The organism is Aeromicrobium sp. 636, from assembly GCF_024433585.1.
Lineage (GTDB): Bacteria > Actinomycetota > Actinomycetes > Propionibacteriales > Nocardioidaceae > Aeromicrobium > Aeromicrobium senzhongii.
Window position 1 is genome coordinate 280,910 of record NZ_WNJU01000004.1, and the last position, 56,248, is coordinate 337,157.

The window sequence follows — 56,248 nt, forward strand, 5'->3', positions numbered from 1 at the left end:
CAGCATCGGCATGACGGGCCGGCCGACCTCGAGGCCGATCGCGGCCAGTGCCTCCTCGCCCTCGAAGGCGGCTGCGGCCGCGGCGACCGTGCTGCCGGCGAGCATCGCCGCTCGGCGGACGGTGGACGCCGGCACGTCGGCGACCTGCGCGATGGCCTCCTGCGTGACGGCGTCGAGCGCGCCCTGGCGGAGGTTGCCGGTGACGATCGCGCGCAGCCACGCCTGCTCGGTGCCGGTGGCGCGCCCGAACAACTCGGTGACGGCCTGCTGGCGCGCGCCCTGCGACCCGGGTCCGGACAACCGGGACATCGCCTCGAACGCCACGTCGACCTCGAGGACGCTGAGCGATGGCTCGCCGGCCGGCGGGACCGTCGCGCTCACGCCCCGCCAGCCCAAGCCGGTGCGTCGCTGGCGCAGCGCACCGCCGAGGTAGGACACGACGACCGCGAGCTCGTCAGGCTCGGTCCGGCGCAGCAGCTCCGCGAGCAGCGCGACCTTCGCCTTCCGCGAGCGGGTGGCTGCGACCTCGGACGAGGTGGCGACGAGCTCGGCGAGCAGCATGCACCCATCCTGCCGCTCGGCACGGACAGTCGCTGGCGCCGACGGGCAGGATGGATCCGTGGACGCCGGTCGGATCAGGGAGCGCTTCGTGGGCCGGATCGCCGGCGTCGGCAGCACGAGCGGCATCCGGGTGGTCGTCGGGCGTTGGGACTCCTCGCCGTGGGGTGCGTTCGCCGACGTGATGCTCGAGGACGCGACCGGCCATCGCGTCCTGCTGGCGCCGTCCGATCGCGTGCGGGACTTCGTCGCGGCGACCTACGCGTTCGACGAGCACGTCATCGAGCCCGTGTCCGTCACGGACACCGCCGACGGGTGGCAGGTCTCGACGCCGTCGCTGTCGCTCCGGCTCGTGACCGGAGGCCGCACTCCGCTCGGCGCGCTGCTCGGACTCGTCCCGAAGCGAGTCGCGACCGCACCCGCGTGGTGCGGCGCGATCGACCCTGTCGCGCGCGTCGTCATGCGCGGCGTGCGGACCCGCGGGACGGCCGGCAACGACCGCCGCGAGTGGTACGGCGCGACGTCGGTCGTCGCGGTGGACGCCATCGCCGGGACCTGGCGAGGGACCGACCTCGGGACGCTCGCCCCGGTCGACCCGCCGTGCCACTTCGGCTTCTCGAGCACGCCGGCGAGGCCCTCGGTGACGAGCGTCGTGACCACGATCGAGCGGCTCGCGTAGCCGCTCAGGCGGTCACCAGGTGTCGATGTAGCGGTGCGACCCCTCGCCCTGCCAGTCGCCGAGGGTCGCCACGATCCAGCGGCGGGTGTCGGCGGGGTCGATGACCTCGTCGAGCTCGAGCTTCATCGCACCGTTGATCGCCTTGCCGGCCTCGTAGTGCTGGGCGACGAGCTCCTCGTAGCGCTCGGCGCGGGCGTGCTCGTCCTCGATCGCGGCCAGCTCCTTGGAGAAGCCGAGCCGGACCGCGCCCTCGAGCCCCATACCGCCGATCTCGCCGGTCGGCCAGGAGAGGGTCGCCGTCGTCTGGGCGAAGCCGCCGGCGGCCATCGCCTGGGCGCCCAGGCCGTACGCCTTGCGCAGGACGATCGTCGTGAGCGGCACCGTGAGGTGCGACGAGATGACGAAGAGCCGGCTGAAGTGGCGGACCGTGGCGGTCTGCTCGGCGTCCGGCCCGACCATGAAGCCCGGGGTGTCACACAGTGACACGACCGGGAGTCCGTGAGCGTCGCACAGCTGCAGGAAGCGGGCCATCTTGTCGGCGGCGTCCGCGTCGATCGCTCCGCCGAGGTGCGCGGGGTTGTTCGCGACGAGCCCGTACGGACGCCCCTCGATCCGCACGAGGGCGGTGATGGCGCCCACGCCGAACTCGCGGCGCAGCTCGAGCACGCTGTCGGTGTCGACGAGGTCCTCGATCACCCGGCGGATGTCGTAGACCTGCTTGCGGTTCTCGCCGATGGCGTGGCGCAGCCGGCGCTGGTCGGCGGCGGTCCACGTCCGGCGGCCGCCCTGGAAGTAGGACAGGTAGCGCTGCGCGACCCCGATCGCCTCGGCGTCGTCGGCGACGACGATGTCGACCACGCCGTTCGGGGCCTGGACCGACATCGGGCCGATCTGCTCGGGGGTGAAGACGCCCAGTCCGCCGCCCTCGATCATCGCGGGACCGGCCATGCCGAGGTTGGCGTCCTCGGTCGCGATGATGACGTCACAACAGCCCAGGAGAGCCGCGTTGCCGGCGAAGCAGCGTCCGGTCAGGATGCCGATGGTCGGGACCACGCCGCTGAGCGAACCCATCGTCGAGAACGTCCGCACGTTGAGTCCGGCAGCCATCAGGTCGGCCGTGTCGGTGTCGCCGGGGCGACCTCCGCCGCCCTCGGCGAAGAGGACGACCGGCAGTTTCCGGTCGCGCGCCAGTTCCAGCAGGCGGTCGGTCTTCTTGTGGTTGAAGTAGCCCTGCGTGCCGGCGAGGACGGTGTAGTCGTAGGCGAGCACGGCGCAGCGGTTCGCGGCGTCGTCGGTGCCGTTGATCGTGCCGAGGCCGGTGATGATGCCGTCGGCGGGAGTGTTGTCCATGAGGTCGTCGAGGCTGCGGCGCTGCCGCTGGGCGGCGACCGTCAGCGAGCCGTACTCGGTGAAGGTGCCCTCGTCCACGAGCAGGTCGATCCACTCGCGCGCCGTGAGGTGACCGCGGGCGTGCCGTTTCGCGACGGCGGTGGTCCGGGCGGCGTCGCGGGTGCGGGCGATCCGCTCACGCAGTTCGGCCAGGTCGGGACGGACGTGGTCGAGGTCGACCTCCGCGTCCTCGGCGTGCTGGTGGTCGACGGTGTCGTCGGGTGTGACCACGGCGATCGGCTGGCCGGCCGCCACTTGCTCACCGACCGCGACCAGCACCTCGGTGACGGTGCCGGCGAACCCGGCGGTGATCGGGTGCTCCATCTTCATCGACTCGAGGGTCGCGAGCGGCGTCTTCGGTCCGACGGTGTCACCGGGCTCGACCGACACGGCCAGCACGGTGCCGCTCATGACCGAGGACACGGTGTCGGACTCCTCGGTGGTGCGCTCGGCGTCCGCCCGCTCGGCCAGGAGGCGGTCGAGCCACGCCGTGGTGACCTCGCCACTGCGGACGGCGTCGTGCGCGAACAGCTCGCGCAGCAGCGGGACGTTGGTCCGCACGCCCTCGATCCGCAGGGCGGCGACCGCCGCGTCGGCGTCGGCGCAGGCCGCCGTGTGGTCGCCCTCGGTGACGGTCACGACCTTCGCGAGAAGCGAGTCGAAGGTGCCGTCGACGACGGTCCCGACCGAGATGCCGGTGTCGACCCGGACACCGTCGGGGGCCGAGAAGCCGGTGACGGTGCCGGTGGTGGAGACGACCGTGCCGCCGACGACCTCCTCGGCGTTGACGCGCGACTGGATCGCGACGACGCCCGGACGGGGTTGCACGTCGGTCGGCACACCCGCCTCGTCGAGCCCGTGGCCGGCCGCGACCAGCAGCTGGGCACGCACGAGGTCGGTCCCGGTGACCTCCTCGGTGACGGTGTGCTCGACCTGGAGCCGGGGGTTGACCTCGATGAACACGGCGTCGAGTGGGCCGCCGCGGCGCAGCAGGTCGGCGTTGACGAGGAACTCGACCGTGGCCAGGCCGCGGTAGCCCAGGGGAGCGACGAGGTCCTTGGCCCACGTGGTCAGCTGGTGCCGGTGGGCATCGGTCAGCGACGGACTGGGGGCCACCTCGATCACCTTCTGGTTTCGCCGCTGGACCGAGCACTCGCGCTCGCCGAGCGTGACGACGCCCGAGCCGTCGCCGAGCACCTGGACCTCGATGTGCTTGGCGCTGGCGAGGAGCCGCTCGGCGTAGACCGCAGGGTTGCCGAAGGCCCGCTCGGCCTCGGAGCGGCACCGCTCGTACGCGTCGGCGAGATCCGCGGGGTCGGTCACCGGACGCATGCCGCGCCCGCCGCCACCGGAGACGGCCTTGATCATGATGCCGGAGGGGTGGCGCTCGAGCAGGGCGGCGACCTCGGCGAGCGAGGCGTCGCGGCCGGTCGCGTCGAGCACAGGAACGCCGTGGGTGACGGCATGCTCGCGCGCCAGGCCCTTGTCGCCGAACAGCTCCAGGATGCGCGGCTCGGGCCCGACGAAGCCGACGCCGGACTTCTCGCACGCAGCGGCCAGCTCGGCGCTCTCGCTGAGGAAGCCGTAACCCGGGTGCACGAGGTCCGATCCGCTCAGGACGGCGGCCGCCACGATGCCCTCGACGTCGAGGTAGCCCGCGACGCCGGACTGGGGGAGCAGCCAGCTGTCGCTGCCGGCGGCCTCGTCGGACGTGTGGACCCGCTGCGGCGTCCAGCCCAGCGCCTCCACCGCACGCTCGATCCGGACGGCGATCTCGCCGCGGTTGGCGATCAGGACCTGCATCACGAGCACCTCTGAATCTGAATTCAGGTTGGACAGCGGTGGCTCACGCTACCGCTCACCGCCGCCCGGGACAACGGCCGTCGCGGTCAGGGACGACGGGCCGACAGCACTCGGAAGCCCTTGCTGCTGGCGACCCGCTCGGTGGGGTAGCCCTGGTCGACGAGCCAGCGTTGCAGGGTGTCGGCGCCGAGGTTCTTGCCCACGACCAGACGCGCCTCGCCCCCGGTCTTGAGCCGAGGCAACCAGGTCAGCAGCAGCTCGTGCAGGGCGTCCTTGCCGATGCGGATCGGAGGATTGGACCAGATCGCGTCGAACCGCAGGTCGGACGGAACCTGGTCGGGCAGCGCCGGGTGCACGTCGAGCCCGGCCGCGTTCTGCGCCGTGAGCTCGAGCGCGCGCTCGTTGACGTCGACGGCCCACACGGTGCTGCCGGCCTCGGCCAGCGAGCAGGCGATCGGACCCCAGCCGCAGCCGAGGTCGAGCACGACCGAGCCGACCGGGGGCGGGGTGCTCTCGGAGAGCAGGATCGCGGTGGCCTTGTCCAGCGAGCCACCGGAGAACACCCCGGTGGAGGTCACGTACTCGCGGCGGTTGCCCCAGACCTCGACCGTGACGGTGCGGCGCTCGTCGTCGGTGAGGGGCGTGGCGTCGAAGTAGTGGCTCACGCGTCGGGCTCGTTCTCGGCGGTCCAGGCAGCCAGCACGGACGGCGTGGCCGTGACGCGCCAGGCGTCGGTCAGCAGCTCGCGCAGCTCGACCGGATCGATCTCGCCCGGGCGGAACAGGACGACGTTGGGCGAGCGGTCGCGCAGGTGGTCGTTGGTGTGGAACGGCGTGGCGGCGTCCTGGATCAGGGCCTCGGCCTCGTCGCGGTCGACCTTGACCGCGACGCAGCCGGGGGAGTCGTCACGGTCGCGCCACCAGGCCACGAGTCGCCCGCCGGTCTTGACCCCGGGCATGCCCCACGACGTACTGGCCTCGGTGTCGGGGAACCCCAGCAGGAAGGCCTCGATGTCGGTCCACGTCGTCGCCGCATCCATGAGGTCAGTCTGGCACGGCCGGCAGACGTTCGAGGAACGTCGTTTGCGCCGCGACGATGACCTCGGCGGCCTCGTCGAGGCCGAACCACTCGACCCGGTCGAGCTCGGGGAAGGCCTGGGTCGTGCCCGAGCCGGGCGGCCACTCGAGGTCGAACGTGCCGGGCGCGACGGACGCGGGGTCGAGATCGGCCTCGACGGCCCACACCCGGACGTCCTTCTTCGACTGGCGCACGGTGCCCAGATCGACCCACGGACCGTCGGGAACGGGCACGCCGAGCTCCTCGAGGAACTCACGAGCGGCGGCGTCGCGGGCGTCCTCGCCGGCCTCGAGCACACCCTTGGGGATGGACCAGGCCCGCTCGTGGCGCCGGGCCCAGAAGGGTCCACCCAGATGCCCCAGCAGCACCTGGCGGCGGCCGTCGCGCACCCGGTGCAGGAGGATCCCCGCGCTGAGCAGGCGGGCCATCACTCGTCCCGGCGTCGCCGCGCCTGCTCGACCCGCGCGGCCAGCTGGTCGTCGGCGGGATAGACGACCTCCTCAAGCACCAGGCCGTGCGCGGGCATGACCTTGACCCGGGGGTCGCGGACCTCGCCAGCCAGGATCTCGGCGGCGAACTCCGGCGGGAAGCGGCGCTCGCCGACGGCCACGAGGCAGCCCATCAGCGAGCGGACCATCGAGTGGCAGAACGCGTCGGCGCGCACCGTGGTGGCGATCGTCTCGCCGCCGCGCATCGTGCGCAGGGTCAGCAGGTTGCGGATCGTCGTGGCGCCCTCGCGCTGCTTGCAGAACGAGGCGAAGTCGTGCTCGCCGAGCAGGTGCTGGGCCGCCTCGTTCATGAGCTCGACGTCCAGCGGCTTCGGCATCGCGGCGACCATGCGGCGCTGCAGCGGGTCGGGGCCGGCCGGGTGGTCGGTCATCCGGTAGACGTAGCGTCGCTCGATCGCCGCGAAGCGGGCGTCGAAGTGCTCCGGCGCCTCGGTCACGCGCACGATCCGGATGTCGCCGGGAACGATGCGGCGCAGACGCCGCTCCAGCACGCCCGGGTGGCTGTCGACGTCGACGTGGGCGACCTGGCCGCGGGCGTGGACGCCCGCGTCGGTCCGGCCCGCGCAGGTCAGGCGCGGAGGCTCGGGCAGGCGCAGCACGGTGGCGAGGGCGGACTCGATCTCGCCCTGGACCGTTCGCAGTCCCGGCTGGGTCGCCCAGCCCCTGAACTCGGTTCCGTCATAGGCCAGATCGATCCGCATGCGCACGACTCCACGGTACTGGGCCGCTTTCCCCGGTGACGCCGCGCCGTATTCGGCTTAGCGTGGAGGCATGCGCACCATGATCGGGCTGGTCGCGGCGGTACTGGCGATCTCCGTGCTGTCGCCGCCGGCTCCAGCCGGCGCCGCGAGCTCCGGCGTGAGCCGCATCCTGCTGACGCCGACCTCCGACCCGGCGAGGTCGCAGTACGTGTCGTGGAGCCGTCGGTCGGTGACCTCGGGCCAGCGGGTCGTGGCCGTCGCCCCCGACGGCACGACGCTGTCCGTGCCCGCGCGACGCAAGCTCGGCACGACCACCCGCACGGCCGGCAGCCGTCAGTACCGGTACTACGTGCGGCTGAGCGGGCTCGCGCCGTCGACGCGGTACCGCTACCGGATCGTGGGTAGGGGCTTCACGTCGGCGTGGCGCACCTTCGCGACGGCCGGAGGCGCGAACCAGTCGTTCCGGCTCCTGCAATTCGGTGACACCCAGATCGACAACGACGGCGTCCCGGAGCGGATCATCGACCGAGCCACCCAGCGCTACCCCGAGGCCGGGCTGCTGTTGCAGGCCGGCGACGTGGTGAACAAGCCGTGGGTGGGCCGAGAGTGGAGTGAGCTGGCCCGTGCGCTGACGCCGTCGGGGCAGCGGAGCAACTGGATCTCGTCGATCGGCAACCACGAGCAGTGCAAGCTCAAGTCCTCCTGCCGCTCGGGCGAGGGGCGTGGTTTCCGCTCCTACTTCCAGTTCCCCTCGAACGGTTACCCCGAGCAGCGGCGGACGTGGTTCTTCGTCGACCGGGGGCCCGCCCGGATCATCGTCCTGGACAGCTTCGGCAAGGACCTCAAGCGCCAGTCGGCCTTCCTGGCGGACGCGTTGCGGACGAACCCGCGGGCGTGGTCGATCGTCCTCATGCACTCCGGTCCCTTCGCCTCGGTCGGCGACCGCAAGAACTCCGAGATGCGCCGCTGGTTCCTGCCGGCGATGGAGCGGTACGACGCGGACCTCGTCCTGTCGGGTCACGACCACTCCTACGCCCGTGGCCGCAAGGCGGGCGTCACCTACCTGACCTCCGTCAGCGGCCCGAAGTACTACGGCTCCTCCGCGAAGGACTGGAAGCGCGGCGGTGCGACCCGGGTGAAGGCGGCGTACCGGACGTCGACCTACCAGGTGGTGACGGTGACGCCGTCGAAGCTCTCGGTGCGCGCGGTCGTCGGCCACCGGGGCAAGGGCGCCAAGCCCTCGGCGAAGGTCGGCTCGACCCTGGATGGGTTCACCCTGACCCGCTGAGTGTCCTCAGCTGGTCGAATCGAGCGCGCTCAGGTCGATGCTCGTGCCGCGCAAGGGCTCGCCGCACTGGTCGCAGGTCAACTCGCCGGCGAAACGGGCTCCGCACGCGCGGTGCGTCTGGATCAGCGCAGGTCCCTCGTCGCTGCCGAACCACCGCTCGGACCAGCCGATCGTCATGGCGATGACGGGGAAGAACGCCAGGCCCTTGGCCGTCAGCCGGTACTCGGACCGCTCGGCGGCCGACTCGCCGGTGACCTGCTCGATGATGCCGTGCTCGCGCAGCGTGCTGAGTCGGCCCGAGAGCAGCGACGGCGGCAGGCCGAGCGCGGCCTCGAACTCGCTGAAGCGCCGCACGCCCAGCAGGGCTGCGCCCATCAGGGCCCAGGACCAGCGGTTGCCGAAGATGGCCATGGTGTCGGGATAGAACGTGTGCCCGACGGCGGCTCCGCGGGTGGAGGAGCGGCGTCGCGTGGCGACCTCGGGCACCGAGCTGCGCCACCCGCCGGTGGGTCCCCATGCCGTGTCGAGGTCCTGGACGGCGACGGGCCGGTGGCACTCGCGGCAGGTCAGGACGGGGGTCGTCTCCTGTCCGCAGGTGATGTGGCGCATCGGCGGGGTCTCGTAGGAGTGCTCGTGCACCCAGGTGCGCTCCCAGCCCCAGATCGCGGTCAGGATCGGCCACGTGGCGCGGCCGGAGTCGGTCAGGACGTACTCGGCGCGCGGCGGGCGCTGCTGGTACTCGTGCCGGGCCATCAGGCCCGAGCGGACGAGGGTGTCCAGGCGGCCGCTGAGGACGGCGTGCGAGATGGGCATCCGGGTCGAGAACTCGGTGTAGCGGCGGCAGCCCAACAGGGCGAACCGCAGCAGGAACAGGGTCCACTCGTCCCCGAGGACGCCGAAGCCACGGGAGAGTGCGTTGGGTGTGCTCGGTCCGGCGGGCTCGTCGGAGGAGTAGCCGCGAATGCTCACTCGGGCATCCTAGGCGCCTCGACGTCCCGGGGCGCGAGATGATTCTTGTAGTCACTCTGTTTAATGCAGTAACCTGCCGTCGTGCCCGCACGGTGCGGCGCGTTCAGGACAGGTGGGATCGATGACCGAGGCCTTCGTCTACGAGGCGGTGAGGACGCCGCGCGGTCGCGTGCGGCGCGACGGCGGAACGCTCGCCGGCGTGCCCGCCCACGAGCTGCTCGCCCAGCTGCTGCGCGAGCTCGAGCGACGCGACCTGCCGCTCGACGCCGTCGAGGACGTCGTCATCGGCGTCAGCACGGCCCACGGCGAACAGGCCGCCGACCTGGGTCGCGTCGCAGTCATGGCCGCCGGGTGGCCGGACGCGATCCCCGCCGGCGTCGTGTCGCGGATGTGCTGCTCGGGCCTGGACGCGATCGCCACGGCCTCGGCCCAGGTGCGGTCCGGGATGCTCGACGTGGTGGTGGCCGGTGGCGCCGAGTCGATGTCGCGTGTGCCGATGATGAGCGACAAGCCGGCGTTCGCCTTCGATCCCGGCATCGGTGGGACGACCGGCTTCGTGACGATCGGAGTGTCCGCGGACCTGACCGCCGCCAAGCACGGCTTCTCCCGCGAGGAGCTGGACGCCTGGGCCGTCCGCTCGCACCGGCGCTCCGCCGCCGCCACGTGGGACTCCGTCGTGCCCGTGACCCAGGGCGGCGAGACCGTCCTGGCGCAGGACGAGGGCGCCCGCGCCGACACGACCCCCGAGTCCCTCGCGGGCCTCGCCCCGCTGTTCGGCGACGACCCGCTCTGGTCGCGCGTCGAGGAGCGGTTCCCCGGCTTCGAGCGACCGGCGCAGGGACTGCACACCGTCGGCACCGCCCCGCAGCTGTGCGACGGTGCCTCGGCGTCCGTCATCGGCTCCGCCGCCGCCGAGCACGTCCTCGGTCGCGCCCCGCGCGGCCGCATCGCGGGCTGGGCGCACACCGCCGTCCGCTCGCCCGGTCTGGACGGCACCGTCGCCGCGGCCCGGCTGGCGCTGGAGCGGGCCGGCATCGACATCTCCGACGTCGCCGTCGCGGAGTTCAACGAGTCCTTCTCGGTCACGCCGCTGCTGCTGACCCGTGAGCTGCGCCTCGACCCCGAGCGCGTCAACATCCAAGGTGGCGCCGTCTCCGTGGGCCACCCGCTGGCCGCCAGCGGCGGCATCCTGCTGGCGAACGCCCTGGACCTGCTGGAGCGTCGCGGCGGGGGATACGCCCTGCTCGTCATCCCCGCGGCCCTCGGCGTCTCGATGGCCGTCGTCGTCGAAGGACTGGCGTCATGACCTACCGCGTCGTCCAGTGGGCGACCGGTGCCATGGGGACGGCGATCCTGCGGACGATGCTGGACCACCCGGGTGTCGAGGTGGTCGGGACGTACGTCTACGGCGCCGCCAAGGCCGGCCGTGACGTCGGCGACCTCGCCCGCCGGGACGCGACCGGCGTGCTGGCGACCTCGGACATCGACGAGATCCTCGCCCTCGACGCCGACGTGGTCGTCCATGCCGGCCGCATCGGCCCGTACGGCGCCCACGACGACGAGATCGTCGCCCTGCTCGAGTCGGGCAAGAACGTGCTCAGCATCAACGGCTACACCGATCCGTTCGTCCACCCGGGCCCGCGGCTGGACCGGCTCCGGGCCGCGGCCGAGCGTGGCGGCGTCACCCTCATGGGGGTCGGGCTCAATCCTGGGTTCATCGGTGAGCAGGTCGCCGTCCTCGCCACGGGCGTGTGCGCCTCGGTCGACCACATCGAGGTCGTCGAGATGGCCGACGCCCGCCTGGTGCAGGACCCCGAGTACCTGTTCGGCGCCCTCGGCTTCGGTGCGGCGCTGGACGAGCACGACCCGAACGATCCCTCCTGGGACCCGGTCGGCGCGCTGAACGGCATGTACGAGGAGGTCCTCGGAGCGATGGCGCACCACCTCGGCCTGACGATCGACGAGGTCATCAGCGACCACGTGTGCCATCCGGCCGGGTCCGACCTCACGGTCGCCGCCGGCGTGATCCCGCAGGGGACCGTCGGGCACACGAACTGGCGCTGGCACGCGATGGTCGACGGCACCCCCCGGCTGACGATGTCGATCCACTGGTTCGTCGAGACCGCGCACCTGCCCGAGCCCGAGCCGCCGCTGTGGCGGGTCAACATCACGGGGCACCCCGGCGTGAAGATCGCGATGGAGCTCGAGAAGCACCCCGCCGACCGCAGCCGCATGGGCGCCGAGCAGTACGCCGTGGCGGGGCAGGTCATCAACGCCGTGCCGCACGTGGTCGCCGCTGAGCCGGGTCTGATGATCCGGCCCGTCGCGACGCCGGCGCGGGCCGACTACGCGACGTTCCGGCCGCGCTGAAGCCCGCTGAAAGAGCTGTTTTCTCAACCCTTCCGTAGCAACTCTGATAAGTGTAGTGTGATGAACGACGCGTGAGTGCGCGTCAGAGAGGTGGATCATGACCAAGTCGCCGAACGTCTGGGTGCTCGGTGGGTACCAGACCGATTTCGCTCGCAACTTCCATCGCGAGGGCAAGGACTTCGCCGATCTCGCGACCGAGGTCGTCGACGGCACGCTGGCCGCCTCCGGGCTCGACGCCGAGGAGATCGGCGTCGTCCACGTCGGCAATGCCTTCGGCCAGCTCTTCGCCGGCCAGGGCCAGCTCGGCGCGTTGCCCGCGACCGTCAACCCCGGCCTGTGGGGCACCCCCTCCTCCCGCCACGAGGCCGCCTGCGCCTCGGGCAGCATCGCGGTCCTGGCGGCGATGGCCGACCTGCGCGCCGGCAACTACGACACCGCGCTCGTCGTCGGCATCGAGCTGGAGAAGACCGTCAGCGGCGACCAGGCGGCCCACCACCTCGGTGCCGCGGCCTGGGCCGGGCACGAGGGTGAGGACGCCACGTTCATGTGGCCCTACATGTTCAGCCAGGTCGCCGAGGAGTACGACCGCCGCTACGGCATCGACCAGGCGCACCTGAGCCGGATCGCCGAGATCAACTTCGCCAACGCGAAGCTCAACCCCAACGCGCAGACCCGCGGCTGGGACGTGCCCGACCTCGGTCCGGCCGGCGACCCCGCCCTCAACCCGCCGGTCGACGGCCGCGTCCGCCGCTTCGACTGCAGTCAGATCACCGACGGCGGCTCCGGCATCGTGCTGGTGTCCGACGAGTTCCTGGTCCGCCACCCCGACCTGCGCCCCATGGCGCGCATCGCGGGCTGGGGCCACCAGACCGTCGGCCTGGGCCTGCAGCAGAAGCTGGACCACTCGGCGGACCAGCCCTACGTCATGCCGCACCTGCGCCGCGCCGTCCTCGACGCGTTCGACCGTGCGCAGATCGGGCTCGACGACCTCGACGCGCTCGAGACGCACGACTGCTTCACGCCCAGCGAGTACATCGCGATCGACCACATCGGCCTCACCGAGCCCGGCGAGTCGTGGAAGGCGATCGAGAACGGCGACATCGAGATCGGCGGTCGCCTGCCCATCAACCCCAGCGGCGGCCTGATCGGCGGCGGACACCCCGTCGGCGCCTCCGGCATCCGGATGGTGCTGGACGCGACCAAGCAGGTCACCGGCACCGCCGGCGGCTACCAGGTCGACGGCGCCGACACCGTGGGCACGCTCAACTTCGGCGGCAGCACCGCCACCACCGTCAGCTTCGTCGTGACGGCCAACTGACCTTCTGACTTCATACGTACGAGAGGAACCTTCATGGATCTGGAACTGGTGGGCAAGCTGCTGTCGACGCTGCCCGAGGACGACGACCACCCCTACCGCACCGGCCCCTGGCGCCCGCAGACCAACGAGTGGGTCGCCGACGACCTGGAAGTCGTCGAGGGTCAGATCCCCGCCGACCTCGACGGCGTCTACCTGCGCAACACCGAGAACCCGATGCACCCGTCGCTGAAGAACTACCACCCGTTCGACGGTGACGGCATGATCCACGTCGTCGGCTTCCGCGACGGCAAGGCGTTCTACCGCAACCGGATGATCCGCACCGACGGCTACCTCGCCGAGCAGGAGGCCGGGCAGTCGCTGTGGGCCGGCCTGGCCGAGCGACCCCAGATCGCGTTGCGTGAGGACGGCTGGGGCGCCCGTCGGCAGATGAAGGATGCGTCCAGCACCGACGTGGTCGTGCACCGGGGCGTGGCGCTGAGCACGTTCTACCAGTGCGGCGACATGTACCGGATCGACCCGTTCTCGGCCCAGACGCTGGGCAAGGAGAGCTGGAACGGACACTTCCCGTTCGACTGGGGCGTCTCGGCGCACCCGAAGGTCGACGACCGGACCGGCGAGATGATGTTCTTCAACTACAGCAAGGAGGCGCCGTACATGAAGTACGGCGTCGTCGACGACAAGAACGACCTCGTCCACTACGTCGACATCCCGCTGCCGGGCCCGCGTCTGCCGCACGACATGGCGTTCACGGAGAACTACGCGATCCTCAACGACATGCCGCTGTTCTGGGACCCGGAGGCGCTCAAGCAGAACGCCCACGTGGCCCGCTGGCACCGCGACATGCCGGCCCGGTTCGCGGTCATCCCGCGCCGTGGTCAGACCAAGGACATCATGTGGTTCGAGGCCGAGTCGACCTACGTCCTGCACTTCACCAACGCCTACGAGGAGGGTGACGAGGTCGTGCTGGAGGGCTACTTCCAGACCGACCCCGAGCCGTCCGACAACGGCACCGGCACGAAGTGGGAGCGGGCGTTCCGCTTCCTGGCGCAGGACCGGATGGAGACCCGCCTGCACCGGTGGCGCTTCAACCTCAAGACCGGCCTGACGAAGGAGGAGCGCCTCACCGACACGGTGTCCGAGTTCGGCATGATCAACGGCTCGTACGGTGGCGTGAAGCACCGCTACTCCTACTCGGCCACGAACAAGCCGGGCTGGTTCCTGTTCAACGGTCTGGTCAAGCACGACTCGTGGACCGGCGCGGAGGAGACGTTCTCCTTCGGTGACGGCGTCTACGGCAGTGAGACCGCGATGGCGCCGCGCGTGGGCTCGACGTCCGAGGACGACGGCTACCTGGTCACGTTGATCTCGGACATGAACGCCGATGCGTCCTACGCCGTGGTGTTCGACGCCGCGCGGCTCTCGGACGGGCCCGTCTGCAAGCTCAAGCTGCCCGAGCGCATCTCCAGCGGGACGCACTCGACGTGGTGTGCCGGCGAGGAGCTGCGCCGCTGGCAGACGGAGGACTCCGCGGCGACCGCCGTCGGCCTCTGAGACGATTGAAGAGCGAAGCCCGCCATTCCTGCGAGAGGATGGCGGGCTTCGTCTTTCCCCGGGGCCGGCCCCGGACCTCCCCGCAGCCCGAGATCTGCTCCCCTTCCGACCTTTCGTCCGGGTTGAAAGGTGGATTCAGGAGCAAATCTCGGGACGGGGGGAGGGAGTCAGCGCGGCTGCAGCGTTCGCGCGGCGAAGCGCTCGCCGGCCGCGCGGTACTCGGTCTCCAGGCGGTCGACGACGGTGGCGACGGGCTCGACGGCGCGGATGGTCTGCAGGCCCTGGCCGGCGGCCCACAGGTCCTTCCAGCGTGCTCCCGCGCCGGCGGTCGAGTCGTAGTCGCGCTCGGCCGGACCGACCATGGCGTCCGGGTCGTAACCGTTCGCGATGAGGCTCGGTCGCAGCCACGACGCGGGGGTGCCGGTGACGCCCGAGCTGACGATCAGGTCGTCCGGGCCGTGGTCGACGACCATCTGCTTGTACTCGTCCTGGGCCATGCTCTCCTCGGTGACGAGGAACCGCGTGCCCATGTAGACCAGGTCGGCGCCCGCGGCGATCGCACCGGCGATGCCGGCTCCGTCGGTCACGCCGCCGCCGACGGTGACGATGCCGTCGAACATCTCGCGCACGGCGGAGATGAACGCGAAGGGCGACAGGTGGCCGGTGTGGCCGCCGGCGCCGGCCGAGACGCAGGCCAGCCCGTCGACGCCCGCGTCGATCGCCTTGCGCGCGAGCTTGAGGTTCACGACGTCGGCGATGACGGTGCCGCCGTAGGACTTCACGACCTCCATGACCGGCAGCGGGGAGCCCAGCGCCGTGATCACGATGTCGGGCTGGTGCTCGGCCACGAGGGCGAGGTCCTCGGGCAGGCGTGCATTGCTGCGGTGGGTCACGAGGTTCAGCGCCCAGGGAGCGGCGTCGGGCGAGCCGGCGAGGCGGTCGCGGATCGTGCCCATCCAGGTGTCGAGCTCCTCGGCGGTCCGGCAGTTCGGGCTGGGGAAGGAGCCCACGACGCCGGCCTCGCAGGCCGCGACGACGAGGTCGGGGCCGGAGATCAGGAACATGGGCGCCGCCACGACGGGCAGCCGGAGGCGGTCGAGCAGGGTGTCGGTCATCGAGGTCACTTCTCTTGCGGGTGGGGGATCTGGTCCCGGGACAGTGGGGGGAATCGTGGGGGACGGCGTTCGAGGAGGCTGGCGAGGCCCTCGCGGAAGTCGGCCGAGCCCAGGACGTCGTCGAGGGTCGCGTCCACCGACTCGGTGGCGTCGCGGACCCGATCGAGCCACGGCGCCACGAGATGTGCCTTGATGGTGGCCAACGATGACGGCGCGCACGTGGCCGCGAGCTCCGCAGCGAGGTCCAGGGCGCGCTCGAGGGGGGCGTCGCTGATCTCATTGACGACACCGAGCCGGTGCGCCTCGACGCCGTCGAAGGTCCGCGCGGTCAGCAGCAGGTCGGCCGCGACGGACTCGCCGGCCGCGCGGGCCAGCAGGGGCCCCATGCCGTGCATGGGCGGCAGTGCGCGGCGCGCGAAGGCGGTGGTGAAGCGGGTGTCCGGTGCCGTGATTCGCAGGTCGCACATCAGTGCCTGCGCGAGACCCACGCCGGCGCACATGCCCGAGATCGCGGCGATGACCGGTTTGGGCACCGTGAGCGTGAACCACTCCGGCTGTTCGATGGTGGCCATCTCGGGGTTGGTGGTCGCGGTGTCGCTGTAGACCTGCAGGGCCTGGGTGTCGGCGCCGGGGCAGAAGGTGCCGCCGGCTCCCGTGACCACGATGGCTCGCACGTCCGGATCGGCCGTGAGCTCCTCGAGTGCGCCGAAGTAGGCCCGCTGGAGGGGCACGGTCCAGGCATTGCGCCGGTGCGGCCGGTTCAAGGTGATGGTGCCGGTCCCGGGTCGGTCGCGCGTCAGCACGATCACGTCCTGCTCTTCACTCATCGCCCCTCCTCGATTCGTGTGGCTGTTCTTATCTGACCTTACATGGAATATGGGGCGGTAAGTCCAGTCATAGGTCGAAAAAGGTCACTTCCTATCTAGTAGTTTTACCGAATCTCAACTAGAATTCCGGCCATGGAACTGTTCGATGAGCACCAGCGCCGGGAGTTCGAGGCGCAGGGGTGGTGGACCGGTCGGACCTGGTCCGCCCTGGTGGCGCGGGCCGTGACGGCCACTCCCGACGCCGTGGCCGTGGCTGACCCGATCAACCGAGCAGCCGTCATGTCGGGGGAGCCCCGGACCCTCACCTGGACGCAGCTCGATGCCGAGGTCCGCCGGATCGCCGCCGCGCTGTACGGACTGGGTGTGCGCCGTGGGGACGTGGTCGGGGTCCAGCTGCCCAACGTCGTCGAGCTGCCGCTGACGCTCCTCGCGGTGGCGCGGCTCGGAGCGATCACGTGCCCCTTCCCGATCCAGTACCGCAGCCACGAGCTGGTCCGCATGTGCGAGCTGGCCGGGGTCGAGGTCTTCGTCTCGACGACCTCGGCGCTCGGCCGCGACCTGGCGGCCGACGCGGCGGAATTCCGCGCCGACGTCCCCGGGCTGCGTGCCGTCGCCGCCTACGGGCAGCCGGAGCAGGACGCGCGTCTCGCGTCGCTGACCCGGGCCGACGACGACGTGCGCGCCGAGGCCGACGCCTACGCGGCCGGCCTGGAGTTGGGCTCGGGCGACGCCGTGACCATCGTCTGGACGTCCGGCACCGAGGGCTTCCCCAAGGGCGTGCCCCGTGCGTACGGCGACTGGGAGGTCCTGGGGACCGCGTGCGTGCAGTCGCCGCGGCTGGTCGCCGACGACGTGCTGCTGAACCCGTTCCCCATGGTCAACGGCGGCGGGCTCGCCGGGATGTTCGTGCCGTGGCTGCTCACCGGGTGCACCCTCGTGCAGCACCACCCCTTCGACCTCGACCTGTTCTGCGAGCAGATCGAGCTCCACCGCGTCACGTACACGTGCGCTCCGCCGCCCGTGCTCAACGCCGTCGTCTCGGGCGCCGGCCCCGATCGTGACCTGTCGTCCCTGCGGGTGGTCTCGTCCGGATCGGCCCCGTTGGCCGGCTGGATGATCGACGCCTGGGAGAACGGACGCGGGGTCGAGGTGCTCAACCTGTTCGGCTCGAACGAGGGCGGGATGCTCTTCGCCGAGCCCGAGACGGTGCCCGACCCGGCCCAGCGCGGACGCCTGTTCCCGCGCTACGGCCGCGAGGGACTGGCCTACCGCACCGACGTGGCCGCGGCGATGTCCGCACGCCTGGTCGACCTGGCAGACGGCTCCGAGATCGACACTCCGGGGCGCCCGGGCGAGCTGCGGCTCAAGGGCCCGGCGATCTTCTCGGGCTACCTCGGCCGGGGCCGTGAGGGCTTCGACGAGGACGGCTGGTTCTGCACCGGCGACGTCTTCGAGATCAGCGCCGAGAACGAGGACCTGCTGGTCCACGTCGATCGCGCCAAGGACCTGATCATCCGCGGTGGCTACAAGATCTCCGCCGCCGAGATCGAGGCCATCGTCACGTCCGACCCGCGGATCTCCGAGGCCGCGGCCGTCGCCGTGCCGGATCCGGACCTGGGCGAGCGACTGTGTCTGTTCGTCGTCCCGTCCGGGGACGAGCCGATCGGCCTCGACGAGGTCGTCTCGATCGTCCGCGCCGCGGACGTCGCGAAGTTCAAATGGCCGGAGCGACTCGAGGTCGTCAGCGCGCTGCCGCGCAATCCGGTGGGCAAGGTGCTCAAGCGTCAGCTGCGTGACCGGCTGAGCGCAACCACGACAGGAGCCAACTGATGGAACCACTGCGTCTGCGACAGGTCGTCCTCATCACGGACGACCTTCCCGCCGCCCGGGACGAGGCGATCGCCGCCTTCGGATTCCCCGGCAGCGTCCGTGACGAGGAGGGGATGGCCGCGCTGGGCTTCGTCCACGAGGTGTTCAGCTTCGCCGACACGTTCGTGGAGATCGTCGCCCCGATCTCGGCGGACTCGCCGCACGGGCGGCTGGTGGCCAAGAACGGCCCGAGCGGCTTCATGATCGCCACGCAGGTCCTCGACCTGGCCCTGGTCGTCGAGCGCGCCGCTGAGCACGGGCTCGAGCCGCTGATGCACCAGGAGTACGACGGCCACATGATCTCGCAGTGGCACCCCAAGCAGCTGGGCACGCTGGCCGAGATCGACCAGGTCGATCCCTTCGAGAGCTGGCACTTCGCCCCGCAGATCTTCGCGCAGTCCGCCACCGACGTGGCGGTCGACATCGTGGGCGCCACCCTGGCCGTCCCGGACCCGGCCGCGGTGGCCTCGACGTGGGGTGCGCTGACCGGCGCGTCCGTCGACGAGGGCCACACCGTCCAGATGGGCCCGGAGTCACTGTCGTTGGTGGCCTCCGGCGACGGCCCGCGCGGGCTGGTCGCGGTCGACGTGCTCGCGGCCGACCCGCACGAGGCCGGCCGGGTCGTCGAGCTGTGCGGCGTCCCCTTCCGTTTCGTCTCCGCCGACACCCAGGAGCAGTCATGACCAGCCCTCACGTCCACTACGAGGTCGCCGACGGCATCGCGACCATCACGATCGACCGCCCGGAGAAGCGCAACGCGCTGAACTACGCGATGTACGACGCGATTCGCGACCACACGGCCGAGGCCGACGCGGACCCCGGCGTGCGGGCGATCATCCTGACGGGCGTGCCGGGACAGTTCTGTGCCGGCACCGACCTGACCGAGCTGCGCGACGTCGAGCCGGGCACGAAGCCCGAGGACCGCGAGGGCCACACCGACGGTCGCCACTGGTACTTCTGGGAGTCGTCGACGCCGGTCATCGTGGCCGTCGATGGTCCGGCGGCCGGCCTCGGCGTCGAGCTGTCGACCCAGGCGGACTTCCGCATCGCGTCCACCCGCGCGAGGTTCTCGTGGATCTTCGTGCAGCGCGGCCTCATCCCCGACACCGGCGCCGGCACGTGGCTGCTGCCGGACCTCGTCGGGCCCCAGCAGGCCAAGCGGCTGGTGTTCTCGGGCGAGTTCATCGACGCCCATGAGGCGCAGCGGATCGGCTTCGTCATGGACGTCGTCGAGCCGGAGGACCTGCTGGCGGCCGCCCGCGAGCTGGCGGCGAAGATCTCGACGGGCTCACCGTTCGCGATCTCGCGCGCCAAGTCGCTGCTCAACTGGTCGTCGTCGCGCACCCGGGACGAGCACCTGCACCATCACATCGAGGCACTGACCCAGTGCCAGCTGTCGGACGACCACAAGGAGGGCGTGGCCGCGTTCCTGGAGCGTCGTCCCGCCGTCTTCACGGGTCGCTGAGCACGGGTCGCTGAGTCACCGACGACGGGTGCTGCTCGTCAGCGGAGCCGTTGCACGATCTCGCGCGTGTCCTCGTCGACCGTCACTGTCGCCAGTGCGCCGTTGACGAGCGGCAGGTGCGGCGGCACGTGTCCGATCTCCAGGTCGAACACGATGGGCAGGTCGAGGCGGCCGAGGGCGTCGATGACCGCGTCACGTTGGGTGAACCCGTCCGAGTCGGGTGCGTTCGTCCGGCCGATGAGGATCGCCTTCGCGTGCTCGAACCATCCGGCGAGGCGCAGGCCGTGGAGGTTCCGGCAGATGGTCGCCGCGTCGTCGCCGGCCGCCTCGAGGTAGACGATGAGGCCGTCGGCGGCATGCTCGCGACCGAACGCCGCCACATCGCCGTACGGGGTGCCGGCCAGGTTGGCCGTGGTCTCGACGCACCCGCCGATGAGCCGGCCGGTGACGTCCACGACGTCGGCACCGTGAACCGTCCACCGGCCGTCGCCGACCAGCTTCCAGCGCGTCGCCCTCGCGTCCTCCTCGAACCGCCACCAGTCGGCGACGAGGCCGGAGTCGTGCTGACGATGCGGGCCGGGCCCAGCGGCGAGGTCCCGCCAGCTCATCAGGGCGTCCGGCACGTCGTAGGGCGTGTCGGCGAGGTTGTCGCCATGGATCGTCGCCCAGCCCAGGCGCGTGGTGAGCGGCAGCAGGAGAGTCGACAGGTCGGAGTACCCCACCAGCCACGTCGGCTCGGCGTCGGCGAGGGCGTTCCAGTCGAGCAGGTCCACGAGATCGATCGCCGTCTCGCCGCCCCAGGGCGGGATCACGCACCGGATGTCCGGGTCGCAGAGCATGGCGGTCAGCTCACGGGCCCGCAGCGCGGCCGGGCCCGACGTGATCGCGGTCCCGTCCATCATGTCGCCCACCACGACGTCATAGCCGGCCTCGCGCAGCCAGTCGACGCTGAAGTCGATGCGGTCGGCGCCCGGCCCCGCCGCCCCGGCCGACGGGGAGGTGACACCGATGCGGTCACCGCGCTGCAGCGGAGCGGGGAATCGAACCATGTCCCGCATCGTGCCAGCCCGACCGCGGCCGGCACCAGCTCACAGCTCGGGGATCGGCCCCTCGAACCGGATGTTGGTGCGGTTCAGCACGCCGTTGCACGCGTTGCACGTGAACTGCGGCACGAACTCGTTCTCGCACGGGATGTGCACGAGGTTCAGCCCGGAGCGGCCGTCCTGGGTGAGCCAGCGCTGGGCCCACCCGTTGATCGTCGTGGTGACGTCGAAGAAGTCCAGGGCCTTCGAGGTGAGCCGGTACTCCTGACGCTTGCCGCCGGCGATGTCCTCGCGCGACATCATCCCGGCCTCGACGAACAGGTGCAGGCGCTGCGTGAGCGTCACCGGGGAGATGCCCAGGTTCTCCTGGAAGTCGTTGAACCGGCGCGTGCCGGTGAAGGCGTCCGAGAGCAGGAAGGTCGACCACCGGTCGCCCAGGACGCCGGTGGCGTCGATCGGGGTCGTCATGGTGGGGGAGCGCCGCGAGCGGCGCTGGACGCTGTCGAGCAGGAGCCGGTCGTCCACCGTGCCGCGCACGTCGCGGGCGCCGACGCCGATGGCCCCGCAGGCGCCACAGCCGAACACCGGCCGGACGTGGTGACCGCAGTCGAGGTGGCGCAACCGGGTCTGGGCGTCGCGGTGGTGGTGTCCCGCCCAGCGTCGGTCCCACACCCACATGGCGACGAGGACCTGCCACAGGTCCAGTCCCGCCTCGGTGAGCACGTACTCACGCCGGGGCGGGTTCGTCTGGTACTCGCGGGCCTCGAGGATGCCCTCGTCGACGAGCGAGTTGAGGCGGCGCGACAGCACCGGATCGGAGATGGACAGGGCGTTGCGCAGGTCCTGGAAACGGCGCTTGCCGTTGAAGACCCACATGACGATCCGCAGCGTCCACATGTCGCCGAGCAGGATCAGGGCGCGCCCCAGCGGCGATGCGCCGTTCTCGTCCGTGATCGCGGCAGTCATGCAGACCCCTTTCGACATCGTAGTTTTGGCTCGTTAGCAACAGTGAGCGTTGAACCGAAGATAGTCAAGGACGCGCCGGGAAGCCCTCGCTTGGGTTTGACAGGTAACTACGGTAAATGTAGTAACTGAGTCAATTCGAGTGGGAGGACGTTCATGAGACTGCACACGCCCGAGCGGGTGGCCGAGTACGAGGCGCTGGGGGTCTGGGGAGTCCCGGTCTGGCCGGAGCGCGTCCGCCGCCACGTCGATCAGGCGCCGCAGCGTACCGCGCTGGTCGACGCCCCGAACCTCGAGCAGCTGATGGGGCTGGCCCCGCAGCGACTCGACTGGGCGGGCGTCCAGGGGCGCGCGACCGACCTCGCGGCGGTGCTGGTCGCCTCCGGCGTCCGCCCCGGGGATGTCGTGGGCCTGCAGCTGCCGAACTGCGCCGACCTCGCCGTCTCCTACGTCGCGCTCTCGACGATCGGCGCGATCGCCACGCCGTTCCCGATGCAGTACCGCGAGTACGAGCTGACCCAGATGTGCGAGCTCGCGGATGCCCGAGCCTTCATCGGAACCGCCGAGTTCCAGGGGGCAGGTCTGGACAAGCGCCTCGACGCCCTGGCGGCGATCGACGCGATCGCCACCGTCTTCACGTTCGGCCCGCGCGCTGTCGGGGACCACGTCGACCTGACGGCCGCGCTGGCCGGCCCCGTCGACCGTGCACCGCTGGCCACGGTGGCCGTCGACCTCGATCCCAACGACGCGGTGACGATCTGCTGGACCTCGGGCACGGAGGCGACGCCCAAGGGCGTGCCGCGCTGCGCCAACGACTGGGAGCCGATGGGCTTGACGAGCGTCGACGCGATGGGTCTCACCGGCCAGGACGTGATCCTCAATCCCTTCCCGATGGTCAACATGGCCGGCATCGGCGGCATGCTCGTGCCGTGGCTGCTGACCGGCGCCACGTTGGTCCTGCACCACCCGTTCGACGCACCGGTCTTCTTCGAGCAGATCCGGGCCGAGCAGGTCACGTACACGGTCGTGCCGCCGGCCCTGCTGGTCCGCGCTCTCGACCTGCCCTTCATGACGCCCGAGGGGATGGCCAGCCTGCGCCACATCGGCTCGGGATCGGCCCCGTTGCCGCCCTCGATGATCCGGGCGTACCGCGAGCGTTTCGGGATCGACATCGTCAACTGCTTCGGGTCGAACGAGGGACTGAACCTCGTGGGCGACCCGGAGACCGTGCCCGATCCGGAGCTGCGGTCCCGCCTGTTCGCGCGGTTCGGTTCGCCGGACCACACGTGGGCCAACCGCGGGCCCCGCGGCTACCGGACGATGCTGGTCGACCCGCACAGCGGCACCGAGATCACCGCCGAGGGCGAGCCGGGCGAGCTGCTGGTCCGCGGCCCCGGGGTGATCGCCGGCTACCTGGCCGGGACGACGACGTCCGACCCGTTCACCGAGGACGGCTTCTACCGCAGTGGCGACCTGTTCATGTACGTCGCGGACGCGGACGGCGACCTGCGCTACCTGCAGTACGTCGACCGGGCCAAGGACATGATCGTGCGCGGCGGGATGAACATCTCGCCGGCTGAGCTCGAGAGCCTCATCGCCGAGCATGCGGACGTCGCGGAGGTCGCGGTCGTCGGCGTCCCGGATCCGGAGCTGGGGGAGCGGACCCGAGCCGTGGTCGTCCCGCACCCCGGGGCGACGGTGACCCTCGAAGGGCTCCTGGCTCATCTGCGGGACCGGCACATCGCCAGCTACAAGCTGCCCGAGAGCCTGGTGGTGGTCGACGAGCTGCCGCGCAACCCCGTCGGCAAGGTGCTCAAGCGCACGTTGCGGCGCACTGACGCCACCTGATCCACGGGATGTACGCAAGCGGCGCACCGGCCTCCGGTGCGCCGCTTGCTTGCGTCTCGGGCGGTGTCTGACACATCAATGAGAAAAGACACTTCAAAACACAGAGTTTCTCTTGACCCGCGCCTTTTCGTACCGTTATAAAGACACATGTACCCGGGGCAAGTGACTCCCGTCACAACACAGCCGGTACTCTCGTCATCACGTACTTCGCTAGTGAAAGGCTCCTGATGCTTCAGGTTTCGGACGTTTTACTCCGCTTCGGCGGGGTGACTGCGCTCGACCGGGTGGGATTCGAGGTCGCCGACGGTGAGATCTGCGGACTCATCGGGCCGAACGGGGCGGGCAAGACCTCCCTGTTCAACTGCGTCACCCGCGTCTACCAGCCCGACGAGGGCACGATCCGCTACGGCGAGGTCGACCTGCTCGGGCTGCGTCGTCACCAGGTCATCCGCGCGGGCGTCGCGCGCACGTTCCAGAACCTGGCCCTGTGGCCGGAGCTGACCGTGCTCCAGAACACCGTCCTGGGCGCCCACGGCACGGTCACGCCGCACCTGCTGCCGTCCCTCGTGGGCTGGCCGGGCTCGCGCCGCACGACCAAGAAGGTCGAGGCGGACGCCTGGCGCCTGCTGGAGCGTCTGGATCTCACCGATCTGGCGCACGAGCGTGCGTCGGGCCTGCCGTTCGGCACGCTCAAGCGCGTCGAGCTGGCCCGCGCCCTCATCAGCCGCCCGTCGCTGCTGCTCCTCGACGAGCCGGCCGGCGGACTGACCCACTCCGAGGTCGCCGAGCTCGGCGACCTGATCCGCTCCCTGCGCGACGAGCTGGGCTTCAGTGTGCTGCTCGTCGAGCACCACATGGGCCTGGTCATGGGGGTCTGCGACCACGTCGTCGCGATGGACTTCGGCCGGACGATCGCCGACGGTCTCCCCGCCGACGTCCAGCGTCACCCCGAAGTCATCGCCGCCTACCTGGGGAGGTCCGCATGACCGCGCTGCTGGAGGCCACCGACCTCACCGCCGGATACGGCGGAGCCACCGTGCTGCGTGGCGTCTCGGTGCACGTCGAGCCCGGTGAGGTCGTCGTCGTGCTCGGCGCCAACGGCGCGGGCAAGTCGACCCTGCTCAGCGTGCTTTCGGGCCAGCTGCCCTTCCAGGGCCGGCTCGCCATCGACGGGAACGACGTCAGCTCGGCACGTCCCGACACCCTGCTCGGCAAGGGCGTGAGCCTCGTGCCGCAGGGCCGGGGCACCTTGTCGGCCATGTCCGTGCTGGACAACCTGCGCGTCGGCGCGGTGTCGCGTCGCGACCGGGCCGGGATCGAGGAGGACATCGACCGATGGTTCACCGTCTTCCCGCGCTTGGCCGAACGGCGTGACCAGATCTCGGGGACGCTGTCCGGCGGCGAGCAGCAGATGCTCGCCATCGCCCGCGCTCTCATGAGCCGCCCCCGGCTGCTGATGTGCGACGAGGTCAGCCTCGGGTTGGCGCCCGTCATCGTCCAGGGACTGTTCGAGACCCTGCGCGACATCAACCGCGAGTCGGGCACCGCCCTGCTGCTCGTGGAGCAGAACGCCGAGCTCGCGCTGGAGATCGCTTCGCGCGTCTACCTGCTGGAGGTGGGCGAGGTCACGACCAGCGGGTCGGCCGAGGCGTTCAGCGCCGACGACAGCATCCGCGCCGCCTACTTGGGCTACTGAGGAGCATTCATGGAGATTCTGCTTTCCCGCGTGTTCGCGGGTGCGACCTCGGGGTCGATCTACGTCCTGATCGCCCTGTGCCTGGTCATCGTCTTTCGCAGTTCGTCGACGATCAACTTCGCCCAGGGCGAGTTCGCCCTGTTCACCACGTACGTCACCTGGTGGCTCACCGAGCGCGGCCTGAACGTGTGGGTCGCGATCATCCCCGCCATCTTCGTCGGCTTCCTGATGGGCGCCGCCGCCGAGCGGTGGTTGATCCGTCCGGTGCGCAAACGAGACGAGACAGCCGTGCTGATCGTCGCTCTGGCCCTGTTCACCGGACTCAACGGCCTCGACGGCTGGATCTGGGGTTCGGACGACAAGGTGTTCCCGCGCATGCTGCCCAGCGGTGAGTCCGACTTCATCTCGATCGCCGGCGCGCGGCTGTACTACGACTCGATCGGGATCTGGGCGATCACCGCCGCGATCGTGGGCGGGCTCGTGCTGTTCTTCAAGTTCACGAGCGTGGGCCTGCAGATGCGGGCCGTCGCCACCAACCCGAAGTCGGCGGCGCTCAGCGGCGTCAAGGTCGGCCGGGTCCTGACCCTCTCGTGGGGTCTGTCCAGTGCCATCGGCGCCCTGGCCGGCGCCCTGCTCATCCCGATGGTCCCGCCGGGCCAGCTGGGCCTGAACGGCATGTTCAACGTCCTGATCTTCGCCACGGCCGCGGCCCTGCTCGGCGGTCTGGACAGCATCAAGGGCGCCGTCGTCGGCGGCCTGGGTCTGGGCATCGGCCTGGCGCTGGTCAACGGCTACGTGACCTTCCTCGGCGGAGGCATGTCCCTGACGGTCGCCCTGGTCGTGATCGTCGTCATCTTGCTGGTTCGCCCCACCGGTCTGTTCGGGGCCCGACGTCTGGAGCGCGTGTGAGTTCCCCAACTGTCCTCGAGCGCGGATCGCGCCTGCACCGAGGCCTCGTGGCCGGCGGTGTCGTGGCGACCGTCCTCGGCGTGCTGTGGCTCAGCGGCCTGGCACCCTTCGAAATGGGTCAGGTCACCCGTGTCCTGATCTACGCGACCGCGATCGCCGGCCTCAACCTGGCCACCGGCTACGTGGGCCTGCTGTCGGTCGGCCACTCGGCCTTCTTCGGCATCGGCGCCTACACGACCGGCATCCTCGTCGTGAAGAACGACTGGGAGGGGTGGGCGACCATCCCGGTGGCCTTCGCCATCTGCCTGGTCGTCGGACTGCTGGTCGGCCTGCCCGCCCTGCGCATCCGCGGTCTCTACCTGGCGATGGTGACGCTGGCCTTCGCCGTGGCCTTCCCGGAGATGGTCGCCCACTTCGAGGACCTGACCGGCGGCGCGAGCGGCATGACCATCCCGCGCCAGGGCCTGCGGCCCCCGGAGTGGACCGGACTGGGTCTGGGCGAGAAGCACGTCTGGCTCTTCTGGCTCTCGATCATCGTCCTGGTGGTCACGCTGTACCTGACCTGGTGCCTCACGCGCAGCCGCTACGGCCTCGCGATGTCCGCGGTGCGCCAGAACGAGGTCGCCGCGTCGGCCTCCGGGGTGAACATCGCGCTGGTCAAGACCGCCAGCTTCGGTCTGTCGGGCGCCGTCACCGGTGCAGCGGGTTCGCTGTTCGCGATCTACATGGGCAGCCTCTACGCCGAGGGGTCCTTCACCCTGCTGGCCGGCATCACCTTGCTGATCGGGCTGGTGATCGGTGGCGAGCGGACCGTGCTCGGCGCGGTCGCCGGTGCGTTGGCCGTCGTGTACGTCCCCTACTACACCTCCGACATCGGCGGCGGACAGGCCTCGGCCGTGCTGTTCGCCGTGGTCCTCCTGTTCGTCATCTTCGTGGCACCGGCCGGCATCGTCGGCACGATCGCCACCGTGCTTCGGCGCCGCGTCGTCGTCCGGGACAAGCGCCCGGACATCACCGACGGCCTCGCGCCGGCCGCGGCGGAGGCTTCGCCGCATCCCGAGCACCTGCTCGACAGCATCACCACCCCCACAGAAAGGTCCTCATCATGACCGCATCCACCTCCATGCGCTGGCTCCGCCGCGCCTCGGTGATCCCGGCGGCCGCCCTGGCGAGCCTCGCGCTCGTCGCGTGCGGTTCGAGCAGTGACGACGGCGACAGCGATGCCTCGAAGGGCTTCGCCCTGAACCTCGACGACTGCGAAGACCCCGACGCGGTCACGAAGAAGATCACGGACGACATCGTGGTGGGCTACAGCGCCGCGCTCTCGGGCCCGGTCGCCGGCCCCGTCGAGCTCGCGCTCGCCGGGTACAACGCGCGCCTCAAGCGGACCAACGACGAGGGCGGCATCAACGGCGTCCAGATCAAGGTCGAGTACAAGGACGACGCGTTCGCCCCGGACAAGGCGAAGGCCAACGCGACCGAGTTCCTGCAGAAGGACAAGGTCGACCTGATCACGACCTTCGGCGCCGGTCAGATCGCGGCGTTCGTCGACGACCAGAACGCCGCCTGCGTCCCGATGCTGTACCCCAGCTCCAGCGACAACCGCTTCACGGACATGGAGGCGTACCCCTGGACCCTGCAGTTCCTGCCGTCGTCCCAGCTGGAGACGAAGTTCCTGGTCGACTACATCACGTCGAACGTCGATGACGCGAAGGTCGGCATCGCCGAGAACGCGACCGCCAGTGGCAAGGCGATGTCCGATGCGTTCAAGGACTCGGCGAAGGACGCCGGCATCAAGCCCGTCGCCGCCATCGAGGACACCGATCCCAACGCCGCGGCGACCACCCTCAAGGAGTCCGGCGCGAACGTCGTCTACCACGCGGGTGTCGTCGGCAGCTGCGGCGTGTTCGACACGGCCCGCGCCCGGGCCAACTTCACGCCCGAGCTGGTCGTGAAGGCCAGCAACTGCGTCAACGCTCCGGAGTACATCGCCGCCGGCAAGGCCGCCGACGGTGTCGTCATCGCGAAGTACCTCAAGGATCCAGCCGATCCCGACCTGGCGTCGGATGCGGGCGTCAAGACGTACCTCGCCGACCTCAAGGGCGCCGCTGACCCGAACAACGCCGTCACGGTCAGTGGCTGGATGCAGGCCGATCTGCTGGTGAACACCCTCCAGCAGGCCGCCGACTCCGACCTCGGCCTGACGCGTGAGTCCATCATGCTGGCCGCGCGCGACCAGGACTACGCGTCCGCGATGCTGCTCGACGGCATCAGCTGGAAGAGCTCGGCCGAGCGCTCCGGCGGCGTGAGCGGCTTCGCCCCCGTGGCGTGGTCCACCGCTGAGCAGCGCTTCGTCTCCGCCGGCGACGTGCTGTCGGTCGACTGACCACTTCCACACCCCGAGCCGGTGTCCCGGGAAACCCCGGGACACCGGCTCGTCCCATTTTCCCGACCAGATTTCTCCGAGCAGAGGATTCGACGATGACCGATATCAAGGCCGAGGTGGGCGGCGTGCTCACCCACGTGGCATGCGAGGCGGGCGCGCACGTGACCCAGGGCGCGAACCTGTTCTTCATCGAGTCGATGAAGATGGAGATCCCCGCCGCGGCACCCCGCGACGGAGAGATCGAGCGGGTGCTCGTGCGTGCGGGCGACGCCATCTCCGAGGGCCAGGTCCTGGCCGTGTTGGTGGACGCCTGATGACGGCGGGCGATGCCGGCTGGCGTCCCGAGGTCGAGGAGCTGCGCCGTCGCGAGGAGCTCGCCCGGCGGATGGGCGGGACCGAGAAGGTCGCCCGCCAGCACTCCATCGGCAAGCTGACGGTCCGCGAGCGGATCGACTCCCTGCTCGATGACGGGTCGTTCCGCGAGGTCGGGACCACGACGGGGCGGGGGACCTATGAGAACGGCGAGCTGGTCGACCTGCTGCCGACGAACGTGGTCATCGGCCGCGGCCGGATCGACGACCGCCCGGTCGTCGTCGGCGGTGACGACTTCACGGTGCGCGGCGGCGCGTCGGACGCGTTCATCATCAAGAAGCAGGTCCACGCCGAGCAGATGGCCCACGAGCTGCGGTTGCCGCTCGTGCGGATGGTCGACGGGACCGGCGGCGGCGGCAGCATCCGCAGCCTCATCGAGATGGGCCGCACCTACGTGCCGGCCCTGCCGGGCTGGGACGTGATCGTCGGCAACCTCTCGACCGTCCCGGTCGTGGCCCTGGCGCTGGGACCGTGCGCCGGCTTCGGCGCCGCCCGCGTCACCGCGAGCCACTACGCCGTGATGGTGCGCGGCATGAGCCAGGTGTTCACCGCCGGGCCGCCGGTCGTCGCCGCGATCGGCCAGAACGTCACGAAGGAGGAGCTCGGCGGCGCGGACGTGCACGGCACCAACGGCACGATCGACGACGTGGTCGACTCCGAGGAGGAGGCCTTCGCCCGCGCCCGACGCTTCCTTTCCTACCTGCCCTCCTCGGTCCACGAGGTCAGTGCGCGGGTCGAGCCGACCGACGACCCCGAGCGCGCCGAGGACTGGCTGGTCGACGCCGTCCCGCGCAACCCGCGCCAGGTGTACAAGGTCCGCGAGATCCTCGAGGCGGTCGTCGACACCGGCTCCTTCATGGAGATCGGCCGGGGCCACGGCAAGGCCGCCGTCACGGGCTTCGCCCGCCTCGACGGCTGGCCCGTCGCGATCTTGGCCAACGACCCCTACGTCTACGGCGGCAGCTGGGGGGCCGCCGCGGCGCGGAAGGTCGAGCGCTTCGTCGACCTCGCCCACACGTTCCACCTGCCGGTCGTGAACTTCGTCGACAACCCCGGCGTCCTGATCGGCACCGGTCCGGAGCAGGAGGGCGCGATCCGCGCCGGCGTGCGGACGATCTCCGCGATCTACCAGGCCGACGTGCCCTGGTGCTCGGTCGTGCTGCGCAAGGTCTTCGGTGTCGGCGGTGCGGGCCACTCGAACCACACCAAGATGCAGTACCGCTTCGCGTGGCCGTCGGCGGACTGGGGCTCCCTGCCGTCGGCCGGCGGCATCGAGGCCGCGTACCGTGCCGAGCTCGAGCTGCTGGAGGATCCGCAGGCCCGCGTGGCCGAGCTGCAGGAGCAGCTGACGCAGATCAGCACGCCGTTCCGCACCGCGGAGCAGTTCGACATCGAGCAGATCATCGACCCGCGCGAGACGCGCTCCCTGCTGTGCGACTTCGCCCGGCTCGCGGCACCCCTGCGGACCGCGGGTCCGACGTTGCGGGGGATGCGGCCGTGACGGGCGTGGAGCGGTTCGACGAGGACGAGGTCGTCCTGCCCCGGTGGATCCGGCGGCTGGCCCGGACCGATCCGGATCGTCCGTTCCTGCGCGACGTGAGCGGCGCCCGGGCGACCTTGGCCGAGTTCGACCGTGACGTGCAGACGTGGAGCGACGCGCTGCGCTCCTGCGCCGTGGGTCGGGGTAGTCACGTGGTCACGATGCTCGAGTCCTCCGTTCCGAGCTTCGCGGCGTGGATGGGCATCGCGTGGACCGGTGCCGTCGAGGTGCCGATCAACGTCGACCTGTTCGGTCGAGTGCTGGAGCACCAGCTCGCAGTCGCGCAGCCGCGGGTCATGGTCATCGCGGCGCGCTCGCTGGAGCACGTCGTCGCGGCCGCCGCGGATCTGACCGGCCTCGAGCGCATCGTCGTGGTCGGAGAGCTCCCCGAGGTGCCTGCCTCGTGGCGCAGCCGCGTGGTCGAGGTCGAGGAGTTCCTGCGGACTGCCGCGCCGGCCGACGCCGCGCCGTGGGAGGGTCCGGCCCGTCACGACATCGCGTCGATCATGTACACGTCGGGGACCACGGGACCGTCCAAGGGCGTCCTGATGCCGTGGGCGCAGCTGCACGCGGCAGCGCACGTGACGGCGCGCATGGTCGCGCGCGGACCGGTGCCGCACAAGGTCCTCTACGTCAACGGACCGCCGAACCACGTGCAGGCCAAGGGTGCCGTCGCCGCGATGGCGCTGGTCGGCGGCGAGGTGCTGCTGCGCCACACGTTCAGCACGCACAACTTCTGGGCGGAGATCGCCGAGCACGGCGTGACCGACACGTCCCTGGTGGGTGCGATGGCGGCGTTCCTGATGGCCCAGCCCGGGTCGCCCCGGGACGAGGAAACGACGCTGAGCAACGTGCTGATGGCGCCGCTCGGGCCGACGGCGGCGGAGTTCTCCGAGCGCTTCGGCGTGCAGGCGTGGAGTGCGTACAACATGACCGAGATCAGCGTGCCGACCGTGCTGGACGACTGGGAGCCCGGCGTGGAGCCCAGTTGCGGACGGCTGCGCGAGGGCTATCCGCACTACGAGGCCCGCGTGGTGGACGAGCACGACCAGGAGGTGGCCGCCGGGGAGGTCGGCGAGCTGATCGTGCGCACCGGGGTCCCGTGGACGCTCAACGCCGGGTACCTCGACATGCCGGAGGCCACGGCCGACGCCTGGCGCAACGGCTGGTTCCACACCGGCGACGCGTTCAGGCAGGACGAGAACGGCTACTTCCACTTCGTCGATCGGCTCAAGGACACGATCCGCCGGCGCGGCGAGAACATCTCGTCCTTCGAGGTCGAGGCGGAGGTGACGGCACACGAAGGTGTCGCCGAGTGCGCCGCGATCGCCGTGCCGTCGGAGTTCGCCGAGGACGAGATCAAGGTCGTCGTGGTCGCCCGGGACGGTCAGAGCCCCACCGCCACCGAGCTGGTCGAGTTCCTGGCCACGCGCGTCCCGCGCCACATGGTGCCGCGCTACGTCGAGTTCGTCGACGCCCTGCCCAAGACGCCGACCCTGCGCGTGCAGAAGGCGCTGCTGTCGCGGTCGGTCGCGGCGCAGGACGGCGTCTGGGACGCGACGGCCTCGCGCTGAGCGTCAGAGCCCGAGCACGCCGGAGGCGATGATCCCGCGCTGGATCTCGTTGGAGCCGCCGTAGATCGACACCTTCCGCGCATTCAGGTGCGCAGCGAGGGCACGGCGGGCCCAGCGGGCCACGGCGGGATCGTCGCCGCCGGCCAGCACCGCCGCGGGGCCGGCCAGATCACACACGAGCTCGGCCACCTGCTGCTGCAGCTGCGTGCCGCGCAGTTTCAGGACCGACGACGCGGGATCGGGGCGGCCGTCGGCCGACTCCGCGGCCACGCGCAACGCGGTCAGCTCGACGGCGACCAGGGCGTTCTCGAGATCGGCGAATCGTGCGCGCACGCGCGGATCGTCCCACGCCGATCGTCCGTCGGGTCCGGCCGAGTGGGCGTACTGCTTGGCCTGGCCCAGCCGCATCTTCGTGTTGCCGACCTGCGCGACGCCGACGCGTTCGTTGCCGAGCAGGAACTTGGCGTACTCCCAGCCGCGGTTCACCTCGCCGACCAGCTGGTCGGCGGGGACGCGGACGTCCTCGAGGAAGACCTCGTTCACTTCCGCCTCGCCGTCGATCATCTCGATGGGCCGGATCGTGATGCCCGGCGATGCCAGGTCGATCAGCAGCATCGAGATGCCGCCCTGGCGCTTCGGCGCGTCGGGGTCGGTGCGGACGAGGCAGAACATCCAGTCCGCCCAGTGCGCGAGGCTGGTCCACGTCTTCTGGCCGTTGACGACCCAGGAGTCCCCGTCGCGCACGGCCGTGGTGCGCACGGACGCCAGGTCCGAGCCCGCCTCGGGCTCGGAGAAGCCCTGGCACCAGAAGATGTCGAGCGCCGCCGTGGCCGGCAGGAACCGGAGCTGCATCTCGGGGCTGCCGAACGCGGCGATCACGGGGCCGACGAGGCCGACGTTGGGGCTCAACGGCGGGAACACGCCGGCGAGGTGCATCTCCTCGCTCCACAGGTGACGCTGCAGGGTCGACCAGTCGCGGCCGCCCCACCGGACCGGCCACCCCGGCACCGCGAGGCCGGCGGCGTGCAGGATCCGGTGCGTGTCGACGATGACGTCGCGGTCCAGGGGGGCCGCCTCGATCACCGGCTCGCGCAGGGACCAGGGGACCTGGGTCGTGAAGAACTCCCGCATCTCGTGCCGGAAGGCGTCGAGCTCGGGACTCAGGGTCAGTCGCATGTCAGGAGAGCCGCTCCACGAGCATGGCCATGCCCATGCCGCCGCCGATGCACATCGTCTCGATCCCGAGGTGCTGGTCCCGTGCCTTCAGGCCGTTGAGCAGGGTCGTCATGATCCGGGCGCCCGTCATCCCGAACGGATGGCCGAGCGCGATGGCGCCGCCGTGCGGGTTGAGCTGGTCGGCCACGTCGATGCCCAGCGCGTCGGTGACGGCCAGCACCTGCGCCGCGAACGCCTCGTTGAGCTCGACGATGTCGATGTCGGTGATCGCCATCCCGGTCCAGTCCAGCACCTTGCGGACGGCCTCGATGGGCCCGACGCCCATGTACTCGGGTTCCAGGCCGGACACCGCCGAGGCGACGATGCGCGCCAGGGGAGTGAGCCCCAGCTCGCGGGCACGGATGTCCGACATGACGACGACGGCGGCCGCGCCGTCGTTGAGCGGGCAGGCGTTGCCCGCGGTCACCCGGCCCTCGGGGCCCATCACGGGTGAGAGCCGGGCCAGGGACTCCACGGTGGTGTCGGCCCGGGGGCCGTCGTCGCGCGTGACGACGGTGCCGTCGGGCAGCGTGACCGGAGCGATCTCCGGATCGAAGAACCCGGACTCCTGAGCCGCGACCGCCCGGGACTGGGACAGGGCGGCGAACTCGTCCATCCGGCCGCGCGAGATGTCGTGGCGCCGGGCGACGTTCTCGGCGGTCTGCAGCATGCTCTGGAAGAGGTCGGCCACGTAGTCGTCGCGGGACGGATCGGTGAACCGCGCATTGAGGTCGTCGTAGCCACTGGGCACGGGCACCTGCGAGACGCTCTCGACCCCGCCCGCGACGAACGTGTCGCCCTCGCCCGCCACGACCGCGTGAGCGGCCGACCGGATCGCCTGCAGGGACGAGGCGCAGGCGCGACTGACGGTGAGGCCCGGCACGGTGTTCGGCAGGCCGGCGAGCAACCCCACCGTGCGGGCGATCCCGAAGCCCTGCTGGCCCTCGGGCACGGCGCAGCCCAAGATCACGTCCTCGATGCTCTCGGGGGCCAGGCCGGGCACCCGCCGGACGGCCTCGGCGACGGCGATCGCGCCGAGGTCGTCGGCGCGCATCGTGGCTAGGGACCCCTTGCGGGCGCGCCCGATCGGGGTGCGGGCGGCGGCGACGATGACGGCTTCGGGCATGGCGATCTCTCCTGTGGTTGGGGGCGCTCAGCCCAGTGGTCCGCCGGCGACGTAGACGACCTGGCCGGAGATGAAGCCCGCACCCTCGCTGCACAAGAAGGCGGTGGTGTGGGCGATGTCCTCGGGCTGGCCGACGCGCCGGACCGGGATGAGCTCACTGAACTGCGCGATGAACTCGTCGAAGTCGTGACCCATCCGAGCGGCGGTGGCCGCGGTCATCTCGGTCTGGATGAAACCGGGGGCGATCGCGTTGACGGTGACGCCGAACGGGCCCAGCTCGATCGCGAGCGTCTTGGTGAAGCCCTGGATGCCGGCCTTGGCGGCGGAGTAGTTGCTCTGACCGCGGTTGCCCAGGGCGGACCCGCTCGACAGGTTGACGACGCGGCCGTAGCCGGCCTCGGTCATGTGACGCTGGCAGGCCCGGGTCATGAGGAACGAGCCCATGAGGTGCACGTCCATGACGGCGTCCCAGTCGTCCATGGACATCTTGAACAGCAGGTTGTCGCGGATGATCCCGGCGTTGTTGACCAGCACGGTCGGTGCGCCGAGCTCGGCGGCGACCGTCGACACGGCCCGCTCGACGGCCTCGGGGTCGGACACGTCCGCGGAGACGGCTGAGGCGATGCCACCGACTGCCGTGATCTCGTCGACGACCGACTGGCACGCGTCGAGATCCAGGTCGACGACGGCGACGCGATACCCGTCGGCGGCGAAGCGACGGGCGATGGCGGCGCCGATGCCCCGGGCGGCTCCGGTGACGACGGCGGTGCGGGAGTCGGACACGGCATTCTCCTGACGAGTGACTTGTCTAAAGTTATCCACTGGAAGCACTTTGGTACAGGGCTTTGATCCGGAGGTCCTGAACTAGCAGGTAAAAATAGACGCGTTGGTCGGGACTTTCCGTGACTCAAGTCACTGTTAAAGTGAAAGTATGACTCAAGCAGACATCATCGACGCCGAGGTTGCGGCCGACGACACCATCAGCTTCAGCCGGCTGGGCTACGAACGCCGCCGGCCCACGTGGGACGACGCGGACCTGGCCGATGTCGCGGGCAGCACGGTGATCGTGTCCGGCGGAACGGCCGGGGTCGGACTCGGCGCTTCGACGAGCCTGGCGGCTCTCGGCGCCCACGTCGTGATGCTCGGGCGCAGCGCCGAGCGCGGCGAAGCGGCCGTCCGTGAGATCACCGCGGCGACCGGCAACGAGAACGTCGAGTGGGTGCGCCTGGACCTGGCCTCCCTGGCCTCCGTCCGCGCCACGGCGGCCGAGCTGCTCGAGCGCTGCCCGCGCATCGACGTGCTCATCAACAACGCCGGCGGCATGTGGGACACCTGGGAGACCTCGGCCGACGGGATCGAGATGAGCTGGGCGACGAACGTCGTGGGTCCGTACCTGCTCACCGAGTTGCTGCTCGATCGCCTCGCGGAGTCCGCACCTGCCCGGATCATCGAGATGACGTCCGGCGGCGCGTACAGCCAGCGCCTCACCCTGGGGGAGCTGCGCGGCGAGGAGGAGGCGTTCGACCCGAAGGCGACGTACTCGCGCACGAAGCGTGCCCAGATCGTCCTGACGGAGCTGCGGGGCGAAGCGGTCGCCGACCGCGGGATCGTCGCCCACGTGACGCACCCGGGCTGGACCGACTCGCCGGGCCTGCGCGAGTCCGGCGCGATGGCGAACTTCATCCGCCGCTTCGAGGCCGACTTCCGCACCCCCGAGCAGGGGGCCGACACCGCCGTGTGGCTCGCCGCGGCGCGCGAGCCGGGCCGCAGCACGGGTCTGTTCTGGCACGACCGCCGCCCGCGGGAGACGCACCGCACCGAGGCGACGCGCGAGAGCGAGCAGGACCGCCTCGAGCTGATCGAGCTGCTGCGCAAGGTCACCGGCCTCGCCGACTGACCCACGCCGAACCACGACCGCCCCGGACTCCACAGGGTCCGGGGCGGTCGTCCGTCCGCGCTCAGCTGCTGAAGGCGATGGCCTCGGCGGAGTCGATGTACTCGTCGAGCCGGTGGATCAGGCCGTCCTCGCCGACCGTGACCACGGCGCAGGCGTGCAGGGTGACCGGCTCGCCGCTGCGGACGTTGGTGCCGCGCAGCACGTGCTGTTGGACGACACCGCCGTCGAACAGCTGGATCCGGCGCTCGGTGTAGCGCCGGTCGCTGACGCGCTTCGCGATGCCGCGCAGCAGTCGGGCGTTCTCCTCCACGGTCTGCTCCACGCCGTCGTGGTTGTGCCAGATGACCGCGTCCGGCGCGTAGACGTTCGCCAGATCGCTCGGGTCCCCGGACTCGGCGGCCGCGATGATGCGGTCCAGCAGTCGGACGTGGGGATGCCGGGTCTCGTCGGTCATCGGGGTCGCCTCAGCTCTGGATCTGACGGCGCAGGTCGCGCTTGAGCACCTTGCCGACGGGGTTGCGCGGCAGCTCGTCGCGGATCTCGAGCCGCTCGGGCAGCTTGTACGAGGCGATCTTCGCCGCGCGCAGGAACTCGACGAGCTCCTCCAGGGTCAGTGAGGTGCCGGGGTTCAGGGTGACGACCGCGGCGACCCGCTCACCCATCTGCTCGTCCGGGTCGCCGACCACGGCGACGTCGGCGACCGCCGGGTGCTCGCCGATCAGGGCCTCCAGCTCGGCGGGCGCGATGTTCATGCCGCCGCGGATGACCAGGTCCTTGCCGCGGTCGAGGTAGTGCAGGAACTGGTTCCGGTCGCCGGCGATCTCGAAGATGTCGCCGGTCATGAGCATGCCCTGCTCGTCGAACGGGTTCGCGCGCGTCTCGGGGTTGATGTAACCGGCGAAGATGGTCGGCCCACCGATCCGCAGCTCGCCGGGCACGCCCGGCTCGGTGACCTCTCGGCCCGTGGCGGGGTCGACGAGGCGCAGCTGCACCCAGTCGGCGATCCGCGAGGACCACGTGACGCCCGGAGCGCCGTAGCGGGGGAAGTACTGCGCGCGGTCGTCCGGGTCGGGGAAGTCCTCGACGCTGGACAGCAGGCTGATGCCCTCGTTCGAGCCGAAGAAGTTGATGACGCCGATGCCGAGCTTCTCCTGCCAGCCGCGCACCATCACCGGCTGCAGCGGTGCGGAGCCCGATCCGATCCGGGTCAGGCTCGACAGGTCCACCTGGCTCAGCAGCGCGTCGTTGTGCAGCAGCATCCACAGCAGGGCGGGCGGCGCGACCGTGTACGTCACGCGCTCGACCGCGACCTGCGCGAGGAACGTCTTGAGGTCGAAGGGGTGGTGCTGGACCAGGACGCACCCGGTCCGCAGCCACGGCAGGAACATGCCGTTGATGCCCGCCATGTTGACCATCGGGAAGGGGTTCAGCAGGACGTCGTCCGCGGTCAGCCGGGGGGCGTCGACGGTCGCGTTGCTGATGGCCACCCACTCCAGGTGGGCACGCGGCACGCCCTTCGGCTCGCTCTCGGTGCCCGAGGTCCAGCACAACGTGGCGCAGTCGTTCGCGTCGTTCGGGTCGGCGGCGCGACGCGCGTCCACGCGAGCCCGCTCATTCTCGGTCGCAGGCGCAGGCGACCACGCGGTGACACCCTCGCCGAGGTCGGCCAGCTCGCTGGGGTCGCCGAAGGCGATGACGTGCTCCAGGGTCGGGATCCGGTCGCGGACCGCCGCGGCCTCCTCTGCCGGACGGCGTCCGGCGAATGCCGCCGTGCTGATGAAGGCGCGGAAGCCGGCCTGGTTCGCCATGCCGACGATCTCGTGCTCGCGGTACTGCATCGGAAGCGGCGAGACGACCACGCCGAGCAGCCAGGCGCCGAGGTAGACCTCCGCGAGCTCGATCGTGTTGGGCAGTTGGACGCCGAGCACGTCACCACGCTGCAGGCCCAGGGCATCGAGACGCGCCGCGACGGTGTGGACCTCGTGGTCGAGCTCGGACCACGTGAGCCGGCGCGGGGAGGAGGCGAGCAGATCGGCGCGGTTCGCCGGGTCGACGATGGCCAGCTCGGCGGCGCGCTCCGCGACCTGCGTCAGGTAGAAGTCGTCGAGGGTCTCCTCGGTCCACCAGCCCTTCGCCTGGAAATCCCGGACCTTCTCCTGTGGGTGCAAGCCCCTCGCGATCGCCATGACCTCTCCTCGTGAAACTTCAGTTGACAGTGTGATACAGATTACTACATTAAACGTAGTGAGTTGCGCTAGGGAAGGGTTGCGATGTCACCGAGTTCCACGGGCCTTCGGGTCGAGTCCGAGGTCGTCCGATGAGCACGGGACGGAGGACGCCGGTCGAGGGCAGCACGGTCGTCGTCACGGGCGCCAACCGCGGGATCGGTCTGGCATTCGTCCAGGAGGCGCTCGCCGCGGGCGCGGCGAAGGTCTACGCCGGCGTGCGGGACGTCGACGACGTGACGCCCGAGCTCGCGGCCACCGGAGCCGAGCCCGTCGCGCTCGACGTCACCGCCCGGGACGTCGTCGCGGCGGCGGCCCGGCACTGCGCCGATGCCACCGTCCTGATCAACAACGCCGGTCTGCACGCCGACGACCGGCTCGTCCAGGCGACGGACCCCGACGCGGCCCGCCGTGAGATGGAGGTCAACTACTTCGGTCCGCTCGAGACCACGCGCGCCTTCGCGCCCGTCATCGCCGCCAACGGCGGGGGAGCGATCGTCAATGTGCTCTCCGTCGCCGCCATCGCACCCACGGCGTTCATGGGCGGGTACTCCCCGTCGAAGGCAGCGGCTCTGTACCTGGGCGGGATCGCCCGTGCGGAGCTGGAGCCGCACGACATCGGCGTCACCTCGCTCATCGTCGGCTCGGTCGACACGCGGATGGCCGCCCACGTGGACGGTGACAAGGAGGACCCGCGCGACGTGGCCCGGGCCGGACTGAAGGCGATGGCACGGGGGGCCTGGACGGCCGACACGGACCAGATGGCCGTCGAGTCGCGAGCCCGGATGGCGCTGGACCCGATCCGCTACGAGCGGGGACTCGGGAAGCTGCTGTTCATCGACCAGCTCAGGACCCAGCGATGACCGCCGACCTGGTGTGGAGCACCCATGGTGACGGCACCACCTTCACCCGGCTCGAGGACGTCCTGCGCCGCAGCGCCGCCGCCACGCCCGACGCGGTGGCGGTCATCGAACCGCACCGGCAGACGACGTTCGGCGAGCTCGACGCGGCGGTGAACCGGTTCGCCTCGGCACTGGCCGCCGAGGGCGTGGGGCCCGGTGATCGCGTCTGCTACCTGGGCGAGAACTCGACGACGTTCTTCGAGGTGCTGCACGGCGCCGCGAAGGTCGGCGCGATCGCGATGCCGGTGAACTTCCGGCTCGCACAGCCCGAGATCGTCTACATCGTGGAGGACGCCCGTCCGCGGGTGGCCGTCCTCGGACCGGGCATGGAGGTCCACGCCGAGGCGATCGCGGCGGTCGACGGTGTCGAGCGCGTCGTGACGGTCGCTCCGCACCCCGGATTCGCCGGGTTGGACGGGTGGCGCGCAGCGCATCCGCCTCGCGATCCGGGGTACGCCCGGGACCCCGAGGACACGGCGGTCATGTTCTACACGTCCGGGACGACCGGCCGGCCCAAGGGCATCGAGCTCTCCTCGCGGAACCTGAGCTCCGCGCTCGCGGGGCCGCTGGAGCTGATCGACTTCAGGGCGGACAGTGTCGCGCTCGCGCCCGTCCCGTTCTTCCACGTCACCGGCTTCGGACTGGCCCTCATGGCGAACCTCAAGGGGTCGGCCCTGCTGATGATCAACCCCGAGGGTCCGGCCGATCTGTGCCGCATCCTGCAGGAGTACGCGGTCACCCACGCGGTGATGGTGCCGACCGTGATCCAGTTCCTGCTCGCCTCGGGGGACGTGCGTGGCGCCGACTGGAGCGCCCTGCGCTGGATCATGTACGGCGGCGCGCCGATGCCAGAATCGGTCCTGCGGGACGCGACCGAGGTGTTCGGGTGCGACTTCTACCAGGGGTACGGCCTCACGGAGTCCACCGGTGGCGTCGCGCTGCTCGGTCCCGAGGACCACCGGCCGACCCCCGAGACGGTGCACCGACTCCGGTCCGTCGGTCGCGTCGAGGGCAACAACACGGTCCGCATCATCGACCCGGCGACCGGCGAGGAGCTGCCGGCGGGCGAGCGCGGCGAGGTCCTCGTCCGCGGCGGCAACATCATGAAGCGCTACTGGAACCGACCCGAGGAGACGGCGGCGGCGATCGACGCCGACGGCTGGCTGCACACCGGCGACGGCGGCTCCCTCGACGCGGACGGCTATCTCTACCTGCACGACCGGCTCAAGGACATGATCGTCAGTGGCGGCGAGAACGTGTACCCGGCCGAGGTCGAGAGCGTGCTCACGGCACACCCGGGCGTCGGCCAGGTCGCCGTCATCGGCGTGCCCTCCGACCGGTGGGGCGAGTCGCCCATGGCGATCGTCGTCCGGTCGAGCGGACCCGAGGGCGCCGCGCTCGACGCGGCGGCGGTGATCGGCTGGGCCCGCGAGCGGCTCGCGCACTACAAGTGCCCGGTCGACGTGACGTTCGTCGACGCCCTGCCCCTCAATGCCAGCGGCAAGCTGCTGAAGGCGCGGCTGCGCGAGGAGTTCGCCGGCTCCTGAGGCGACCGGACGTCGGGGTTCCCCTCCCGGCGACGCGACAGGGGCGGGACCGTCACCGGCCCCGCCCCTGCTCGTCGTGCTCTCAGGCGTGCTGCACGCGGAAGGTGACCCGCCCGAAGTCGATCTCGTCGGGAAGGTCCTGCCCCGCCGCGGTCGCGACGACGTCGATGGCGCTGAGCCGTGCGACGTCGTCCTTGACGAAGCGCACCGTGCGCTCGCCCAGCCGGATGAGGGGCACGTCGTCCCACTCGTCGACCTCGACTCCCAGCACGGCGGCCCAGAGCTCGGCGCGGGCGACCGGGTCGGCCGTGGCGACGTCCATCCCCACCACGTCCTGGATCAGCGGCTCGGCGGGCGTCGCGAAGTCGACGTCGTCCCAGTGCCACGCCTGCGGGTCGGGGATCTCGTCGAGCTCGACGAGCAGACCCATGTCGGCGGGGTGGAACTGGATGATGCGCTTGCCGTGGACGTCCAGGTCGACCGCGATCCGGACACCGGCCGTCTCGGCCGCCGCCAGGTGCGGCGTCAGGTCGCTCACCTGGATCGAGGCGCAGTAGCCGGCGGTGCCGCCGACCTTCGCGAGCCAGCCGTTGATGGGGGCCTTCTCGTTCAGCGGGGCGACCAGCTCGAGGTAGGCGACGTCGCCCACGGGCAGCGTCTCGTCGGCCATGCCGACGTCCTCCAGCATCGGATCGGTGTATCCGGGGGCCAGCCCGAAGAGGGTGCGCAGCCGGTCGCCGTCACCGGCGAAGTCGGCGGTCCCGAGCGCGATCTGGCGCAGGATGGGGAAGGGGGACGTGGTCATCCGATGGTCCTTTCGGCAGCGGCCCAGTGGGGGGCGCGCAGCTCTCGCTTGAGGATCTTCCCCGAGGGGTTCCGGGGGAGCATCTCGATCACCTCGACCGAGGTGGGGCACTTGTAGTGGGCCAGGCGCTCACGGCAGAAAGCGATGATCTCCTCGGCCGTGACGGACTCGCCCTGGTGCGTCACCACGACGGCGTGCGGCGTCTCGCCCCAGCGCTCGGAGGGGATGCCGATGACGGCGACCTCCTGCACGGCCGGGTGCGCCATGAGCGCGTTCTCGACCTCGGCCGGGTACACGTTCTCGCCGCCCGAGACGATCATGTCCTTGAGTCGGTCCTTGAGGAACAGGTAGCCGTCCTCGTCCAGGTAGCCGGCGTCGCCGGTGCGGAACCAGTCGCCGTCGAAGTAGGAGGCCTCCGTCGCGTCGGGCCGGCGCCAGTACGAGCGGGTCACCATCGGGCCGCGGACGATGATCTCGCCGACCTCGCCGGTGGGCAGGTCCTTGCCCTCCCCGTCGACGACGCGGACCTCGACGCCGGGCACCGCGCGACCCGCGGACTGCAGCTTGCTGTCGGCGCCCGTGACGTGGTCCTCGGGACGCAGGATCGTGGTGACGCCGATGGTCTCGGTCAGGCCGTAGCTCTGCGAGAGCTTCGCGTCGAAGATCTTCTGCGTGCCGAGCATGACCGTCTCGGAGATCGGGGAGCCGCCGTAGACCAGGTGCTGCACGCTCGAGTAGTCGGCGGCGGCGGCCTGCGGGTTGGCGATGACCATCGCCATGACCGTCGGGACCATGATCACGTGGGTCGCGCGGTGCGCCACCAGGAGGCCGATCATGCTCTGCGGCGTGACCTCGGTGAACTGGACGATCCGCCCGCCGTGGGCCAGCGAGATGAGCGACCATCCGCCGGCGGCGATGTGGTAGTACGGCGTCGGCACGAGGCTGACCGTGTCCGGCCCGACCTCGAACTGCGCGGCGAAGGCGGCGACCGCGGCGAGCATCGCGTCGCCGGTGGTGGTGACGCCCTTCGGCGTGCCGGTCGTGCCGGAGGAGTACATCAGGGACAGCAGCTCGTCACCGCGCACGTCCTGCTGCGGATCGGTCGTGGACTGCTGTGCGAGCCACGGCTCGTAGCCGACCCAGCCGTCCGGGACGGTGGGCTCTCCCTCCTGGCTGAACACCACGCGCAGGCCGTCGTAGTCGGCGGGCACGAGGTCGGTGAGGTGATCCTCGACCACGAGGACCGAGGGCTCGGCGTCCGACAGGATCCAGGCGATCTCGGGGGCGGACAACCGGAAGTTCAGGGGCACCACGGCGGCGCCGGACTTGGCGGTGCCGAAGAAGAGCTCCCAGAACTCCGTGCCGTTGCGGGCGAGGTAGGCGACCCGGTCGCCGCGCCCGAGGCCGTGGGCCAGGAGGCCCGAGGCGACCTGGTTCGTGCGGGTGTCGATCTCGCCGTACGTGATGGTCCGTCCCTCGCCGACGATCGCGGGCGAGTCGCGGTGCGACCGGCTGCTCGCGCGGAGGAGGTCCGCGACGGTGCGTGCTCCGTTCATGGTGTTCCTTCGGGTGTGGTCCGGTCCTCGATGACCGGGACGATCGTGATGGAGCCGGTGACCAGCGGCTGACGGCACTGGTCGCAGGCGAGGTGGGCCACGAAGTCGTGGCCGCAGGCCGTGTGGGTCTGGACGAGCGCGGGCCCCTCCGGCGAGACGAACCACTTCTGCGCCCACTGCACGGACAGCGCGGTGATGGGGAAGAACGCGCGGCCCTTGTCGGTCAGGTGGTACTCGGGACGTCCGGGGTGGTGCGCGTGCTGGCGGGTCTCGAGGACGCCGAGGGCGCAGAACGAGCGCAGGCGCTCGGCGATGAGGGTGGGGGGCGCGCCGAGCGCGGTCTCGAACTGGCTGAAGCGCACCATGCCGCGGAAGGCCGCCCCGATCAGCGCCGAGGACCACCGGTTCCCGAAGATCTCCAGGGTCTGGGGGTACTGCAGCGAGTTCGGGACCGAGTCGGGTCGACGACGCGTGGAGGAGGCGGGGACCGAGCGCTCCCAGCCGCCGCTGGGCCCCCAGGCCGCGCGGACGTCGCGAGCCTCGACCGGAACGCCGCACGCCCGGCACGTCAGCAGGGGCGCGAACTCGGCGCCGCACGCCTCGTGACGTCGCAAGGGGAGGGTCTCCCCGGCGGGGCCGGTCCAGCTGCGCTCCCACTCCCAGATGGCCAGCATCATCGGCCACAGGGTGCGGCTGCGCGCGGTCGGCAGGTACTCGGCGCGCAGCGGGTTGGTCCGGTAGATGCGCCGCTCGAGCAGGCCGTGCTCGGTCAGTCGGGTGAGCCGGTGGGTCAGCACCGAGTTCGAGATCGGCATGACCTCGCGGAACTCCCCGTAGCGGGTCAGGCCTCGCGACGAGTGACCCAGGATCAGCAGCGACCACTCGTCCCCGAGCAGGCCCAGCATCTGTCCGACGGCGTTCGTCCCGCCCGGTTCGAGCAGCGTGGGTCCCCCGTCGGTCATCGGCCATCCCTCGAAGTCGTGCGGCGTCCCGCGTGGGGACTTGTCATCTGCGTCACACCGTACTACAACTAACGGAGTATCTCTATCAATCGAAGTGAGGATTCATGAGTCGAGCTCTCGACGGCCGGGTCGCCGTCGTCACCGGTGGCGGCAAGGGTCTGGGACGCGCGTTCGCCCTCCATCTGGCCGAGGCCGGGGCCGCGGTCGTGGTGAACAACCGCAACCGCCAGGTCGACGAGAACGGGCTGGGCCCCGCCGACCACGTCGTCGCCGAGATCGTGGCCCGCGGAGGTCGAGCGGTCGCCAACCACGACGACGTCGCCGACCCGGCGATCGGCGACCGGTTGGTCGCGGACGCCCTCGAGCACTTCGGCCGACTCGACATCCTCGTCACCAGCGCCGCCGTCAGCGCCCCGCAGATGGCACACAAGACGACGGCCGAGAGCTTCCGCCAGGTCATGGACATCAACGTGACCGGCACCGTCCTGCCGGCGGCCGCCGCGATGGCGCACATGCGCCGGGCCGGGTCCGGTCGTGTCGTGCTCATCGCCTCCACCGCCGGCCTGCACGGTGAGACCACCGTGTCGGCGTACGCCGCCAGCAAGGGCGCCGTCATCGCGTTCGGCCGCACGGCCGCCGTCGAGGGCGCCGGCAAGAACGTGCTCACGAACGTCGTCCTGCCCTACGCCACCACCCAGATGACCGAGGCCGGGATGGACCCGCGTCATGCCGACCGCATGCGGTCCGACCTCGTCGCGCCGCTCGTCACCGCCCTGGCCTCCCCGGAGAGCACCATCAACGGCCAGGTCATCGTCGCCGCGGGCTCCGCGTTGCGTGCCGCCGACGCCGTCGAATGGGGCACGGTCGGCTACGACGCCGACCAGCCGATCGAGCCGGCAGTCCTCGAGCAGCTGCTGACGCAGTCGCGTGCGGGCGACCCGCACACCTTCACCCACGCCCAGAACGCCTTCCAGAGCCTCGCCGCGGACCTCGCCGCGAGCTCCCACCCGTAAAGAAGAGGACGCATGTTCGACTACCCCTGGGGCGACTTCGCCCTCAACCTGCTCGTCACCGCCGGTGCCCTGGTCGTGTTCTTCGCGATCGTCATGGCGATCGCGCACCTCGTGAACGACCACTCGATCATCGACATCACGTGGGGCCCGGCGTTCGTCGTCGTCGCCGTCGTGTCGTACTTGATGTCGGCCGGTTCCGACGGCGACGACACCCGCCGCCTCATCGTGCTGGCGCTGACCGCGATCTGGGGCCTCCGCCTCGGCATCTACATCGGCAAGCGCAACATCGGCAAGGGCGAGGACCCGCGCTACACGGCCCTGCTGCGCTCGCGCAAGGGCCGCCCGCTCATCCCGTTCCTGGTCAAGAAGATCTACGGCATGCAGGCCGTGCTGGCCTGGGTCGTGTCGATCCCCGTGCAGTTCGCGGTCTACGTGTCGCGCGGGTTCGACGCCCTCGTCGTGGTGGCCATCGCCATCTGGACCATCGGCTTCCTGTTCGAGGCCGTCGGCGACTGGCAGCTCGCCCGCTTCAAGGCCGATCCGGCGAACGCCGGCAAGATCATGGACCGCGGCCTGTGGGCGTGGACGCGTCACCCCAACTACTTCGGGGACGCGTGCGTGTGGGCCGGACTGTTCCTGCTCACCCTCGGCTCCGCCTGGGGCGTCCTGACGGTGTTCTCGCCGATCCTCATGACGTGGCTGCTGACGACGTTCAGCGGCGCGAAGCTGACGGAGAAGGGCATGCGCCGCAAGCGTGGCCCCGAGTTCGAGGCGTACGTCGCGCGCACCAGCGGCTTCTTCCCGCGGCCGCCGCGGAAGGTGGCGGCAGGACCGAAGTCGTGACGACGTCGGTGGCCGCGCTCGGGTCGATCCTGGACCTGAGCCCGGCCGGCGACGGCGCCTGGATCGGGCACGCCGACGGCGTCGCGCTGCCCCAGCTGTACGGCGGCCAGCTCGTGGCGCAGTCGATCGTGGCGGCCGGCCACAGCGTGCCCGGCCGGCTCGTCGACTCGCTCCACACGACCTTCCTGCGCCCCGGTCGATCCGACCTCCCGGTCCGGTTCCAGGTCGAGCACCTGCGCGACGGGCGCCAGTTCTCGACCCGCGTGGTCGACGCCGTCCAGGACGACCGGCTCGTGTGCCGCTCGACGATCTCGCTGATGGAGCCCCGCGAGGGGGTGGCGCACTCGCGGCGCCGACCGGTCAGCGCGTCGGTCGAGGACAGCATCGAGCTGCGCGAGCTGGCCGAGGCCGACGGCGGCCTGGGGGAGTACTGGGAGGGGTTCAGCGCGGTCGACGTGCGGGTCTCCCCGGAGTCCGACGAGACGCCCCTGCACTCGGCCGCCCCGGTCCAGAACATCTGGATGCGGGTCGCCGAGGAGCTCGGGGACGACCCGCTGGTCCACCAGGCGGCGATCGGCTACGTCAGCGACCTGATGCTGATGTCGATGGCGGTCGCGCCCCACGGGCACCGGGCCGGCCAGGAACGGAGCCTGGGGGAGCGGTGGAGCGCGGTGTCGCTCGACCACGCCCTGTGGTTCCACCAGCCGGCCCGGGCCGACGAGTGGCTGCTCTTCGAGCACGCCACCCCGACGGCCCACGCGGGCCGGTCGCTGGTCGAGGCGGCCGTGTTCGGGGAACCCGAGTCACAGGTCTGTCACGTCGTGCAGGAGGCTCTGGTCCGTGAGAACTGACATGCTCGGCTTCGAGGGCTGCTACCGACGGATCGATCACCACCGCGACGAGCAGTCGCACGTCTCGGAGGTGTTCATCCCGTCGGCGGCCGCGATCGGGCCGTGGAGCAACGACCACCAGCACGGTGGTCCCGTCGGCGCGCTGCTGACCCGCTCGATGCGTCGGCTGCCGCACGGTGCGCCGGGACGGATCGCCCGGACGACGGTCGAGATCCTCGGCCCGATCGCCATGGCGCCCATCGAGGTCACCGCGCGCGTCGTGCGCCCCGGCCGCAAGGTCGAGCTGCTCTCGGCAGTGGCGCACCAGCGCAGCGAGGCGGGGACGCGACCGGTCGCCCAGGCGTCGGCCTGGTGGTTGCGCACCGACGAGTCGCCCGAGGTCGTGCACTCGCCGGAGCCCCGGCTGGCGGCGCCCACGGACGAGGAGCTGGCACGCGGCGAGGAAGGCGTGCCGGCCAGCTGGCGCCGCGGCTTCGTCGGGTCGCTGCGCTGGGCCGTGCGCACCCGCATCGGCCAGATCGACGGACCGGCGATCGCGTGGGCGTCCATGCCCTACCCGCTGGTCGAGGGGGAGGACGGTGACGACCTCGAGCGCTGCATCGCGATCGCCGATGCGGCCAACGGGGTCGGCTCGCGGTTGAACCCGAAGGACTGGGTGTTCATGAACACCGAGCTCACGGTGCACCTGGCCCAGCCCCCGGCCGGGGAGTGGACCGGGATGGTCGCCGAGTCCTGGATCGGCGAGGACGCCGTCGGCATGAGCTCGGCCGTCCTGTCCGACCTCACCGGCCCGGTGGGGCGCGTCGCGCAGAGCCTGCTGCTCGAACGGCTCTGACCCGAGGCGGGGACGACGAAGGGGCCGGAACGATGTTCCGGCCCCTTCGTCATGCGTGGTGCGTGCTCACTTCCAGCGTTCGCTGGCCGGCACGAAGTCCAGCTTGCGGTCGCCGGTGTAGATCTGCTTCGGGCGGGCGATCTTCTGCTCCGGGTCGTCGACGAGCTCGAGCCACTGGGCCAGCCAGCCCGACGTGCGCGGGATGGCGAACAGGACCGTGAACATCTCCGGCGGGAACTGCAGCGCCTCGTAGATCAGGCCGGAGTAGAAGTCGACGTTGGGGTAGAGCTTGCGCTTGACGAAGTACTCGTCCTCGAGCGCGATCTTCTCCAGCTCCTGGGCGACCTCGAGCAGCGGGTTGACGCCGGTGACCTCGAAGACGTCGTCGCAGGCCTTCTTGATGATCGTCGCGCGCGGGTCGTAGTTCTTGTAGACCCGGTGGCCGAAGCCCATCAGGCGCTCTTCGCCGTTCTTGACGCCCTCGATGAACGCCGGGACGTTCTCCTTGGTCTTGATGCGCTTGAGCATCTTCAAGACGGCCTCGTTGGCGCCACCGTGCAGCGGGCCGTAGAGGGCCGCGATGCCGGCCGTGACGGCCGAGTACGGGTCGACCTGGCTCGAGCCGACCGAGCGCACGGCGTTCGTGGACGCGTTCTGCTCGTGGTCGGCGTGCAGGATGAACAGCACCTCGAGGGCCTTGGCCAGGCGCGGGTCCGGGTCGTACTTCGGCTCGCTCATGCGGAACAGCATCGAGAGGAAGTTCTCGGTGTACGACAGGTCGTTGTCGGGGTAGATGTAGGGCTTGCCCTGCGCGTGACGGAAGGACCAGGCGCCGAGGGTCGGCATCTTGGCGATCATGCGCACGATCTGCTCGTGACGGATCTGCGGGTCCTTGATGTTGCGGGCCTCGGGGTAGAACGTCGACAGCGCGCCGACGCTCGACAGCAGCATGCCCATGGGGTGCGCGTCGTAGCGGAAGCCCTGCAGCTGGCTCTTGAGGTTCTCGTGCACGAACGTGTGGAACGTGATGTCGTGCACCCACTGGTCGTGCTGCTCCTTCGTGGGCAGCTCGCCGTGGATGAGCAGGTACGCGACCTCCAGGTAGGTGGAGGACTCCGCGAGCTGCTCGATGGGATAGCCGCGGTACTCGAGGATGCCCTTCTCGCCGTCGATGTAGGTGACGGCGCTGCGGGTCGAGGCGGTGTTCGTGAAGCCCGGGTCGTAGACGGCCAGGCCGGGGTCGTCGTCGGACTTGCCGATCTTGCCCAGGTCCGCAGCGCGGATGCTGCCGTCGGTGATCTCAACCTCGTACTCCTCGCCGGAGCGGTTGTCGCGGATGGTCAGCGTCTGCTTATCGGTCACGATCGGGTCTCCTGTGACGTCAGAGTAGTGACGGCCGCGGGGGTGAGCGGCCCACTCCAACTTAGTGTCCCCATGCCTCGGGCGCGAGAGCAGGGTCACGTTCGACCGACCCGTTTTGACCAGGACGGGTACGGCCGGGTAATCTGGGTAGTCGTTGTGTTGCGACGCGTTCAACCGCGCCATCACGACGCGCAGATTCCCGATCACACAGCTTTCGATTAGCAGCGAGAAGGTTACGCCGTGCGTACGTACAGCCCCAAGCCTGCTGACATCACCCGTCAGTGGCACGTCATCGATGCCCAGGACGTCGTCCTGGGCCGTCTCTCCGTCGCCGCGGCGACCCTCCTGCGCGGCAAGCACAAGCCGACATACGCCCCCCACGTGGACGGTGGCGACTTCGTCATCATCGTCAACGCGGACAAGGTCGCGCTGTCCGGCAACAAGCGCTCCGACAAGAACGTCTACCGCCACAGTGGTTACCCGGGCGGCCTCAAGCAGATCTCCTACGGTGACCTGCTCGAGAAGGACGCGCGCAAGGCGATCGAGAAGTCGGTCCGGGGCATGCTCCCCAAGAACCGTCTCGGCCGTCAGCTCATCACGAAGTTGAAGGTCTACGCCGGCCCGGATCATCCGCACGCCGCCCAGAAGCCCCAGCCGTTCGAGATCACGCAGATCTCCCAGTAAGCGAAAAGCGCAGGTTCATCGTGGCTGAGACCACCACCGAAGAGACCGAGTTCACCCCCAACGCCGAGGGCGTCGCCTACACGTCGGAGTCCTCCGGCGCGACCGCGACCAGCGAGATCAACTCGATCATCGCCCCCGGCTCCGCGACAGGCCGCCGCAAGGAGGCCGTCGCCCGCGTCCGGATCGTTCCGGGCACCGGCGTCTGGACCGTCAACGGCAAGCCGCTCGAGGAGCACCTGCCGAACAAGCTGCACCAGCAGATCGCCAAGGAGGCCCTGGCCGTCACCGGTCTGGCGGACTCCTTCGACGTGATCGCTCGTGTCCACGGTGGTGGCATGACCGGCCAGGCCGGCGCGCTGCGCCTGGGTGTGGCCCGTGCGCTCAACGCGATCGACGTCGAGGTGAACCGTCCGACCCTGAAGAAGGCCGGTCTGCTGACGCGCGACTCGCGCATCAAGGAGCGCAAGAAGGCTGGTCTCAAGAAGGCCCGCAAGGCGCCTCAGTACAGCAAGCGCTGATCCGCCGGCGCGTATGGGCCGGATCTTCGGTACCGACGGCGTTCGTGGCCTGGCGAATCGGGACCTGACCGCCGAGCTCGCGGTCGACCTCTCGGTCGCAGCCGCGCACGTGCTCGGCGAGGCCGGTGCGTTCGCCGACCAGCGTCCGACAGCGGTCGTCGCCCGCGACACCCGCGCCTCGGGGGAATTCCTTGAGGCCGCGGTGGTCGCGGGTTTGGCGTCTGCGGGCGTCGACGTCCATCGACTCGGCGTGGTCCCCACGCCGGGTGCGGCGTACCTGACGGCACTGCTCGAGGCCGACATGGGCGTCATGATCTCCGCGAGCCACAACCCGATGCCCGACAACGGCATCAAGTTCCTGGCGCGCGGCGGGGTCAAGCTCGACGACGCGATCGAGGCCGCGATCGAGCAACGCCTCCATGAGGCGTGGGACCGCCCCACCGGCGCCGACGTCGGTCGCGTGGGCGACAGCCACGCCGGTCTGGGCGCCTACGTGCGCCACCTGCTCGACACGCTGCCCATCCGTCTCGACGGCCTGCGCGTGGTCCTGGACTGCGCCAACGGCGCCACCTACGAGGCGGCTCCGGACGCCTTCGAGCGCGCGGGCGCCGAGGTCATCGCGATCCACGCCGCGCCCGACGGTCTCAACATCAACGAGGCGTGCGGATCGACGCATCTCGACGACGTGCGACGCGTCGTGGTCGAGCGGGGTGCGGACGTGGGCTTCGCCTTCGACGGCGACGCCGACCGGTGCCTGGCCGTGGACCAGAACGGCGAGGTCGTCGACGGAGACCAGATCCTGGCGATCCTGGCCCTGCGTGCCAAGCGCGAGGGCCGCCTGGTCGACGACACGGTCGTCGCGACGGTGATGAGCAACCTCGGCTTCACCCAGGCGATGGAGGCCGCCGGCATCACCGTTCGCCGCACCGCCGTCGGTGACCGGTACGTGCTGGAGGCGATGCGCGAGGGCGGGTACAGCCTCGGCGGCGAGCAGTCCGGTCACGTCATCATGAGCCGTTACGCCACCACCGGCGACGGCACCCTGACCGCCTTGCAGCTCGCGGCCGAGATGGCGTCCACCGGCCGGACGATGTCCGAGCTGGCCGCCGTGATGGAGCGACTGCCGCAGGTGCTGCTCAACGTCGGTGGCGTCGATCGTGAAGGGGCCAAGCACCACGAGGTCGTCCTGGCCGAGGTCGCGGCCGCCGAGGCGAAGCTGGGCGACAACGGTCGCGTGCTGCTGCGTCCCTCGGGCACCGAGCAGCTGGTCCGGGTGATGGTCGAGGCGCCCACGGCCGCCCAGGCCCACGAGATCGCCGAGCACCTGGCCGGTGTCGTCCGCACGACGCTCGCGCTCTGACGTGGCGCTCGAGTTCGAGGCCGGCGGGCTCGACCGCGCCGACGTGCGCGCTCTGCTGGCCGAGCACCTCAGTGACATGTTCGCCACCAGTCCGGCCGAGAGTGTCCACGCGCTCGACCTCGACGCGCTGGGCGAGGGTGCCGTCTCGTTCTGGACCGCCCGCGAGGACGGGCGCCTGCTCGGTTGTGGTGCGCTGAAGGACCTCGGGGGCGGTCACGGCGAGCTCAAGTCGATGCGCACGACCGCCGACGCGCGCGGGCGGGGCGTGGCCACGGCTCTGCTCGCCCATCTGGTCGCCACGGCGCGTTCGCAGGGATGGACCCGGCTCAGCCTCGAGACGGGCACCGAGCCGTACTTCGCGGCAGCCCGGCGGTTGTACGCGCGCGAGGGCTTCGAGGCGTGCGAGCCGTTCGGCGACTACGCGCTCGACCCGCACAGCGTCTTCCTCACGCGCGCGATCTGACCCTGTCGCCGTCACCGTCGGCGGTGCCAGACTGACCGCATGACCGTGACGATCGAAGTGCTGGACCCGACCGACCACGGGGCCTTCGTCGAGTTCTACGACGTGTACCGCCGCGCCAACGAGCGCGCCATCGACCAGCCGTGGCTGCCCGACGAGCTGCAGGTGCTCATGGTGGGGGACGAGTACCTGCGCAACGACTCGCTGCTGGCGCGGGACGGCGAGGCGGCTGTCGCGGTGGCCCTGGCCGAGCTGCCCGAGCGCGACAACGTCACGACGGCCTACGCGGAGGTGTGGGTGCCGCCCGAACTGCGTCGGCGCGGGTACGGCAGCGCCCTGATCGAGCTGCTGGAGCGTCGGTCGGCCGAGGACGGACGCGAGCGGATCCTCACCGAGACCCTGCGTCCGCTCGATGCCGAGACGGCGCCGGCGCGGGAGTTCATGCTGGCGCGCGGCTACTCCGCCGACACGACGCTGGTCCAGCGTGAGCTGGCCCTGCCCGCGGCCACGCCACCGGCAGACCTCCGGGACGGGTACACGCTGGCCGCGTGGCGAGCAGCTCCTCCGCAGCGGTGGCTCGAGGAGTACGCCCGGCTGCGGGCGCTGCTGAACCAGGAGATGCCGGCGGGCGAGACCCAGCTCGAGAACGAGTACTGGGACCCCGACCGGCTGCTGCACGAGGTCGACCAGTGGAAGCGCCAGGGACGCACCGCCCAGACCGTCGTCGCCGTGGCCCCCGACGGCCGCCTGGCCGGTCACACCCAGCTGCTCTTCCCGGCGAAGTCGACCGAGGTCTACCAGTGGGACACCCTCGTGCTGCCCGAGCACCGCGGTCACGGACTGGGACTGGCCCTCAAGCGTCACGCGATGCGCGAGGCCGCCGACCTGCTGGAGGGCCGCACGCGCGTCGTGACCTGGAACGACGCCCAGAACGACCACATGATCGCCGTCAACGAGGCCCTCGGCTACCGCCCCACCGCCTGGGCCGACCAGTGGGTCAAGAACCTCGCCTGATCCCTCCCGCCGAGATTTGCTCCGCAACTCACCTTTGAGACGCACTCAAAGGTGAGTTGAGGAGCAAATCTCGGGAGCGGGGGAGGTCAGAGCTTGCGGAGGCGGACCCACTGGACGCTGTGGTCCGACGACTTGCGCAGCACGAGGTCGGCGCGGCCGCGCGTGGTGGCGACGTTCTCGCGCAGGTTGGGCCAGTTGATCGTGTCCCACAGCTCCTCGGCGCGCAGCTGCGCCTCCTCGTCGGTGTAGGTGCTGTACCGGTGGAAGTAGGAGGCCGGGTCGGCGAACGCGGTCTCGCGCAGGCGCAGGAACCGGCTGATGTACCACCGGCGGATGTCGCGGCTGTTGGCGTCGACGTAGATCGAGAAGTCGAAGAAGTCGCTGATCGCCAGGCCGGGCGACCCGTCGCCGCGCGACCGCGGCGGCGCCAGGACGTTGAGGCCCTCGACGATGAGGATGTCGGGCCGCTTCATCGAGATCGTCTCGTCGGTGCGGTCGTAGGTCAGGTGGTCGTAGACCGGCGCTTCGATGACCTCGGCACCGCTCTTGGCCTGCATCACGAACCGCAGCAGTGCCTTGCGGTCGTAGGACTCGGGGAAGCCCTTGCGGTGCATGATCCCGCGGCGCTCGAGCTCGGCGTTCGGCAACAGGAAGCCGTCGGTCGTGATGAGGGCGACGTTCGGGTGGTCGTCGTGCTGGGCCAGCAGGTCACGCAGCAGGCGGGCCGTCGTGGACTTGCCCACCGCCACCGATCCGGCCAGGCCGATGATGAATGGCACGCGATCGGGCTGCGGGTCGCCCAGGAACCGCTCGGTGGCCCGGTAGAGGGCCTCGGCCAGGCGCACGCGCAGGCTGATCAGCTGGGTGAGCGGGACGTACACCTGCTGCACCTCGTCGAGATCCAGCTCCTCGCCCAGGCCGCGGACGCGCTCGACCTCCTCGGGGGACATGGGCTGGACGGCGTCGTGTGCCAACTTCGCCCACGCCGAGCGTTCGAGCTCGACATAGGGGGAGGGGTCCCGTGACATACCGACCATTGTCACCAGCCCTTGCGCCCACCGCGCAGTCGGTACCCTGAACCCATGTGTGGAATCGTCGGATACGTGGGCCATCGCCAGGCGCTGGACGTCGTGATGGGTGGGCTGCGACGCCTCGAATACCGGGGCTATGACTCCACGGGGGTGGGCGTCGTCGACGGCGACCACATCGCCTGGGACAAGAAGGCCGGCAAGCTGGCCAACCTCGATGCCGCGTTGGCGACCCGTCCGCTGCCTGAGTCGACCACCGGGATCGGACACACCCGCTGGGCCACCCACGGCGGCCCGACCGACGCCAACGCGCACCCGCACCTGGACAGCAGCGAGCGGGTCGCGGTCGTGCACAACGGCATCATCGAGAACTTCATGGTCCTGCGCGACGAGCTGGAGGACGCCGGCTACGAGTTCGCGTCCGAGACCGACACCGAGGTCGTGGCGCACCTGCTGCACCGCGAGCTGCAGCAGACCGACGACCTGCCCGAGGCCGTGCGCGCGGTGTGCCGGCGGCTGAAGGGCGCCTTCACCCTCGTCTTCGCCGACGCGCAGAACCCCGGCGTCGTCGTCGGGGCGCGGCGCAACTCGCCGCTGGTCGTCGGCCGGGGCGACGGCGAGAACTTCCTGGGCTCGGACGTCGCCGCGTTCATCGACTACACGGCCGAGGCGATCGAGCTGGGCCAGGACCAGGTCGTCACGATCACCGCCGACTCGATCGAGGTCACCGACTTCCACGGCAACCCCGCGCCGACGACCGAGTACACGGTCGACTGGGACGTCACCGCCGCCGAGAAGGGCGGCTACGAGTGGTTCATGGTGAAGGAGATCGAGGAGCAGCCCAAGGCGGTCGCCGACACGCTGCTGGGCCGGACGGACCCCGACGGACTGCTCCAGCTCGACGAGATGCGGCTGTCCGACGACGAGCTGCGCGAGATCGACAAGATCATCATCATCGCCTGCGGCACCGCGTCGTACGCCGGACTCGTCGCGAAGTACGCGATCGAGCACTGGACCCGGATCCCCTGCGAGGTCGAGCTGGCCTCGGAGTTCCGCTACCGCGACCCGATCATCGACCGCGCGACGCTCGTGGTGGCGATCAGCCAGTCCGGCGAGACGATGGACACCCTGATGGCCATCCGGTACGCCCGCCAGCAGCGGGCCCGGGTGCTGTCGATCTGCAACACCAACGGGTCCACGATCCCGCGCGAGTCCGACGCCGTGATCTACACGCACGCCGGCCCCGAGGTCGCCGTCGCGTCCACCAAGGGATTCCTGTCGCAGGTCGTCGCCTGCTACCTGCTCGGCCTCTACCTGGCCCAGGTCAAGGGCGTGAAGTACGGCGACGAGGTGCGGGTCATCATCGACGAGCTGGAGCAGATCCCCGCGAAGGTCCAGCGGATGCTCGACGACGGCGACCAGGTGCGCAAGCTCGCGGCCGAGCTGGTCGACCGTCGCTCCTTCCTGTTCCTGGGCCGCCACGTCGGCTACCCGGTGGCGCTCGAGGGCGCGCTGAAGCTCAAGGAGCTCGCGTACGTCCACGCCGAGGGCTTCGCGGCCGGCGAGCTCAAGCACGGACCCATCGCGCTGGTCGAGAAGGGCCTGCCGATGTTCGTCATCGTGCCGCCGCGGGCGCGGGACCAGCTGCAGGAGAAGATCGTCAGCAACATCCAGGAGGTCCGGGCCCGCGGGGCCTACACGATCGTCCTGGTCGAGGACGGCGACGACTCCGTGGTGCCGTTCGCCGACGTGGTGATCCGGCTGCCGAAGGTGCCGACGCTGCTGCAGCCGCTCGTGGCCGCGGTGCCCCTGCAGATCTTCGCCTGCGAACTGGCCGAGCTGCTGGGCCACGACGTCGACCAGCCCCGCAACCTGGCGAAGTCCGTCACGGTCGAGTGACCCGATGCTGACCGCCCACACCGTTGCGCAGATCCGCGCAGCGGAGGAGGTCGCAGCCGACCAGCAGGGCTGGGACGGGCTCATGCAGCGCGCCGCCGGTGTGCTGGCCGAGCGCCTGCTCGCGCTGGTGCCCGCCGAGGAGACCGCGGTGGTGCTGGTCGGCCCGGGAAACAACGGTGGAGACGCGCTCTTCGCGGCCGCCCACCTCCTCGAGCGCGGCCGCCGGGTGAACCTGTGCCTGCTCGACGCGTCGAAGGTTCACACCGCAGGACTGGCCGCGGCCACCGCTGCCGGCGCACGGGTCGTCGACCGGCCGGACGGCCATCG

53 protein-coding genes (2 of these 53 cut by a window edge) are annotated in these 56,248 nt (G+C 70.6%); 32 read left to right on the plus strand and 21 right to left on the minus strand.

The annotated features are described in order from the left end of the window. A protein-coding gene (locus tag GL325_RS14235) for an ATP-dependent DNA ligase (RefSeq protein ID WP_187769939.1) crosses the window boundary here: on the minus strand, positions 1 to 561 show its beginning. Its footprint begins 957 nt before the window's first position; 561 of the gene's 1,518 nt are visible here — the first part of the coding sequence; it begins with the start codon at positions 559 to 561; the stop codon falls past the left edge of the window. Between the two features lie 58 nt (positions 562 to 619). On the opposite strand from GL325_RS14235, the gene GL325_RS14240 reads away from it, so the two are divergent. Further along, positions 620 to 1,237, plus strand: coding sequence for a hypothetical protein (locus tag GL325_RS14240; protein WP_223111311.1), 618 nt, complete (start codon positions 620 to 622; stop codon positions 1,235 to 1,237). A 12-nt stretch (positions 1,238 to 1,249) separates the two neighbouring features. Here the strand turns inward: GL325_RS14240 and GL325_RS14245 are convergent, their stop codons facing one another. From GL325_RS14245 to truA, 5 genes are all read right to left on the minus strand, one after another. Next, a complete protein-coding gene (locus GL325_RS14245) occupies positions 1,250 to 4,429 on the minus strand; it encodes a carboxyl transferase domain-containing protein (RefSeq protein ID WP_187769940.1) in 3,180 nt (1,059 codons plus the stop codon). 86 nt (positions 4,430 to 4,515) lie between these two features. Then, positions 4,516 to 5,094: a methyltransferase gene (locus tag GL325_RS14250; protein ID WP_255956225.1), complete on the minus strand. Its 579-nt coding sequence runs from the start codon at positions 5,092 to 5,094 to the stop codon at positions 4,516 to 4,518. Beyond that, positions 5,091 to 5,468, minus strand: a complete 378-nt coding sequence (locus GL325_RS14255) for an MmcQ/YjbR family DNA-binding protein (RefSeq protein ID WP_187769941.1) — start codon at positions 5,466 to 5,468, stop codon at positions 5,091 to 5,093. The genes GL325_RS14250 and GL325_RS14255 overlap by 4 nt, the downstream gene beginning before the upstream one ends. Positions 5,469 to 5,472: 4 nt before the next feature. After that, a complete protein-coding gene (locus GL325_RS14260) occupies positions 5,473 to 5,934 on the minus strand; it encodes an NUDIX domain-containing protein (RefSeq protein ID WP_187769942.1) in 462 nt (153 codons plus the stop codon). Next, positions 5,934 to 6,722: a tRNA pseudouridine(38-40) synthase TruA gene (gene truA, locus GL325_RS14265; RefSeq protein WP_255956226.1), complete on the minus strand. Its 789-nt coding sequence runs from the start codon at positions 6,720 to 6,722 to the stop codon at positions 5,934 to 5,936. The genes GL325_RS14260 and truA overlap by 1 nt, the downstream gene beginning before the upstream one ends. Before the next feature lie 64 nt (positions 6,723 to 6,786). Here truA and GL325_RS14270 point away from each other — a divergent pair, with 64 nt between their 5' ends. Beyond that, on the plus strand, positions 6,787 to 8,004 hold the full coding sequence (locus GL325_RS14270; protein ID WP_187769943.1) for a metallophosphoesterase family protein: 1,218 nt from the start codon (positions 6,787 to 6,789) through the stop codon (positions 8,002 to 8,004). A 6-nt stretch (positions 8,005 to 8,010) separates the two neighbouring features. Here GL325_RS14270 and GL325_RS16035 read toward each other — a convergent pair whose 3' ends face one another. Beyond that, positions 8,011 to 8,973, minus strand: a complete 963-nt coding sequence (locus GL325_RS16035) for a helix-turn-helix domain-containing protein (protein ID WP_222865833.1) — start codon at positions 8,971 to 8,973, stop codon at positions 8,011 to 8,013. Positions 8,974 to 9,094: 121 nt separating this feature from the next. Between GL325_RS16035 and GL325_RS14280 the strand changes: the two genes are divergently transcribed. The 4 genes from GL325_RS14280 to GL325_RS14295 all read left to right on the plus strand — a co-directional run bounded on the left by GL325_RS14280 (position 9,095) and on the right by GL325_RS14295 (position 14,212). Next, entirely contained in the window at positions 9,095 to 10,279 is a 1,185-nt protein-coding gene (locus tag GL325_RS14280) for an acetyl-CoA C-acyltransferase (protein WP_187769944.1), read from the plus strand. After that, positions 10,276 to 11,343: a hypothetical protein gene (locus GL325_RS14285; protein WP_187769945.1), complete on the plus strand. Its 1,068-nt coding sequence runs from the start codon at positions 10,276 to 10,278 to the stop codon at positions 11,341 to 11,343. The genes GL325_RS14280 and GL325_RS14285 overlap by 4 nt, the downstream gene beginning before the upstream one ends. Positions 11,344 to 11,440: 97 nt before the next feature. Then, entirely contained in the window at positions 11,441 to 12,661 is a 1,221-nt protein-coding gene (locus tag GL325_RS14290) for an acetyl-CoA acetyltransferase (RefSeq protein ID WP_154595780.1), read from the plus strand. A 33-nt stretch (positions 12,662 to 12,694) separates the two neighbouring features. Next, positions 12,695 to 14,212, plus strand: coding sequence for a carotenoid oxygenase family protein (locus GL325_RS14295; RefSeq protein ID WP_187769946.1), 1,518 nt, complete (start codon positions 12,695 to 12,697; stop codon positions 14,210 to 14,212). 167 nt (positions 14,213 to 14,379) lie between these two features. On the opposite strand, the gene GL325_RS14300 is transcribed toward GL325_RS14295, so the two are convergent. After that, the gene (locus GL325_RS14300; RefSeq protein ID WP_187769947.1) at positions 14,380 to 15,327 is read right to left on the minus strand and encodes a nitronate monooxygenase family protein; all 948 of its coding nucleotides are present in this window, start codon (positions 15,325 to 15,327) and stop codon (positions 14,380 to 14,382) included. Between the two features lie 5 nt (positions 15,328 to 15,332). Beyond that, on the minus strand, positions 15,333 to 16,154 hold the full coding sequence (locus GL325_RS14305) for an enoyl-CoA hydratase-related protein (RefSeq protein ID WP_187769948.1): 822 nt from the start codon (positions 16,152 to 16,154) through the stop codon (positions 15,333 to 15,335). Between the two features lie 132 nt (positions 16,155 to 16,286). On the opposite strand from GL325_RS14305, the gene GL325_RS14310 reads away from it, so the two are divergent. The 3 genes from GL325_RS14310 to GL325_RS14320 are packed head-to-tail and all read left to right on the plus strand — an operon-like array spanning position 16,287 to position 19,488. Then, the gene (locus GL325_RS14310) at positions 16,287 to 17,984 is read left to right on the plus strand and encodes a class I adenylate-forming enzyme family protein (RefSeq protein WP_187769949.1); all 1,698 of its coding nucleotides are present in this window, start codon (positions 16,287 to 16,289) and stop codon (positions 17,982 to 17,984) included. Beyond that, the gene (locus GL325_RS14315) at positions 17,984 to 18,706 is read left to right on the plus strand and encodes a VOC family protein (protein ID WP_187769950.1); all 723 of its coding nucleotides are present in this window, start codon (positions 17,984 to 17,986) and stop codon (positions 18,704 to 18,706) included. Before GL325_RS14310 ends, GL325_RS14315 begins: the two co-directional genes overlap by 1 nt. Next, entirely contained in the window at positions 18,703 to 19,488 is a 786-nt protein-coding gene (locus GL325_RS14320; RefSeq protein ID WP_187769951.1) for an enoyl-CoA hydratase/isomerase family protein, read from the plus strand. The genes GL325_RS14315 and GL325_RS14320 overlap by 4 nt, the downstream gene beginning before the upstream one ends. Positions 19,489 to 19,526: 38 nt before the next feature. On the opposite strand, the gene GL325_RS14325 is transcribed toward GL325_RS14320, so the two are convergent. Both GL325_RS14325 and GL325_RS14330 read right to left on the minus strand, forming a co-directional pair. Then, entirely contained in the window at positions 19,527 to 20,537 is a 1,011-nt protein-coding gene (locus tag GL325_RS14325; RefSeq protein WP_187769952.1) for a S66 peptidase family protein, read from the minus strand. Between the two features lie 39 nt (positions 20,538 to 20,576). After that, positions 20,577 to 21,497, minus strand: coding sequence for a helix-turn-helix domain-containing protein (locus GL325_RS14330; RefSeq protein ID WP_187769953.1), 921 nt, complete (start codon positions 21,495 to 21,497; stop codon positions 20,577 to 20,579). 153 nt (positions 21,498 to 21,650) lie between these two features. Here GL325_RS14330 and GL325_RS14335 point away from each other — a divergent pair, with 153 nt between their 5' ends. The 9 genes from GL325_RS14335 to GL325_RS14375 all read left to right on the plus strand — a co-directional run bounded on the left by GL325_RS14335 (position 21,651) and on the right by GL325_RS14375 (position 31,819). Beyond that, a complete protein-coding gene (locus tag GL325_RS14335) occupies positions 21,651 to 23,342 on the plus strand; it encodes a class I adenylate-forming enzyme family protein (RefSeq protein WP_187769954.1) in 1,692 nt (563 codons plus the stop codon). 266 nt (positions 23,343 to 23,608) lie between these two features. Next, entirely contained in the window at positions 23,609 to 24,328 is a 720-nt protein-coding gene (locus tag GL325_RS14340) for an ABC transporter ATP-binding protein (protein WP_255956227.1), read from the plus strand. Continuing rightward, the gene (locus tag GL325_RS14345; RefSeq protein WP_187769956.1) at positions 24,325 to 25,038 is read left to right on the plus strand and encodes an ABC transporter ATP-binding protein; all 714 of its coding nucleotides are present in this window, start codon (positions 24,325 to 24,327) and stop codon (positions 25,036 to 25,038) included. Before GL325_RS14340 ends, GL325_RS14345 begins: the two co-directional genes overlap by 4 nt. Positions 25,039 to 25,047: 9 nt before the next feature. Next, positions 25,048 to 25,947 (plus strand): branched-chain amino acid ABC transporter permease, encoded by a 900-nt coding sequence (locus GL325_RS14350; RefSeq protein ID WP_187769957.1) that lies wholly within the window; start codon positions 25,048 to 25,050, stop codon positions 25,945 to 25,947. Then, positions 25,944 to 27,056: a branched-chain amino acid ABC transporter permease gene (locus tag GL325_RS14355; protein ID WP_187769958.1), complete on the plus strand. Its 1,113-nt coding sequence runs from the start codon at positions 25,944 to 25,946 to the stop codon at positions 27,054 to 27,056. The genes GL325_RS14350 and GL325_RS14355 overlap by 4 nt, the downstream gene beginning before the upstream one ends. Continuing rightward, positions 27,053 to 28,333 (plus strand): ABC transporter substrate-binding protein, encoded by a 1,281-nt coding sequence (locus GL325_RS14360; protein WP_187769959.1) that lies wholly within the window; start codon positions 27,053 to 27,055, stop codon positions 28,331 to 28,333. The genes GL325_RS14355 and GL325_RS14360 overlap by 4 nt, the downstream gene beginning before the upstream one ends. 95 nt (positions 28,334 to 28,428) lie before the next feature. After that, positions 28,429 to 28,647 carry an acetyl-CoA carboxylase biotin carboxyl carrier protein subunit gene (locus GL325_RS14365; protein ID WP_187769960.1) on the plus strand — a complete coding sequence of 73 codons (219 nt, stop codon included), beginning with the start codon at positions 28,429 to 28,431 and terminating at the stop codon, positions 28,645 to 28,647. Beyond that, positions 28,647 to 30,206, plus strand: coding sequence for an acyl-CoA carboxylase subunit beta (locus GL325_RS14370; RefSeq protein WP_187769961.1), 1,560 nt, complete (start codon positions 28,647 to 28,649; stop codon positions 30,204 to 30,206). Before GL325_RS14365 ends, GL325_RS14370 begins: the two co-directional genes overlap by 1 nt. Continuing rightward, positions 30,203 to 31,819 (plus strand): AMP-binding protein, encoded by a 1,617-nt coding sequence (locus GL325_RS14375; RefSeq protein ID WP_187769962.1) that lies wholly within the window; start codon positions 30,203 to 30,205, stop codon positions 31,817 to 31,819. The genes GL325_RS14370 and GL325_RS14375 overlap by 4 nt, the downstream gene beginning before the upstream one ends. Positions 31,820 to 31,822: 3 nt before the next feature. Here the strand turns inward: GL325_RS14375 and GL325_RS14380 are convergent, their stop codons facing one another. Genes GL325_RS14380 through fabG form a run of 3 tightly spaced genes read right to left on the minus strand, consistent with a single transcriptional unit; the run spans position 31,823 to position 34,943 of the window. After that, on the minus strand, positions 31,823 to 32,995 hold the full coding sequence (locus GL325_RS14380) for an acyl-CoA dehydrogenase family protein (RefSeq protein ID WP_187769963.1): 1,173 nt from the start codon (positions 32,993 to 32,995) through the stop codon (positions 31,823 to 31,825). 1 nt (position 32,996) lies between these two features. Then, entirely contained in the window at positions 32,997 to 34,160 is a 1,164-nt protein-coding gene (locus GL325_RS14385) for an acetyl-CoA C-acyltransferase (RefSeq protein WP_187769964.1), read from the minus strand. 27 nt (positions 34,161 to 34,187) lie between these two features. Beyond that, positions 34,188 to 34,943 carry a 3-oxoacyl-ACP reductase FabG gene (gene fabG / locus GL325_RS14390; RefSeq protein WP_187769965.1) on the minus strand — a complete coding sequence of 252 codons (756 nt, stop codon included), beginning with the start codon at positions 34,941 to 34,943 and terminating at the stop codon, positions 34,188 to 34,190. Positions 34,944 to 35,091: 148 nt separating this feature from the next. On the opposite strand from fabG, the gene GL325_RS14395 reads away from it, so the two are divergent. Further along, positions 35,092 to 36,057 carry an SDR family NAD(P)-dependent oxidoreductase gene (locus tag GL325_RS14395; protein WP_187769966.1) on the plus strand — a complete coding sequence of 322 codons (966 nt, stop codon included), beginning with the start codon at positions 35,092 to 35,094 and terminating at the stop codon, positions 36,055 to 36,057. A 61-nt stretch (positions 36,058 to 36,118) separates the two neighbouring features. Here the strand turns inward: GL325_RS14395 and GL325_RS14400 are convergent, their stop codons facing one another. Further along, entirely contained in the window at positions 36,119 to 36,511 is a 393-nt protein-coding gene (locus tag GL325_RS14400; protein WP_187769967.1) for a nuclear transport factor 2 family protein, read from the minus strand. Between the two features lie 10 nt (positions 36,512 to 36,521). Next, the gene (locus tag GL325_RS14405; protein ID WP_187769968.1) at positions 36,522 to 38,243 is read right to left on the minus strand and encodes a class I adenylate-forming enzyme family protein; all 1,722 of its coding nucleotides are present in this window, start codon (positions 38,241 to 38,243) and stop codon (positions 36,522 to 36,524) included. 131 nt (positions 38,244 to 38,374) lie between these two features. Here GL325_RS14405 and GL325_RS14410 point away from each other — a divergent pair, with 131 nt between their 5' ends. Together GL325_RS14410 and GL325_RS14415 are read left to right on the plus strand one after the other, a co-directional pair. Next, the gene (locus tag GL325_RS14410) at positions 38,375 to 39,145 is read left to right on the plus strand and encodes an SDR family oxidoreductase (RefSeq protein WP_187769969.1); all 771 of its coding nucleotides are present in this window, start codon (positions 38,375 to 38,377) and stop codon (positions 39,143 to 39,145) included. Further along, positions 39,142 to 40,731, plus strand: coding sequence for a long-chain-fatty-acid--CoA ligase (locus tag GL325_RS14415; protein WP_187769970.1), 1,590 nt, complete (start codon positions 39,142 to 39,144; stop codon positions 40,729 to 40,731). Before GL325_RS14410 ends, GL325_RS14415 begins: the two co-directional genes overlap by 4 nt. Before the next feature lie 82 nt (positions 40,732 to 40,813). Here the strand turns inward: GL325_RS14415 and GL325_RS14420 are convergent, their stop codons facing one another. From GL325_RS14420 to GL325_RS14430, 3 genes are read right to left on the minus strand one after another with little or no spacing between them, the layout of a single operon-like run. Beyond that, positions 40,814 to 41,536, minus strand: coding sequence for a hypothetical protein (locus GL325_RS14420; protein ID WP_154595763.1), 723 nt, complete (start codon positions 41,534 to 41,536; stop codon positions 40,814 to 40,816). Further along, positions 41,533 to 43,092, minus strand: coding sequence for a long-chain-fatty-acid--CoA ligase (locus GL325_RS14425; protein WP_154595762.1), 1,560 nt, complete (start codon positions 43,090 to 43,092; stop codon positions 41,533 to 41,535). Before GL325_RS14425 ends, GL325_RS14420 begins: the two co-directional genes overlap by 4 nt. Next, on the minus strand, positions 43,089 to 44,054 hold the full coding sequence (locus tag GL325_RS14430; RefSeq protein WP_187769971.1) for a helix-turn-helix domain-containing protein: 966 nt from the start codon (positions 44,052 to 44,054) through the stop codon (positions 43,089 to 43,091). Before GL325_RS14430 ends, GL325_RS14425 begins: the two co-directional genes overlap by 4 nt. Positions 44,055 to 44,158: 104 nt before the next feature. Here GL325_RS14430 and GL325_RS14435 point away from each other — a divergent pair, with 104 nt between their 5' ends. Genes GL325_RS14435 through GL325_RS14450 form a run of 4 tightly spaced genes read left to right on the plus strand, consistent with a single transcriptional unit; the run spans position 44,159 to position 47,596 of the window. Beyond that, positions 44,159 to 45,067, plus strand: coding sequence for an SDR family NAD(P)-dependent oxidoreductase (locus GL325_RS14435; protein ID WP_154595760.1), 909 nt, complete (start codon positions 44,159 to 44,161; stop codon positions 45,065 to 45,067). Between the two features lie 12 nt (positions 45,068 to 45,079). Next, positions 45,080 to 45,910, plus strand: a complete 831-nt coding sequence (locus GL325_RS14440) for a DUF1295 domain-containing protein (protein WP_154595759.1) — start codon at positions 45,080 to 45,082, stop codon at positions 45,908 to 45,910. Next, positions 45,907 to 46,761, plus strand: coding sequence for an acyl-CoA thioesterase domain-containing protein (locus GL325_RS14445; RefSeq protein WP_187769972.1), 855 nt, complete (start codon positions 45,907 to 45,909; stop codon positions 46,759 to 46,761). Before GL325_RS14440 ends, GL325_RS14445 begins: the two co-directional genes overlap by 4 nt. Further along, entirely contained in the window at positions 46,751 to 47,596 is an 846-nt protein-coding gene (locus tag GL325_RS14450; RefSeq protein WP_154595758.1) for a thioesterase family protein, read from the plus strand. The genes GL325_RS14445 and GL325_RS14450 overlap by 11 nt, the downstream gene beginning before the upstream one ends. A gap of 66 nt (positions 47,597 to 47,662) precedes the next feature. Here the strand turns inward: GL325_RS14450 and GL325_RS14455 are convergent, their stop codons facing one another. After that, positions 47,663 to 48,958, minus strand: a complete 1,296-nt coding sequence (locus tag GL325_RS14455) for a citrate synthase (RefSeq protein ID WP_187411736.1) — start codon at positions 48,956 to 48,958, stop codon at positions 47,663 to 47,665. A gap of 240 nt (positions 48,959 to 49,198) precedes the next feature. Here GL325_RS14455 and rplM point away from each other — a divergent pair, with 240 nt between their 5' ends. Genes rplM through GL325_RS14480 form a run of 5 tightly spaced genes read left to right on the plus strand, consistent with a single transcriptional unit; the run spans position 49,199 to position 52,994 of the window. Continuing rightward, complete coding sequence (gene rplM / locus GL325_RS14460; protein WP_187411737.1) at positions 49,199 to 49,642, plus strand: 50S ribosomal protein L13; 444 nt, start codon at positions 49,199 to 49,201, stop codon at positions 49,640 to 49,642. Between the two features lie 20 nt (positions 49,643 to 49,662). After that, entirely contained in the window at positions 49,663 to 50,160 is a 498-nt protein-coding gene (gene rpsI, locus GL325_RS14465; protein WP_187411738.1) for a 30S ribosomal protein S9, read from the plus strand. 13 nt (positions 50,161 to 50,173) lie between these two features. After that, positions 50,174 to 51,520 carry a phosphoglucosamine mutase gene (gene glmM / locus GL325_RS14470; RefSeq protein ID WP_154595757.1) on the plus strand — a complete coding sequence of 449 codons (1,347 nt, stop codon included), beginning with the start codon at positions 50,174 to 50,176 and terminating at the stop codon, positions 51,518 to 51,520. Position 51,521: 1 nt separating this feature from the next. Continuing rightward, positions 51,522 to 51,983, plus strand: a complete 462-nt coding sequence (locus GL325_RS14475; protein ID WP_255956228.1) for a GNAT family N-acetyltransferase — start codon at positions 51,522 to 51,524, stop codon at positions 51,981 to 51,983. Positions 51,984 to 52,022: 39 nt separating this feature from the next. Next, entirely contained in the window at positions 52,023 to 52,994 is a 972-nt protein-coding gene (locus tag GL325_RS14480) for a GNAT family N-acetyltransferase (RefSeq protein ID WP_187769973.1), read from the plus strand. An 86-nt stretch (positions 52,995 to 53,080) separates the two neighbouring features. Here the strand turns inward: GL325_RS14480 and coaA are convergent, their stop codons facing one another. Further along, positions 53,081 to 54,031 (minus strand): type I pantothenate kinase, encoded by a 951-nt coding sequence (gene coaA / locus GL325_RS14485; RefSeq protein WP_154595755.1) that lies wholly within the window; start codon positions 54,029 to 54,031, stop codon positions 53,081 to 53,083. A 45-nt stretch (positions 54,032 to 54,076) separates the two neighbouring features. Between coaA and glmS the strand changes: the two genes are divergently transcribed. Both glmS and GL325_RS14495 read left to right on the plus strand, forming a co-directional pair. Then, a complete protein-coding gene (gene glmS, locus GL325_RS14490) occupies positions 54,077 to 55,921 on the plus strand; it encodes a glutamine--fructose-6-phosphate transaminase (isomerizing) (protein ID WP_154595754.1) in 1,845 nt (614 codons plus the stop codon). Between the two features lie 4 nt (positions 55,922 to 55,925). Then, positions 55,926 to 56,248: the 5' portion of an NAD(P)H-hydrate epimerase gene (locus tag GL325_RS14495; RefSeq protein ID WP_187769974.1), read on the plus strand. 1,093 nt of this gene lie beyond the right edge of the window; 323 of the gene's 1,416 nt are visible here — the first part of the coding sequence; it begins with the start codon at positions 55,926 to 55,928; its stop codon lies beyond the right edge, outside the window.

Bases quoted from the DNA above. Each gene is read 5' to 3' on its own strand.
- GL325_RS14245 (WP_187769940.1), bottom strand. From the start codon at position 4,429: ATGCAGGTCCTGATCGCCAACCGCGGCGAGATCGCCGTCCGGATCGAG.
- GL325_RS14255 (WP_187769941.1), bottom strand. From the start codon at position 5,468: ATGGATGCGGCGACGACGTGGACCGACATCGAGGCCTTCCTGCTGGGG.
- GL325_RS14260 (WP_187769942.1), bottom strand. From the start codon at position 5,934: ATGGCCCGCCTGCTCAGCGCGGGGATCCTCCTGCACCGGGTGCGCGAC.
- GL325_RS14270 (WP_187769943.1), top strand. From the start codon at position 6,787: ATGCGCACCATGATCGGGCTGGTCGCGGCGGTACTGGCGATCTCCGTG.
- GL325_RS14280 (WP_187769944.1), top strand. From the start codon at position 9,095: ATGACCGAGGCCTTCGTCTACGAGGCGGTGAGGACGCCGCGCGGTCGC.
- GL325_RS14285 (WP_187769945.1), top strand. From the start codon at position 10,276: ATGACCTACCGCGTCGTCCAGTGGGCGACCGGTGCCATGGGGACGGCG.
- GL325_RS14290 (WP_154595780.1), top strand. From the start codon at position 11,441: ATGACCAAGTCGCCGAACGTCTGGGTGCTCGGTGGGTACCAGACCGAT.
- GL325_RS14295 (WP_187769946.1), top strand. From the start codon at position 12,695: ATGGATCTGGAACTGGTGGGCAAGCTGCTGTCGACGCTGCCCGAGGAC.
- GL325_RS14300 (WP_187769947.1), bottom strand. From the start codon at position 15,327: ATGACCGACACCCTGCTCGACCGCCTCCGGCTGCCCGTCGTGGCGGCG.
- GL325_RS14305 (WP_187769948.1), bottom strand. From the start codon at position 16,154: ATGAGTGAAGAGCAGGACGTGATCGTGCTGACGCGCGACCGACCCGGG.
- GL325_RS14310 (WP_187769949.1), top strand. From the start codon at position 16,287: ATGGAACTGTTCGATGAGCACCAGCGCCGGGAGTTCGAGGCGCAGGGG.
- GL325_RS14315 (WP_187769950.1), top strand. From the start codon at position 17,984: ATGGAACCACTGCGTCTGCGACAGGTCGTCCTCATCACGGACGACCTT.
- GL325_RS14320 (WP_187769951.1), top strand. From the start codon at position 18,703: ATGACCAGCCCTCACGTCCACTACGAGGTCGCCGACGGCATCGCGACC.
- GL325_RS14325 (WP_187769952.1), bottom strand. From the start codon at position 20,537: ATGGTTCGATTCCCCGCTCCGCTGCAGCGCGGTGACCGCATCGGTGTC.
- GL325_RS14330 (WP_187769953.1), bottom strand. From the start codon at position 21,497: ATGACTGCCGCGATCACGGACGAGAACGGCGCATCGCCGCTGGGGCGC.
- GL325_RS14335 (WP_187769954.1), top strand. From the start codon at position 21,651: ATGAGACTGCACACGCCCGAGCGGGTGGCCGAGTACGAGGCGCTGGGG.
- GL325_RS14345 (WP_187769956.1), top strand. From the start codon at position 24,325: ATGACCGCGCTGCTGGAGGCCACCGACCTCACCGCCGGATACGGCGGA.
- GL325_RS14350 (WP_187769957.1), top strand. From the start codon at position 25,048: ATGGAGATTCTGCTTTCCCGCGTGTTCGCGGGTGCGACCTCGGGGTCG.
- GL325_RS14360 (WP_187769959.1), top strand. From the start codon at position 27,053: ATGACCGCATCCACCTCCATGCGCTGGCTCCGCCGCGCCTCGGTGATC.
- GL325_RS14365 (WP_187769960.1), top strand. From the start codon at position 28,429: ATGACCGATATCAAGGCCGAGGTGGGCGGCGTGCTCACCCACGTGGCA.
- GL325_RS14370 (WP_187769961.1), top strand. From the start codon at position 28,647: ATGACGGCGGGCGATGCCGGCTGGCGTCCCGAGGTCGAGGAGCTGCGC.
- GL325_RS14380 (WP_187769963.1), bottom strand. From the start codon at position 32,995: ATGCGACTGACCCTGAGTCCCGAGCTCGACGCCTTCCGGCACGAGATG.
- GL325_RS14385 (WP_187769964.1), bottom strand. From the start codon at position 34,160: ATGCCCGAAGCCGTCATCGTCGCCGCCGCCCGCACCCCGATCGGGCGC.
- GL325_RS14395 (WP_187769966.1), top strand. From the start codon at position 35,092: ATGACTCAAGCAGACATCATCGACGCCGAGGTTGCGGCCGACGACACC.
- GL325_RS14400 (WP_187769967.1), bottom strand. From the start codon at position 36,511: ATGACCGACGAGACCCGGCATCCCCACGTCCGACTGCTGGACCGCATC.
- GL325_RS14405 (WP_187769968.1), bottom strand. From the start codon at position 38,243: ATGGCGATCGCGAGGGGCTTGCACCCACAGGAGAAGGTCCGGGATTTC.
- GL325_RS14410 (WP_187769969.1), top strand. From the start codon at position 38,375: ATGAGCACGGGACGGAGGACGCCGGTCGAGGGCAGCACGGTCGTCGTC.
- GL325_RS14415 (WP_187769970.1), top strand. From the start codon at position 39,142: ATGACCGCCGACCTGGTGTGGAGCACCCATGGTGACGGCACCACCTTC.
- GL325_RS14420 (WP_154595763.1), bottom strand. From the start codon at position 41,536: ATGACCACGTCCCCCTTCCCCATCCTGCGCCAGATCGCGCTCGGGACC.
- GL325_RS14425 (WP_154595762.1), bottom strand. From the start codon at position 43,092: ATGAACGGAGCACGCACCGTCGCGGACCTCCTCCGCGCGAGCAGCCGG.
- GL325_RS14430 (WP_187769971.1), bottom strand. From the start codon at position 44,054: ATGACCGACGGGGGACCCACGCTGCTCGAACCGGGCGGGACGAACGCC.
- GL325_RS14435 (WP_154595760.1), top strand. From the start codon at position 44,159: ATGAGTCGAGCTCTCGACGGCCGGGTCGCCGTCGTCACCGGTGGCGGC.
- GL325_RS14440 (WP_154595759.1), top strand. From the start codon at position 45,080: ATGTTCGACTACCCCTGGGGCGACTTCGCCCTCAACCTGCTCGTCACC.
- glmM (WP_154595757.1), top strand. From the start codon at position 50,174: ATGGGCCGGATCTTCGGTACCGACGGCGTTCGTGGCCTGGCGAATCGG.
- GL325_RS14480 (WP_187769973.1), top strand. From the start codon at position 52,023: ATGACCGTGACGATCGAAGTGCTGGACCCGACCGACCACGGGGCCTTC.
- coaA (WP_154595755.1), bottom strand. From the start codon at position 54,031: ATGGTCGGTATGTCACGGGACCCCTCCCCCTATGTCGAGCTCGAACGC.
- glmS (WP_154595754.1), top strand. From the start codon at position 54,077: ATGTGTGGAATCGTCGGATACGTGGGCCATCGCCAGGCGCTGGACGTC.